This window comes from Sphingomonas sp. (assembly GCF_025353885.1).
Taxonomy (GTDB): Bacteria; Pseudomonadota; Alphaproteobacteria; order Sphingomonadales; family Sphingomonadaceae; genus Sphingomonas_O.
Genome location: NZ_JANXNX010000082.1, coordinates 54444 through 101753, shown reverse-complemented (window position 1 = coordinate 101753; position 47310 = coordinate 54444). Strand labels below are relative to the sequence as shown.

Sequence of the window (47310 nt, the reverse complement as noted above, 5' to 3'; positions counted from 1 at the left end):
ACCTGCTCCAAGCGGCTATCTTGGAGGCGAACCGTGACGATCGGGTGATCGCCATCGATATCGGGTCGTGAAGAAAAGCCGACCACCGTTCCTTTTTCGTTGACCGTAGCTCCTGACTGGCTGACGACGATGACAGCGACTATGGTGGAGACGAGAAGTATAACGGCGAAAATAGCTCCTGCTTCGCGCCGTAGTGCTGACCTCACTTGTTGCATACCCCCATCATAAGATCGGCCCCAATGCCCGCCAGTGGGCGAAAGCCGTCACCCTGACGCCAAGGTTTGTGGTCGGGTTAGAGACTGATGATGTCTGGCGCAAAGCGGTTGTTTAGAAACCCGCAGTCGCAGTCGCCTGCTGCGTGACCAACTGCCAGCGACCATCGCGTCTCACCCACACGTCCGTGAATCGTAAATACATTTCGCTATAATGGCCATAGGCGGTGCCGCCGAGATGGTCGACGCCGGTGACGACGGCTTTGTTGTCATAAGTCGTGATGTCGAGCGGGCCATGATCGATGAACTTGGGCTTGATCCTGCCGCTGGCGAACATCGCGATATCTGCGGCGCGGGACTGCACCTTGCCGTCCATCCCCTGAATACGCCGGTAGTGAGGCGTGCGCAGGCGCTCGATGCGTTGGATATATTCTTCAGCAGCGGTCAGTTTGACGGAGGCCGGGGCCTTTCCGGCTTTCCCCCAGGTGCGGGCTTTCTGACAGTCAGCTAAACCTAGCTCACCGAGAGTGACAAGATCCAGGCCGCCACGCCAGCCAACAAAAAACCCGGCCTGTTTTCACAGACCGGGCTCCTGTTGCACTAAACCCAATTCAGAAACGGCTTACTGAGCCTGCCCCGGAACCAAATTAACCGCAGCGTGCTTGCCGCGACGGTCGACTTCGAGTTCGAATTCGAGCCGGTCGCCTTCGTTCAGCGTGGTCATTCCGGCGCGTTCGACGGCGGAGATGTGGACGAACGCATCAGGTTGTCCGTCATCGCGCTGGATGAAGCCGAAGCCCTTCATCGCGTTGAAGAATTTGACCGTGCCGCTGGCCTTTTCACCGGTCAGCTCGCGTTGTGGTGCGCCACCGAAACCGCCGCCAGCACCACCGGCGCCACTGCGTGGCGCAGGCGCCGCGTCGCGATCGCGTGGCGGACCACGGTCGGTGACGGCCATTGGCTCGCCGTCGATCTTCAGGTCGGTCGCCGAAATGCGGCCGCCGCGGTCGACGAGCGTAAAGCCCAGGGGCTGTCCCTCTGCAAGTCCGGTCAGGCCGGCCTGTTCAACCGCAGAGATATGGACGAAAACGTCCTCTGCGCCATCGTCGCGGACAACGAAGCCAAAGCCCTTTTGTCCGTTGAAGAATTTTACGACGCCCGTGCCTTCACCGACAACCTGAGCTGGCATGCCGCCACGCGCACCGCCACCAGCGCCGCCGCCGGCAAATCCGCCACCGCCGCCGCTGCGGAACCCGCCGCCGCTGTTGCCGCCGCCGAAACGATCGCCGCCGCCACCGCCGAAGCGATCACCGCCGCCACCGCCGCCGAACCGGTCGCCGCCGCCAGCAAATCCGCCGCCGTAGCTGCTGCTGCCGCCGCCTTCATCGCCACCGAAGCTGTCGCGTTTGTCGCGTCCACGTCCGCCGCGTTCACCGCGACCACCTCTATTGAAACCCATGCCCTGCCGTACTCTTTCGAAAATATTCGCCCGCTTGCCGTATCGAGAACGCTGCACCGGACGGCGGGCAGCAGTTCCCCGGCGCGAATCCATTAAGCGCCAGCGAGTCGCAATACGCTAGTCATGCAAATCCTGCGAGCGATTTTGGATCATCCGGGAAAATGTGGCGATTAAAAGGCCGATTTTTGCGTTTAACGCCTCAGGTGTGACCGATACATCACTTGCCGCCGCAGTAGGCGTCATGCAAATGCACACGCATGACCGATCTCATCACGCTTTTTTCCGATCCGGCCGTCTGGGCCGCCCTGCTGACCCTGATTGTCATGGAAGTTGTGCTGGGGATCGACAATCTTGTCTTTATCGCGATCCTGTCGAACAAACTGCCCGTCGAAAACCGCGACCGTGTCCGGCGGATCGGCATCGGCCTGGCACTGGTCATGCGGCTGGCGCTGCTGTCGATGATCGCATGGATCGTCGGGCTGGTGCATCCGGTCTTTGACCTCGGCATCACGGGGACACTCGATCAGCACGGTACGCCCAGTTTCGAGACGGCGTTTTCGTGGCGCGACATCATCCTGCTGGTCGGTGGCCTGTTCCTGATGTGGAAGGCGACGACCGAGATTCACCACAGCACCGACGATCATGACAGCAACGATATGCTGGACAAGAAAAAGGGGCCGGTGATGCTCGGCATGGGTGCCGCGATCGTCCAGATCGTGATGCTCGATATCGTGTTCTCGGTCGATTCGATCCTGACGGCGGTCGGTATGACCGACCATCTGCCGGTGATGGTGATCGCGGTCGTCGTCGCGGTGGGCCTGATGCTGGTGGCCGCCGGGCCGCTGGGCAATTTCATCAACCGCAACCCCAGCGTTGTCATGCTGGCACTGGGTTTCCTGCTGATGATCGGCATGGTCCTGATCGCCGAAGCGCTGGGCGTGCACATCCCCAAAGGATATATTTACGCGGCCATGGCATTTTCGGGCGGAGTCGAGGCGTTGAACATGCGACAGCGCAATGTCCGCGCCAGGAAAAGCCCCGAGGAAACACTTTGACTGTCCATTTTCACGAGGAAGACCTGCCCGCCGACGCGCTGGGCGCGGGTGCCGTGGCCGTCGATACCGAGACGATGGGCCTGCATCCGGGCCGCGACCGGTTGTGTCTCGTCCAGATTTCGGACGGTGGCCCCGACGAGCATCTGGTGCGATTCGGTCCTGACAGCGACTTTGCGGCCCCCAATCTGCGGGCCGTCCTGACCGATCCTGCGCGAGTGAAGCTGTATCATTTCGCGCGCTTCGACCTGGCATCGATCCACGCCTATATGGGGGTCGTCGCCGGGCCGGTGTTCTGCACCAAGATCGCGTCGCGGCTGACCCGCACCTATACCGACCGTCACGGGCTGAAGGAACTGGTCCGCGAGATGCTGTGCACCGAGATTTCGAAGGCGCAGCAATCGTCCGACTGGGGCGCGCCGGTACTGACCGACGCCCAACGCGAATATGCCGCATCCGACGTCCGCTATCTTCATCGACTGAAGGACCAGTTCGAGGTCCGGCTGCTGCGCGAAGGGCGCACGGCGCTGGCCCAGGCCTGTTTCGACTTCCTCCCTGCCCGCGCGATGATCGACCTCGCCGGCTGGGATGATGTCGACATCTTTGCGCATATCTGAGTCGTCGCGACCGGTGTCCGAACTCGCCCGCCAGAACCAGGACGACCGTCGCCAATGGGCCGCGCCGGGCAGCCGCCACGACAGGATCATCCGGGTGGCCATGGTGATCCTGCCGTCGGCGATCGGCGCGCTGGCCGCCGTCCTGCTGATCGTGCCGCTGCTGGCGCGGAGCGAGGTCAGCTTCGTGCTGGACAAGGACAAGGTTGCGCTGGCGAAGGAACGATTGCGCGTCAGCGAGGCGCTGTATCGCGGTCAGGACAACAAGGGGCAGCCATTCACGCTGCATGCGGGCGGCGGGGTCCAGCAAACATCGAAGGTGCCCGTCATCCAGATGACCGACCTGTCGGCGCGGATGTTACTGGACGATGGCCCGGCGGTGCTGACCACGGTCCACGCAAATTACAACATGACGACCGAGAACATCCGGGTGCCGGGCGAAGTGCAGTTCAAATCGCAGGGCGGCTATAGCCTGACGACGAGCGGCGTCGGCGTCGATATGAAGACCCGCAAGATGGCGAGTGACGCGCCGGTTGCGGGCACGATGCCGCTCGGCACGTTCAGCGGCGACCGGATGCAGGCCGACCTGAACGGTCGCGTCGTCCGGCTGGACGGTCGCGCACGCTTGCATATCGTGCAGGGTGCGGCCAGAGCGAAACGATGACGATGCGACCGCTTTTCGCCCTTGGCATGATCGTGGGGGCCGCCCTGTCCGCAGCCCTGCCTGCGGGGGCGCAGGCGTTGAAGAATCACAACACCGATGCGCCTGTCGATTTCGCGGCCGACCGGATCGAGGTGCAGGATAAGGCCAATCGCGCCGTGTTTTCAGGCAACGTCCATGCAACGCAGGGCAATATGATCCTCGACGCCGCGCGCATGACCGTGGCCTATACCAACCAGAAGTCGGCAGGGAACCCAAGCGTCCAGCGCGTCGATGCGTCGGGCGGCGTCACCGTGCACAGCCCCGACCAGACCGCGCGCGGTAATTTCGGGATCTACGATCTGAACCGCCGGATTATCACCTTGCTGGGCGCGGTCACGCTGATCCAGGGGTCGAACACGGTGCGTGGCGGACGGCTGGTGATCGACCTGAACTCGGGCCGGTCGGTGATGGACGGCAGCGCGGTCGCGGGCGCGGCGGGCACGACGACCAGCGCCGGTGGGCGCGTCACCGGGCGGTTCACGGTGCCCGAGCGGAAATAGGCTGACTGTTGTCCGCCACATCGGACACGGTTGCTTCCACAAATCCTGCCAATTGTCGCATAGGCCATTTGCCGCATAGGGAAGGTTCGGGTAATACCAGGCCTGTCACGCGATGCTTAACATCTCACGGGAACCAGATGGCCGATACCGATAGTCTCGTCAGACCCCGTGGCACCTTCGTCCCCGAGATTCGGCTGGATGACGGGCTGTCGGTGGTCTCGATCGCAAAATCCTATGGCGGGCGTACCGTCCTGTCCGATGTGTCGCTGTCGATCGGGCGCGGCGAGGTGGTGGGCCTGCTGGGTCCCAACGGCGCGGGCAAGACGACGTGCTTTTATTCGATCATGGGGCTCGTAAAGCCCGATTCGGGGCGCATTCTGCTGGACGGGGCGGACATTACCGGGCTGCCGATGTATCGCCGCGCGGTGCTGGGACTTGGCTATCTGCCGCAGGAAACGTCGATCTTTCGCGGGATGACGGTGGCGGAAAACATCATGTCGGTGCTGGAACTCGCCGAACCCGACAAGGAAACGCGGCACACGCGGCTGGACGAGTTGCTGGGTGAATTCCGGCTTGACGGCCTGCGCGATTCGAACGCTACGGCGCTGTCGGGGGGCGAGCGGCGGCGCTGCGAAATCGCGCGGGCGCTGGCGGCGAACCCGTCGATCATGCTGCTCGACGAACCGTTCGCGGGGATCGACCCGATTTCAATCTCCGACATTCGCGACCTGATCATCCAGCTGAAAAAGCGGGGCATCGGGGTGTTGATCACCGACCATAATGTCCGCGAGACGCTCGACATCGTCGATCGTGCCTGCATCATCTACGACGGCCAGGTGCTGTTCGCTGGATCGCCCGAGGACCTGGTGGCCGATGAAAACGTGCGCCGCCTGTACCTCGGCGAGGGCTTTTCGCTTTAAGCATGAGCCCGTCCTCACCATGAGTCTGGGGCCACGCCTTGACCTGAGGCAGAGCCAGTCGCTGGTGATGACGCCCCAGTTGCAGCAGGCGATCAGGCTGCTGGCGCTCTCAAACCTCGAGGTCGAGACGTTCCTGGCGGAGGAAATCGAGAAGAACCCGTTGCTGGAGGGGGGCGGCCCCGAAGACAGCGACGCGCCGGTCGAGGCTGCCGCCCCCGCGGAGGCCGAACCCGTTGCCGATCTGGGCGAACCCACACCCGACGACGCTGACTTCTCAGAGGAAATTTTTCACCATGATGGCGCGAGCGACAGCGCGGGCTCGGGATCAGGGTCGGCGAGCGAGGACGGCATCGACTTCGACAGCTTTGCGGGCGCTGCGGAAACGCTGGCCGATCATCTGGTTGCGCAGGCGGGCGAGGTATTGGACGGAATCGACCTGGCCATTGCCACCCAGTTGATCGACGCTATCGACGAAGCGGGGTATCTGACAGTGACCCTGTTTGATGCCGCACAACGGCTGGGCGTGCCGACCGGCCAGGTCGAGGCGGTGCTGACGGTCATCCACGGCTTCGAACCGACCGGCGTCGGTGCGCGCAGTCTGTCCGAATGCCTGAGCCTGCAGGCGCGGGAGGCCGACCGCTACGACCCGTGCATGAAGGTGCTGCTCGACAATCTGGAGCTGCTGGCGGGCGGACGGATCGCGCACCTCCAGAGGCTGTGCGGTGTGGATGACGAGGACATGGCGGACATGATCCGAGAATTGCGCGGCTATGACCCGAAGCCCGGCCTGCGGTTCGGATCGGCCCCGGTCGTCGCGGTGACACCCGACCTATTCGTGAACCGGACCGCCAAGGGCTGGCGGGTCGAAATCAACAACGCCACCCTGCCCCGCGTGCTGGTGGACCGGCGCTATCATGCCGAACTGGCGCGCAGTGCCAGCGATCGCGAGGGGAAAGCGTGGCTGTCCGACGCACTGGCGAGCGCAAACTGGCTGATCAAGGCCCTCGACCAGCGGCAGCGCACGATCATCAAGGTCGCGACCGAGATCGTGAAGGCGCAGGAGGGTTTCTTCCTGCACGGCGTCGCGCACCTGAAGCCGCTAACGCTGCGGACGGTCGCCGATGCGGTGCAACTGCACGAATCGACGGTGAGTCGGGTGACGAGCAACAAATATCTGAGCTGCCCGCGCGGCACTTTCGAGCTGAAATATTTCTTTACCAGCGGTATCGGGTCGTCGGACGGCGGCGAGGCGTCGTCGGCGCTGGCGGTGAAAGCGGCGATCAAGACGCTGATCACGAGCGAAGCGGCGGATGCGATCCTCTCGGACGACACGCTGGTCGACCTGTTGCGGGACAAGGGTTTTGAGATTGCCCGGCGAACGGTCGCGAAATACCGCGAGGCGCTGGGCCTGGGATCATCGGTGCAGCGACGTCGTGCGCGCGCGATCGAGACGAAAGCGGCTTAGCAGGCGGGCAACCGCCGCCCCGGACACTGTCCTGGGGCGGGGCGTACAATCCAGCGATCAGATCTTGCTGAGGTGCGCCGACAGATACTTGTTCATTTCGAACATCGTGACCTTGTCGCGACCGAACACAGCCTTCAACTTGTCGTCGGCAACGATCTCACGCTTGTTGGCGGGGTTCTGCAAGTCGTGCTTCTTGATATATTCCCAAATCTTCGAGACCATCGCGCCACGGGTGACGGTGCCATCGCCGATCACGGCTGCGAGTTCCTTCGAAGGTTTCAGCGGTGTCTGAAGTGCATTGGGCTTCTTTTCGCCAGCAGGCTTCTTGTCTGCTGCTTTTTTTGCTGGAGCTACGGCCATGGAAATTTCCTCCCTGAAAAATGGCACTTTCATGTGCTGGCAGAGGGATGTCGGGCTGTCAGTGCTTCGTCAAGCACTACAGAGGGAAAAGCGGTATTTTTGGGGTGTTTACGGGTGATAAGGACCAAAATCAGCGATCAGCCCCCGCTCCGCCACGAAAATGCTGCGCCGCAACTCGTGAAAACCTGAAGCTCAGCGTCCCGCGACCGCCTGCTCGATGACACCGAAAATCGGACGGTGCCGGTCGTCGTCCATCCAGATGCGGACGGTGTCGCCCCCCTTCAGGAACGGCGTGGCGGCCGCGCCGTGCAGGATGGTTTCGACCGTACGAAGCTCGGCAATGCAGGAGTAGCCGAGGCCGCCCTCGCCGATTGACTTGCCCGGGCCGCCGCCACCATCGCGATTGGAAACGGTGCCCGATCCGATGATCGTTCCTGCACTCAAACTGCGGGTCTTGGCCAGATGCGCGATTAACGTCCCGAAGTCGAAGGTCATGTCGACACCAGCATCGGCCCGTCCGAACGGCTGGCCGTTCAGGTCGACGTTGAGCGCGCCGTGGAGCTTGCCATCGCGCCACCGGCCCCCAAGGGCGCTGGGGGTTACGAAAACCGGCGAAAACGCGCTCGCGGGCTTCGACTGGTAAAAGCCGAACCCCTTGCCAAGCTCCGCCGCGATCAGATTGCGAAGCGACACGTCGTTGGTCAGGCCGACCAGCCGGATCGCGGCCAGCGCATCGTCTCGGCTGGCCCCCTGCGGCACGTCGCCGGTAACGACGACAATTTCTGCCTCCATGTCGCAACCCCAGCTCTCGTCGGCCAGCGGTATGACATCGCGCGGCCCCAGAAACCCGTCTGACCCCCCCTGATAGACGAGCGGGTCGTGCCAAAAACTGTCGGGCATCTCCGCATTGCGTGCCTGCCGGACGAGCGCAACATGGTTCACATAGGCCGAACCGTCGGCCCACTGGTACGCGCGCGGCAAGGGCGCCGCCGCCAGCCGTTCGTGGAACCTCCGCATCGGGATCGCTTCATGCGCGAGATCGGTCGACAGCGCCTCCAGCGACGGTGCCAGCGCGTCCCAGTCGTCGAGCGCGGCCTGTAGCGTCGGGGCGATATGCTGTGCCTCTGCATACCAGGCAAGATCGTCCGACACGACAACCAGGCGACCGTCGCGTCCATGTTTCAAACTGGCAAGCTTCACTTTATTTTCGCTTTCGGAAAGTCGGCCCAGGCCGCGTCATAGTCGGGCTGTGCGGTTTCAAGGGCATGGGCGGTGGGACGGAAGGGCCAGCAGCTTTCGACCATGAACGCCATTGTTCCCTCGATCTTGTGCGGCGTCAGGTCCGCATCGGTTGCCGCGCGCCAGCTGACCGCATCGGGGCCGTGCGCGTTCATCATGTTGTGCAACGATAGTCCGCCGGGTGCAAATCCTTCTGCCTTGGCATCATAAGCGCCGGTGATCAGGCCCATTGCCTCGGACATGATGTTGCGGTGAAACCAGGGGGGGCGGAAGGTATTTTCAGCGACCATCCAGCGCGGCGGAAAAAACACGAAATCGGCATTGGCGCGGCCCGGCAGATCGCTGGGGCTGGTCAATACGGTGAAAATCGACGGGTCGGGGTGGTCGAAGCTGACGGTGCCGATGGTGTTGAAGCGGGCAAGGTCATATTTCCAGGGCGCGAGGTTGCCATGCCAGGCGACGACGTCGAGCGGGCTGTGGTCAAGAGTCGTCGTCCAGAGCGATCCCATGAATTTCTGTATGAGTTCGTGCGGGGTGTCGTCGTCTTCGTAAGCAGCGACGGGGGTCAGGAAATCGCGCGGGTTGGCGAGGCCGTTCGAACCGACGGGCCCCAGTTCGGGAAGGCGAAACAGGCTGCCGTGATTTTCGGCGACATAGCCATAGGCCGTACCGTCGGGCAGCAGCGCCCGAAAGCGGACGCCGCGCGGGATCATGCCGATCTCACCAGGCGACAGGTCGATGCGACCCATTTCCGTCAGCAGCGTCAGTCGGCCGTTTTGCGGAATGAACAGCAGTTCGCCGTCAGCATTGAAAAATGCGCGCGTCGTCATATCGGCGTTGGCGCGGTAAATGTGGACCGCCACCCCCTCCAGACTCGACGGATCGCGGTTGGCCAGCATCGTGGTCATGCCGTCGACCAGGTCGGTCGGCGTGTCCGAAAGCGGCAGCGGCGACCAACGTAGGCGGTTCGGAGGAAGCGGGTCGTCGATCGTACCGGGAGCAAATTGCTGCGCAGCATGATACGCAACAAAAGGGCGGTGGGCGGCGCTCGGACGGAGTCGATATACCCATGAGCGGCGGTTCTCGTGGCGCGGCGCGGTGAACGCGGTTCCCGAGATTTGCTCGGCATAAAGGCCGAACGGGGGACGTTGCGGCGAGTTCTGCCCAACCGGGAGTGCGCCGGGGATTGCCTCGGTCTGGAAATGATTACCGAAGCCGGATTGATAGTTTTGAGTCACGGCACTCTCCATTGATAAGCAAAACCTGCTTCCCCGTGCGAAGCGAGGGGCCCTGTCGAGCAGAGCGAGACCCCCTGATAAACAAAGCAATCTCGCTGCGCTCGATAGTGCCCCTCGCTCCGCGCGGGGAAGCGGTTAACCTGATTGGACGAAAGACCAGCGTCAGGCAGGTTCTTTCATCCCCGGAATCACACCGCGACGAACCTGATCGAGCTCAAGACTTTCGAACAGGGCCTTGAAATTGCCTTCGCCGAAACCGTCATTACCCTTGCGCTGGATGATCTCGAAAAAGATCGGCCCGACCATGTTCTCGGTAAAGATCTGGAGCAGCAAGCCACCGCCGGTTTCGGGTGCGCCGTCGATCAATACCCGGCGTTTGCGCATTTCGTCGACATCATGACCATGGCCGGGAAGCCGCGCGTCGATCATGTCGAAATAGCTTTCGGGACTGTCCTGGAAACGGATGCCGTTGGCACGCAGCCGGTCTACCGTTGCAAAGATGTCGTCGGTGGCAAGCGCGAGATGCTGGATACCCTCGCCCCGGTAGTCGCGAATGAATTCCTCGATCTGGCTGTGTTCGTCCTGGCTTTCGTTCAGGGGAATGCGGGTCTTGTCATCGGGCGCGGTCATCGCTTTTGAAAACAGGCCGGTCGATTGACCCTCGATGTCGAAATACCGGATTTCGCGAAAATCGAAGATGCGTTCGTAATAATCGCCCCAATAGGCCATCCGCCCGCGCTGAAGATTGTGCGTCAGGTGATCGAGGGTGTGCAGCCCGACGTCATGATCGGCCGGCGTTGCACCCGCCACCGGTTCGAAATCGATGTCATAAATAGAAGCGCCACCGCGCCTGTCGACCAGGTACAGGTTTGCACCGCCGATGCCCTCGATCGCCGGGATGTTCAGTTCCATCGGGCCGACGCGGCCCTCGACCGGGGTAGCACCGCGTTCGACCGCCAGCTTCATCGCGGCACGGGCGTCGGCAACCCGGAACGCCATCGCGTTGGCCGACGGGCCGTGCTTGCCGCGGAAGTCGGCAACCTGTCCAACCGGTTCCATGTTGAGCAGGAAGTTGATGTCCCCCTGGGCATAGCGCCGGACATTCTTCGAGCGATGCGTGCCGACATGCGTAAAGCCCATGGCAACGAACAAACCGGCAAGCGCTTCGGGTTCGGAACTAGTGAACTCGACGAATTCGAAACCGTCGAGGCCCATGTGATTGACGGCAGGTGTCTTTGTAACCGGCGTGGGATCGTTCATGTGAGTCTCCTATACCCCTGACTAGCAACTTGGCCTACGGGGTTCAAATTGCGTGGCTGAAACAAGGACGAGTGGTGCCGAAATTGCTGTTGCTGCCCGGGGACGGGATCGGCCCCGAAGTTTGTGCGCAGGTGCGCCGGGTCGCGGCGGCGCTGACCCCCGACATCGCGATTACCGAGGCCATCTATGGTGGAGCCAGCTATGACGCGCACGGCACCCCGCTGACCGATGACGTGCTGGCGCTGGCGCTAGCGGCCGATGCGGTGTTGCTTGGGGCCGTGGGCGGGCCGCAATGGACCGGCGTTGCACGGGGGTTGCGGCCCGAGATGGGGTTGCTAAAGCTGCGCAAGGAGATGGCGGTTTTTGCCAACCTTCGCCCTGCCCTGTGTTTCGACGCCCTGGCCGATGCATCTTCGCTGAAGCGTGAGATCGTGGCCGGTCTGGACATTATGATCGTCCGTGAACTGACCGGCGGCGTTTATTTCGGCGAGCCGCGCGGGATCGAGACGCTGCCGGACGGCCAGCGGCGCGGGTTCGATACGCAGGTCTATACGACGAGCGAGATCGAACGCGTGGCGCGCGTTGCGTTCGAACTGGCACGCGGGCGGAATAACCGGGTGACGTCGTGCGAAAAGTCCAACGTCATGGAATCGGGCGTTTTGTGGCGAGAGGTCGTTACCGACCTGCATGCGCGCGAATATGCGGACGTCACGCTAGAGCATATGCTGGCGGACAATGCCGCGATGCAACTGGTGCGGCGGCCGACGCAATTCGATGTGATCCTGACCGACAATCTGTTCGGCGACATATTGTCCGATGCGGCGAGCCAGGCGACCGGTTCGCTCGGGATGCTGCCGTCCGCTGCGCTGGGTGTGAAGGGGAAACCGGGCCTGTACGAACCGATCCACGGATCAGCCCCCGATATCGCGGGCAAAGGGGTGGCTAATCCCCTGGCCGCGATCCTCTCGTTCGAAATGGCATTGCGCTGGTCGTTCGGGCGCGGGGACGTTGCCGACCGGCTGTTCGCCGCGGTGACGAGTGCACTCAACGACGGTGCGCGGACGGGCGACGTTGGCGGGACGATGACAACGGTCGCGATGGGCGATGCCGTGCTGGCCGCGTTGGGCTAGCCCCGCAGCTTGAAGTTCAGGAAGTCGGGCAGCGGGCCGTTCCAGCCATCGTCGGGTTCATCGTCCGAAACTAGAGCTTGGCGCGGTGCCGGGCGTGGTTCCCGCTCGGGCCGCGGTTCACGTTCCGCACGCGGTTCGCGCTCGGGCCGTGGCTCGCGTTCAGGCCGTGGTTCGCGGGCTTCGCGCGGGGGGCGCGGCGCGCGCGCTTCGGACGTGGCAGTTTCGTTTGGCTTGGCACCCGGACGCTTGCGCGCGCGGGTCTTTTTTTCGACCGGGGCGTCGGCTTCGGTCATCGCAGCAGGTGCGGGCGTCAGATCGGCCTTGCCGACGCGCGGGATCTTGGTCGAAGTCAGTTTTTCGATGTTGGCGACCGCCTCGGCATCCTCCGGGGTAGCGAGCGTGAACGCCTTGCCGGTCGCGCCAGCGCGTCCAGTACGTCCAATGCGGTGGACATAATCGTCCGGGTGCCAGGGCACGTCATAATTGACGACATGGCTGACCCCCTTCACGTCCAGACCGCGGGCGGCCACGTCGGAGGCGACCAGCACCGTGATCTCGCCTGCCTTGAAGCGGTCGAGTTCCTTGATCCGGTCACCCTGATCCATGTCGCCCTGAATCTGGCCCGCCTTGAACCCGGCGCGCGCCAGGCTGGTGGCAAGGTCGCGGACGGTGGTCTTGCGATTGGAGAATACGATCGCCGTCGTGACATCCTCGGCGCGCAGGATTTCCAGTAGCGCATCCTTTTTGCCGCGCGACGAACATTCGACGATGCGTTGTTCGATCTGGAGGTTGGCGCTGGCAGGCCGCGACACCTCGATCTGCTTAGGGTTGGACAGAAACTTGTCGGCCAGCTTCTTGATGACCGGCGGCATCGTCGCCGAAAACAGCAATGTCTGGCGATTCGCGGGCAGCTTGGTGCAGATTTCCTCGATATCGGGAATGAAGCCCATGTCCAGCATCCGGTCGGCCTCGTCGATCACCAGCAGCGAACAGCCGTTGAGCATGATCTTGCCGCGATTGAACAGGTCCATCAGGCGGCCAGGCGTCGCAATCAGGACGTCGACGCCCTTTTCGAGCGCGGCCAACTGGTCGCCCATCGAGACGCCGCCAATCAGCAGCGCCATCGAAAGCTTGTGATATTTCCCGTATTTCTCGAAGTTCTCGGCAACTTGTGCTGCCAGTTCGCGCGTCGGTTCGAGAATGAGCGAACGCGGCATGCGCGCCCGGCTGCGCCCCTCCGCCAGAATGTCGATCATGGGCAGGACGAAGCTGGCAGTCTTGCCAGTGCCTGTCTGCGCGATCCCGATGAGGTCGCGCATCATCAGCACGCTGGGAATGGCGCTCGCCTGGATCGCCGTCGGCTCGGTATAGCCGGACTCGTTCACAGCGCGGAGCAGCTGGTCGGAAAGGCCGAGATCGGCAAAATTCATGCTGGGTAGGTCATTCTGAGGCTGGTCACTATACTGTCCGGTGGGAAGGCGCTCTGGCGTTGTCGGCGGACCCGGTGAAAGTCAAGCAAAACACCCCGATCGGCACCACGCAATCGCGCGAGGATCGTCTTAGTGTTCGGGCACCAGTGTCCTGATCCTGACGATCTCGCACTGCCCCCCAGCGCGCGAGTGGATCGGATCGCGTCCCACGCAAATCTGTCCGTCCTCGGTCGGGCGGATGTAGAACCCGGAATAAAAGGCGATCGACGGGCAGGCATCCTCCAGATGCGCGCGATAGCGGCCGCCCCCTTTCAGAAAGAGGTCGATGCTGTCGGGCGTGGTGATCGCAAAGCCGCCGAGGCCCGTGGTGGCAATGCACTTGGGACCCTTTTTCTCACGCCAGCGCGGTCGAATCTCGGGTGGGGGCGCCGGGATGATACGGGTCGGAGGGATGCGGATGAAGATACGCCGCTGGATCGTCAGTTGCGCGTATTCCGCACCTTGCGGGTCGGCGGCAGGCGCGGGTTCGCGGCCCGTCGGCACGGTGCTTGTCGCCAAAGCGAGCAGGGCGTAGGCAAATAACGTCAATCGCGGGATCCACTCCGGCTGAGGCGCATGGGGTGTTATGGTTGAACAGGCGATTAATTCCGTCATTTCGGCGGCAAGACAAGTGCTGGGTCCACGGGGGCTCATCGAAGCTGCCGAAGACATCGCACCGTGGCTGACCGACTGGCGCGGACGCTATCACGGCGCGGCGGCGGCAATCCTTGCGCCCGCCACGACGACAGAAGTGGCCGCCATCGTCAGGCTGGCCGTTGAACACCGTGTCGCGCTGGTGCCGCAGGGGGGCAATACATCGATGGTGGGCGGGGCAACGCCGCCAGCCGATGGATCGGCGCTGATCGTGTCGCTCCGGCGGATGAATGCGATTCGCAAACTCGACGCGAAGGCTAACATCGTCACCGCAGAAGCAGGCGTGATCCTCGGCAATCTGCATGATGCCGCAGCAACGCAGGGTCGACGGTTCCCGTTGTCACTTGGCGCGAAAGGATCGGCGACGATCGGCGGTCTGGTCTCGACCAACGCGGGCGGCACGCAAGTATTGAGATTCGGGACGATGCGGTCGCTGGTGCTGGGGGTAGAGGCGGTCATGCCCGACGGATCGATCCATGACGGGCTCGCCGCGTTGCGAAAGGACAATCGCGGCTATGACCTGAACCAATTGCTCGTCGGGGCCGAGGGAACGCTGGGCATCGTCACCGCGGCGACCCTGCGGCTGGTGTCCGCGATTGTCGATCGGGCGGTCGCCTGGGTCGGGGTCGACGATCCCGCGATGGCGCTGAAACTGCTGCGCCTGATGGAAGACCAAGCGGGCGATGCGATCGAAAGTTTCGAAATACTGCCCAATGAGTCGCTGGCCGCAGTGCTGGCGCACATCCCCGGCACCCGCGCACCGCTTCAGGGGCAGCACGCCTGGCACGTCTTGATTGAATATGTCGGCGAAGGAGCCACCAATGCGCTTGCCGCACTGTTCCAGCACGGCCTGATCGAGGATGTTGTGGTATCATCGAACGAGGCGCAGGCAGAAGCTTTTTGGCGGATTCGTGATTCGATTTCAGAGGCAGAGCGGGCGACCGGACCGGCGATGCAGCACGATGTCTCGGTTCCCGTCGACGCCATGCCCGCCTTCATGATCGACGCGGCACAGGTGGTCGAACGCGCTTTTCCCGGCGTCCACGCCAGTGCATTTGGCCATCTTGGCGACGGCAACGTCCACTTCCATGTTCGCGCGCCGCAGGGGGTCGACGCCGGTTCGTGGGGCGCCACGGTGGGCGAGGCCGCAAGCCACATGGTTCACGACCTGGTCACAGCGGCCGGCGGGTCGATCTCTGCCGAACACGGTATTGGCCAGATGAAGCGTGAGGAACTGGTCCGCCTGTCACCGCCGTCCCGCATCGCCATGTTGCGCGCGATCAAGGGCGCAATCGACCCCCTGAACATCATGAATCCAGGCAAGCTCCTTTAACGTCGCGGACTTGCGCGCAGAGCCCCGCCGACCTAGGGCGGCGCCGATCTTTCGCCACAGTATCCGGAGCATGCCGATGGCCAGCCAGGCCCCACAGAATACACTGCCATTGTTCTATAAGGACTTGGTTCCGATTTCGTCGCAGGAACACGGCAGCTGGCGCGCGCGTCCGCTGGCCGGTGCCCATTTCGTCCGCAAGGAACATGCGATCCCAATCACGATCGACGAATTTGCGGTGGCGCAGCGTTTCTACCCGATCATCTTTGCCACCGGCGACAACCCGGTCCCGCTGGCGCTGATGGGACTGAACGAAGGCGTGAACACCTTTTTCGGCGAAGACGGCATGATGGTCCAAGATGCCTATTTGCCCGCCTATATTCGCCGTTATCCCTATATGCTGGCGCGCCTGCGTCCCGACACCGATGAACTGTCGCTGTGCGTCGATCCGACGGCCGAGGCGATCGGACCGTTCGAGGAGGGTGACCTGCTGTTTGACGGCGACCAGCCGAGCGAAGCCGTCAAGTCGATCCTGGCATTCTGTGAACAGTTCGAACAGGCCGGTCAGCGCACCGCTGCCTTCGTGGCCGAGCTGAAAGAGCTGGACCTGCTGATCGACGGCGAAGTGACGATCCAGACCGAAGAGAACGCGCAGCCCTTCATCTACCGCGGATTCCAGATGGTCGCCGAGGAAAAGCTGCGCGACCTGCGTGGCGATACGCTCCGCAAGATGATGAAATCGGGGTTGTTGCCTCTGGTCCATGCCCATCTGTTTTCGCTTGGCATCATGCGCGAGATATTCGGGCGGCAGATCGCTCAAAATACGCTGCCCGAGAATATTACCGCCTGATCTCAAGCATTTCCGGCAGTACGGCATTTTTGTTGAGTTGCTGCTTGAAACGAGATTACGACCGACCTATCTTGGTGAGGACCGGCGCTGCGTTCCCCCCCTTTCGCGGCACGGTTGGCGCATCCGAGGATGCGCCTCCTCCCTGAACCTGGCCACCCTGCACGCAAGTGCAGGGTGGTTTTTTCGTTTATGGGGGCCGCGGTTATGGCGTGCTGTGAATTATTCGGCGGCAATGGCCGTCGGCACCGAAAGCTGGGCGACCAGGGTTTCAACCAGACGACCGATGACAGCCTGCAGGGCGGCCAGACCCTGCCCCGGCTTATCGAGTGCCGCATCGAGATACAGTGTGCGATCGACCTCCACTTGGAGGGCGTGGACGTTGTTGGCACGGTTGGCGTGGCGCGTAATGATATGGCCGCCTGCATAAGGCGCATTAGTGCCAACGCGATAGCCCGCTCCGGCAAATACGGCTTCGGCAAGCGCGCTCAATTGGGGGGCACAGGTTGCGCCGAAACGATCACCCAGCACAATCTGCGATTCGCCATACCCCACCAGCGGCGGCATCGAATGAAGGTCGACCAGCAACGCGACGCCGAACCGGGCTTGGGCGCGCGCCAGCATGGCGGCAATCATTGCGTGGTAGGGGTCGTAATGCCCGGCAATCCGGCGCGCGACATCCTCGCGAGTTAGCGCGGCTCGCCAGATTTCGCCAATGGTCCCGAGGCGGCGCGGGATCAGCCCCAGGCCGCCGCGCATACGCGACGTCGCCGTCTGCGCGCTGCCATGCCCGCCCACGACCATCCCCGGATCGAGGTCGCTGGTCGCACGGTTGAGGTCGATCCACAAGCGGGGCAGCCGCGCGATAATGGCAGTGGTGCCTGCGGCGATGGCGCGTTCGGCCAAGCGATCGGCATGGCGATCCTCCAGCGCGCGCAATCGTTCGACCGGGTGGCGCAACAGTCCTGCAGTATCGGGATAATCGCGTCCGGCGTGTGGCACCGACAGGACGACCGGGCTGTCAAGAATCGCAAGGCCATGAATGTCGAAGGACGAGACGGTCATTGTTGGCTACGATAGGCGACGGAATGTGCGCGCGACACTGGAAAATCTTAACGGGTAGGCGCATATCGCCGGTCACGGGTGGCACGGACGGCCACTTCGGGGACTATGATGATCCGCATATTGCTGGCCGAAGATGATGATGCGATGCGTGTGTACCTGGTGCGCGCGCTGGAAAAGTCCGGGTATTCGGTCGTTGCCTGCGATCGGGGAACGACGGCGCTTGCCCATGTCGAATCGGGGCAGGCATTCGATTTACTGCTGACCGATATCGTCATGCCCGAAATGGATGGTATCGAACTGGCGCAGAAAGTCGCGATCGCCGTGCCCGAGATGCGCGTCATGTTCATCACCGGGTTTTCAGCGGTAACGCTGCGCGCGGGCCAGGCCCTGCCGCAAGCCAAGGTTCTGTCAAAGCCTTTCCATCTTCGCGACCTGGTAATGGAAGTCGACCGGATGTTCGAGGACCGGGCCGTCTCCGAACTTTAACCGGGTTGCAAGCCGGACAGGCTCCGGTTAGGAGCACCGCAGCGTGGGCGTGTAGCTCAGTGGTAGAGCACTGTGTTGACATCGCAGGGGTCGCAAGTTCAATCCTTGCCACGCCCACCATTTCCCGGTTTCTCGTGGTTGGTTGATCATCAGATTGAGTGGCTCCGACGGCTTATGGCCTGTCAATTATTTACAAATTTTCAGCCAGAAGTTGATGGCAGTGACACCACGACCTCTTTTGTCGCCTGCAAGACGTGTAAAACCTGTCGGTCTTGTCTACTTGCAGTGCAGCAACAGGCAGGAAGATTATGACTTACCAAAACGACATCGGCCGTCTCACCACATTGATCGGCAGCAAGAGCGGGACCTGGGACGGCATCGACGCTGAGGCGGTTTCGCGGATGCGGTTGCAAAACCGGTTCCAGACCGGGCTCGACATCGCGCGGTATACTGCCAAGATTATGCGGGCGGACATGGCGGCCTATGATGCCGACGCTACCAACTACACCCAGTCACTGGGGTGCTGGCACGGGTTCATCGCTCAGCAGAAAATGATTTCGATCAAAAAGCATTTCGGCACGACCGACCGTCGTTATCTGTATCTGTCGGGCTGGATGGTCGCGGCGCTCCGTTCCGAGTTCGGCCCGTTGCCCGACCAGTCGATGCACGAAAAGACGTCGGTTCCGGCATTGATCGAGGAGCTTTACACCTTCCTGCGCCAGGCCGACGCCCGCGAACTGGGCATGATGTTCCGCGACGTTGATGCGGCGCGCGCCTCTGCCAACCAGATCGAGGAGCAGCGCCTGTTGCAACTGATCGAGAATTACCAGACGCACGTCGTTCCGGTCATCGCCGACATCGATGCAGGTTTCGGCAATGCCGAGGCAACCTATCTGCTGGCGCGCAAGATGATCGAGGCGGGCGCCTGCGCGCTTCAAATCGAGAATCAGGTTTCGGACGAAAAGCAGTGCGGCCATCAGGACGGCAAGGTCACCGTTCCGCACGAGGATTTCCTCGCGAAGGTTCGCGCCTGCCGTTACGCTTTTCTCGAACTGGGCGTCGAGGACGGTATCATCGTCACGCGCACCGATTCGCTGGGTGCCGGCCTCACGAAGCAGATCGCGATCAGTCATACGCCGGGCGATCTGGGCGACCAGTATAACGCGTTTCTCGATTGCGAAGAGATCACCGCCGAAAATGCAACAAACGGCGACGTCATCATCAATCGCGACGGCAAGATGATGCGGCCCAAGCGCCTGCCCAGCAACCTTTACCAGTTCCTTCCCGGCACCGGTGAGGATCGATGCGTGCTGGACAGTATCACGTCGTTGCAGAACGGGGCCGACCTGTTGTGGATCGAAACCGAAAAGCCGCATATCGAACAGATCGCGGGCATGGTCGACCGGATCCGTGCGGTCGTGCCGAACGCGAAGCTGGTGTATAATAACTCGCCATCGTTCAACTGGACACTGAACTTTCGCCAGCAGGTCTTCGATGCATGGACGGCTGCGGGCAAGGATGTGTCACACTATGATCGCGCCCGCTTGATGAGTGTCGATTATGACGCGACCGACCTGGGGGCGGAGGCCGATGAGCAGATTCGCACCTTCCAGTCCGAAAGCGCCAAACGGGCGGGCATCTTTCATCACCTGATCACGCTGCCGACTTATCACACCGCCGCGCTGTCGACCGACAATCTGGCCAAGGAGTATTTCGGCGAGGCGGGCATGTTGGGTTATGTCCTCGGCGTTCAGCGGCAGGAAATTCGCCAAGGCATCGCCTGTGTCAAGCACCAGAACATGTCCGGTTCGGACATCGGCGACGACCATAAGGAATATTTTGCCGGTGAGGCCGCGTTAAAGGCAGGCGGCGCGCACAATACGATGAATCAATTCGCGGCCTGATGCAGGTTGAGGAGGCGGCCCGGTAACGCCGGGCTGCCTTCGACGAACCGGGCATCTTGCGCGATGAATAAAATAAGTGTCTGATAGCCGACGGTTATAAAACAGCCTTTGGAGAGGCGCCTTGGAAACAGTTACCGACGACGTGAGGCTGTTCGCGCGCAGGCGTACATTCGATGACCTGATCTCTACCATTTCACGTGTCGGCGGGATTGCCGCCTTCTTCGTTGCGCTGGCAACCGTCGTCTATCTGGTCCTCTGAACGCTTGCCGACGGCGAGTGGCGGCAGGTTCAGTAGGCGTTCCGATGGACGAGCACCTTGAACGTGCCCACCAGGATGTTCACGTCGCGCCAGATCTGCCAGCCCTCGATATATTCCAGGTCGGCCTGAAGCCGGTTCGTCAGGTCGAGCCGCTCATGCGTGGCGCCACGATAGCCGCGGATCTGAGCCAGGCCGGTAATGCCGGGCTTCAAGCGATGCCGATGCCAGTAAGTCTGGTCAACCTCCCAGAACAGGTCCGTTCCCGCCAGTGACCCCAGCGCGTGGGGACGTGGCCCCACCAGGCTCATTTCACCCAGCAGCACGTTGATTAGCTGCGGCAGTTCATCGACGCTGGTCTTGCGAATGAAACGACCGACGCGCGTGATGCGGCTATCCGACCGCTCGGTCGAGCGCGCGCCGGAGCTGTCACTCTCCTCGACCCGCATACTGCGGAACTTCAGCACTTTGAACATCCGGTTGGCGCGGCCGACGCGATCCTGCTTGAACAGGACGGGGCCCGGCGTATCGAGCTTTATAGCGAGCGCGACGATCGCGAATACCGGGATCAGGCCGATCAGCACGGGCACCGCGACGGCCAAGTCGAGCACCCGCTTTTTCGCCCGCTGCCGGAGGCTGAGTGCACGGCGCGACACCAGCACCGTGTCGAAACCATTGAAATCCGAAATGCCGATCGCGCCAATTTCGTTGAACTGTTCGATCAGGATTTCGCCGTCGACATCGGCTCCTTTCAGCAGCAGCGCCCAGGCTGCACGACGCTCCGGATCGCAGTGCACGACGACCCGGTCGAACCCTTTGGTCAGCGTGCCGAAGCGATGCAGCATCTTGGGATCGAGCGCGTCGGGCCTCAGCTTCAACCGGGCAGCGTCGACGACCAGCGTCTGCGCGCCATGGACCGTGTCGACACCATCGGTGATGACCAGCTCGTTCACCAGACGCCCCTTGGTCAGCGAGCGGACATGACGCTGGACGACCGCGCGGCCAGCGACCAGCAAGATCGCGCTGAGGCAAGCCTGAGCAATGAAGGTCAGGCGTGAGAGCGTGTCGCCCGCCTTCAGGAAAAAGGCGACCAGCAGGATCGACAGCATCGCGAGCGTCAGGGCCATCAACGCACGGCGAACACCCTCATGCGGCCGTCGCAGGACTTCGATTGTGTACGCACCATTGTTCAAACCGAAAATCGCGAACAGGGGCAGCAGGGCGAGCGCCGCTCCAAACCCGCTGTAGCGCATATGAAAAGTGCCGAGCAGGACCCCCGGCACGATCGTCCCGACGATCAACGCAAACCAGTCGGTAATCAGGAGCTCGGAATACAGCAGCACGCGGATCGACTGACGCGACTCATTCCCCACTGGGGCGGACCGGGTGGTCGTCGGAACATCCATTTCAGCAACGTCCTGGTAGGCCGACATTTCGATACAAGCCTTTGCAACGAGCGCGGTTCCATCAATACACGAATAAATCGCAGTGCAGCAATTCAGTCAAACCGATTTGTGTGTCTATGCCAAAACAAGGTCCTTTAACAGACGAGGCATTCGGTTGCTCCGCCATGACGGCCCATTTCGGGTCATTTTTATGAGTGCTGTCCTACACCGCGCGACTCGGCATAGGGAACATTTCCAGAACAGGAAAGGATTCCGATGCCTATTGCACCAGTCTTGGCTCCCGCGGGCTATGTCCCTGAACACGCGGTCGCATTCGGTTCGCAGGACGGCCCGGCGATTCCCGTCGACTATGCCAACCCGTTGCCGACGGCACTCACCGTCGTCGCGGCGACGTCGGTGGCGATTACCGGAACCAGCGCCGCCAGCACAACTGTCGGGCCCCTCTTCCCCCAGCTTGGGCGCGCCATCTGGCTGACGCTTGGCGGAACATGGACCGGAACGGCGCGCCTGTTGCGCTCGATCGACGGGGGCACGAACCGCCTGCCGCTGACCATCGGGGGCCAGGACTGGGCGCTGTTCACGGGCAATTGCAATGAGGCGGTCGCGGAGGAAACGGTTTCCGGCGCGACTTACTACCTGTCCCTCACGATCGCTTCGGGCACCGTCGCCTATCAGGTGTCGCAATGAGCACGGACACCGTCGCCCGTGGCCTTGCGGTCCTCGCCCGCCAGCTTGCGCCGCGCGTGCCGATCGCGATCTGCATCAAGGGCCAGTCCAACGAGCGTGGCCAGGTCGATCCGGCCGAGCTGATCGGCGGTGTCTCCTCGCTCGCCGCCTATCCGCAGGCCTATCGCTCGCTGCGTAACCCCGGCCTGTCGTATCCGGTCGGCCCCGCCGTGACCAAGCAGGGCGGCCTGTGGTTCAAGCTGTACGATGATTTGTGGGACTGGGGATACGATGCCCAGATGATCAACCTCGGCATCGGGTCGGCCAGCTTCCTCGACGATTTTGCCGGGCGCGTGAAAAGCTGGATCGCAAGCTCAGGTTATCGCACGCGTCGTGCCGCCGTGACGGGATCGTGCGACCGCGGCTTTACCGGCGACCTGATTGTCGAAAGCGCCCGGATATTCCAGTGCGAGACCGGCAACAGTGCGCTGGCGATGCACAATGGTCCGGGTCCGGTGCCGGGTGGCCTTGCCGTCAACCTCGACTATCTCAACACGATTGGAGCGGCGGCGACCGGCGCGACCAAGCCCGCCGGATTTGCCACCGCGAATTTGGGCGATCTGATCCCCGATGGCACCGTCGTCTGGCGCTGCGTATCGATCACGCCGACGTGGAACGGGCTGAGCTATGCCAGCGGCCAGATCATGTCAGAAGGTCGCATCGGTTTTGGCTTCGATCCCTATGGCCTGCTGGGTCGCGCGCACGAACTGGTCCAGCAGGTCCGCAACGCCCGCGTCAAAATCATGATCTATCAGCAGGCGCAGTCGGACGTGTCGGCGACATCGGCGGACTACGGCACCGCGCTGCAGAACATGTGCGGCTATGACCTGCAACGCGGTTATTATGTGATGCCGGGCCTCAGCGTCTATCAGCCGTCGGTCGGCACCGGCCCCTATAATACGCTGACGACCGGGGTGAACAGCGCGACGGCGGCGCAACAGGCCGGTGCGCTGGGGGCGTTCGTGAAGCCCGGTGCCAACCTGTACACACTGCTGGGATCGGCCGGGAACATGGCCGCCGGCGGTGCCTATTTCGCCAAGGATGTCGGGCAGGACAATATCCACCTGAATGCCCGGGGTGCCATCGCGGCGGGCGCGGCCGTCGCGACGACGATCAAGGCTTGGCTGCCACAGGTCGTGCGCTAGGGCGTTAAGGCGAGGGCGTCAGGCTAAACGTCGGACGCCCCGCCACGCGGTTCCGCAACCTCGATCGATGACGGTGATGTCCGTGACCGCATCAGCGTCATGGCTGGCTTTTCAACAAGATGCCAGCTGACCCAGCCAAGCAGGATCGCGCCGAGCCATGTCAGCAGCCCCAGCCATGCCAGCGCGATCGCAGGAAACCACCAGAGCAGCACTTTCGTTATCGGGAACGCATAAAGATAGACGCCATACGAAATATCGTTGCGATTGTTGATTTGCATGAGCGGGCCGCCCGCGCCGAGCCGGGCGACCGACAGGATCAGGAATGTCCCGAACAGCGCAAATGCCAGGGTCACGGTCTGGGCAAGCAACAGTCCCAGGACGAGGGCGACCGCCGCGATCACGGTGCGCCGATTGTTAAAGGTCACTTCCTGGCGAAACAGGGCGAAGCTGGCCCCTGACAAGAAGATCGATGTCAGAGCCAGATTCTGTTCGATGTTGCCGAACAGAAAATCCGAACGCGGCAGCAGATGGTCACCCGCTTGCAGGACCGACGGCGGGACCATGGTCAGGATCAGGGCCAGCAGGATCGCCAGCATTGGCACGACCCAGCGATGCCGCAGCAGGCCGGTCAAACCCAGGAAAGCGACCAGCAAATAGCAGCGGAACTCATAGGCGATCGTCCACATCGCACCGTTCACCACCGGATAGGGCGTCCCGACAAAGCCATTTTCCACGACCGGGCTTTGCAACATCAGCATCCGGCCGATCGTCAGCACGATACGTTTGCCTGAAAGCGGAAATTCGCCTCCACCGAGCGGTCCGAAAACCAGCACGCACGCCAGCGACGCGACGATAAACCCCGGATAGATGCGGGCGACGCGTTTTATCAGATAGGATTTCAACGAAGCGCTGCGGAGATAGCTTTCGGTGATCAGGTAACCGCTGATCGCAAAGAAACCATACACGGCAAAATCCCCGAAGATCAGTGTGCCGAACACCATCGTGAGCGGCTCGCGCAGGCGATTGCCGTCGGCAAGTTCGGGCGTGTGCGAAACGATGACCAGCGAGGCAAGCAACAGCCGCAGGAAGCCGAAGGCGTTATGATGCTCTTCGAAATGCGCGCTTTTTTGCGTTGATCTCATTACGGTTCCCCGCCTGCGGCAACTTGGGAATCCTAGCCCCTCGCAAAGGGTACCGAAATGGCGTCCAAGTTCCTCCTGCCCCGCGTTATTGTCCTGCTGCCTACTCTTCGGCTGCTCGCCGCGACGAAATAGCCAGTGGCGAGAAAAATTATGGAAAGGGTATCGGTGATCGAAAGAATCACGAGACCGGCAGCCAGGGCAACGACCATTCCCACGCAAACTGCGTGAATGCTCCGCGCTGTCGGATCGGGCTCACGGTAAGAAAGACGCGCGCCCTTCAACGTTGCCGCAAAGAGAAAAACGATCAAAATGATCGCGCCCGAATAGCCCGAGTCAACTGCGGTCGACAGGTAATAATTGTCGACCGAGGGCGCACTTTGTATGCCGCGCGTACTGGCTATGCTTGCTGCATTGCCATCGCCGTAACCGGTTATCGACCGTGACATCAGGGCTCGGGTTCCTTGTTCCATTTGTCGATCCCGCGCGGACGAACTCATTGCTTCTTCCGAGGTGCGACCCGAGGCAACCTGAAAAAATGCTCCTGTAGCGACGGGAGCGACGACGAGAAACGTCAGCACCGCCCACAGCAAAATGAACATCTTTGTTCCGCTCTTGGGATCAAGGAAATATAATGCAAAATAAACCGCACTACCTGAAAAGGCGACAAAATATGGCGATCGGGCATTGCAAATAGAGATGGACACCACGATGCACGCCCCGAGAATAACACCAAGCAGTTTAGATAATTTTTTGCTTTGTAACAAAAAGTGAATCGCAACCGGACTCATAGAAGCAAGTATCTGCCCATAAACGAGAGGATGAGAATATAGCGATCTGATCCGAACCATCGTGCCCCGCATCAATGTGCTGTTAATGTCGCGAAGCATGTATTCATCGCCTACTGCGAAACTCGAAAACCCCAAAGTATTTGTCAGCGTCGATCCGGTAGAAAGTTCGATAAGTCCGAAAATAGTAGCGATAATACCCGAGAACAAAATGATATACGGTAGCGCTGATCGGAGTTTGCGATCCGCGAATAAAATTGCGCCTGTAATAGTCCAGACGCCCAGATATCCGAAGTCCAGGATTGTTATTCCGAATGATCTTTCGGGCGACACGCCGACATAATCACATCCAAGTCGCCATGCCCACCATAGGACGAACAGACCCAGCACCGCTTTCGACTGCGCGATTGATGAAGCAAATGACTTCAGACGTTCTGTCGAAGAAAGAAGCGCCATCATGGCCACGGGGAGGAGAAAAAGAGCGAAGAACGTGAACCCGCTCACGCCCTTTCCGGCGACAGGGATGAAAAAATAACGGGGCCACAGATACAGCATAAATATGCCGACGATCGACAAGCGGCGCGCGACAACCAAAATCATATTTTAGATTGGACGAACATCAGCCGCCATCCCTTGCTTGCAAACCTGAACAACAGCCTTCTAGCCGTCAGTCGTCATTTGTCTCATTTAAACACCTACCCTGCCAAGCCCAGCGGAGAACATTTCGTGCTGCCCTGCAACATTTTTGCGATGGGGCGCATTGCCGCAGGGCCGCTTGCGCCTTACACCAGCCACCTTCTGCAAGGAGCGATCGATTGCGCAAGGGTATCATTCTGGCGGGCGGGTCGGGAACGCGGCTCTATCCGCTGACCAAGGGCGTATCGAAGCAGCTGATGCCGATCTACGACAAGCCGATGATCTATTATCCGCTGTCGACGCTGCTGCTGTCGGGCATCCGCGACATCATGATCATCACGACCCCGCATGACCAGCCGGGGTTCAAGGCGCTGCTGGGGGATGGCAGCGACATGGGGCTGGCGATCGAATATGCGGTGCAGCCCGAACCCGCCGGGCTGGCACAGGCCTATCACATCGGCGCGGACTTCATCGGCACCGATCCTTCGACGCTCGTGCTGGGCGACAATATCTTTTACGGCCACGGGCTGGTCGAACTGCTGGCACGGGCCAGCACGCGCGACGACGGCGCGACGGTGTTCGGCTATCACGTCAGCGACCCGAAGGCCTATGGCGTGGTATCTTTCGATGCCAATGGCCGGGCCGAGACGATCGAGGAAAAGCCCGAGTCGCCCAAATCCAACTTTGCCGTCACCGGGCTGTATTTCTACGACGGCGACGCGGTCGAGATGGCGCGCGGGCTTAAGCCTTCGCCACGCGGCGAGCTGGAGATCACCGACCTCAACCGGCTGTATCTGGAAGCGGGCAAGCTGTCGGTTGAGATCATGGGCCGCGGCTATGCGTGGCTCGACACCGGCACGCACGCATCGCTGCTCGATGCCGCGCTGTACGTCCAGATTACCGAGAAGCGGCAGGGCCTGAAAATCTGCTGTCCTGAAGAAATTGCGTGGCGGCAGGGGTTCATTGACGACACCCAGCTTGAACGGATCGCCGCACCCCTGATCAAGAGCGGCTATGGCGAATATCTGATGGGCCTGCTCCAGAATCGGGGCGTTCCCGCATGGAGCTGATCGCGACCGCCATTCCCGGACCCATGATCATCGAACCGCGCGTGTTCGGCGACGACCGGGGCTTTTTCCTCGAAAGCTGGAACGCCGATAGTTTTCGCAAGGCAGGGCTGGATCTGGCTTTCGTGCAGGACAATCACAGCCGGTCGGCCAAGGGGGTATTGCGCGGCCTGCATTTCCAGAAGCCCAATCCGCAGGGCAAGCTGGTGCGCGTGGTCGCGGGCCGCGTGTGGGACGTCGCGGTCGATATTCGCCGGTCCAGCCCCTTTTTCGGGCAATCGGTCGGGGTCGAGCTGTCGGCGGCGAACAAGCGGATGTTCTGGGTGCCACCGGGTTTTGCCCACGGCTTTGTCAGCCTGGAGGACGGCACTGAATTCCTCTACAAATGCACCGCGCCTTATGATCCGTCAGCCGAACATTCGTTGCTGTGGAACGATCCGGCGCTGGCCATCGACTGGCGCCTGGCCGGTATCGAACCGCAGCTTGCCGCGAAGGACAAGGCGGCGTTGAAACTGTCCGAGATCGAGGCGTTCGAATGAAAGCGTTGATCGTCGGCAGCAAGGGGCAGCTGGGCAGCGCGCTGGTCGCCACGGCCCCCGCCGACGTCGCGCTTTTCGCCTATGCCAGCGATACGCTGGACATCACCGACGCCGCCGGGGTCATGGCCGCCGTCCAGGTAGCGCAGCCGGATGTCATCATCAACGCCGCCGCCTACACCGCCGTTGACAAGGCCGAGAGCGAGGAGCGCAAGGCGTTTGCCGTCAATGCGACTGCCGTCGGCACGCTGGCCGATGCGGCCCGCAGCGTCGGTGCGCGCTTCGTCCATGTCTCGACCGACTTCGTTTTCGACGGGATGGCGGGCGTTCCCTACGCACCGACCGCCGCGACCAACCCGGTGAGCGCCTATGGCCGCACCAAGCTGGCTGGAGAGGCGCTGGCGGGCAGCGATGCACTCGTGATGCGGACCGGCTGGGTCTATGGTCCCCAGGGGGGTAATTTCGTCCGGACGATGCTGCGCCTGATGGCCGAACGGCCCGAGGTGCGGGTGGTGGCAGACCAGATCGGCACCCCCACCTATGCGCCGGGCCTAGCGGGCGCGCTGTGGAAACTGGCGCGGCAGGCTGTGCAGGGTATCCATCACTATTCCGATGCGGGTGCGGCAAGCTGGTATGATTTTGCCGTTGCCATCCAGGAAGAGGCGCTGGCGCTGGCACTATTGAAAAAGGCGGTTCCGGTCATCCCGATCGGGACAGCCGACTTTCCGACTCCCGCCCGGCGTCCGCATTATTCGGTGCTGGACAAGGGCACGACCTTTGCCGCGCTCGGCAGCCCGTCGCCGCACTGGCGAACCAGCCTGCGCACGATGTTGAGCGAGATAAACACCCATGGCTAATCTGATCGTCACCGGCGGCGCGGGCTTTATCGGCGCCAACTTCGTGCATCACTGGCGGCGCGTGTCGCCCGACGACCGCATCGTCGTGCTCGATGTGCTGACCTATGCCGGGAACCCGGCAAACCTCGATGGGCTGGACAATGTCGAACTGGTCGTCGGCGATATTTGCGATACCGAACTGGTCGGCACGCTGCTGGCCGACCACCGGATCGACACCATCGTCCATTTCGCCGCAGAGAGTCATGTCGATCGGTCGATCACCGGCCCCGACGCGTTCGTCACGACCAATGTCATCGGCACGCACAGCCTGTTGAAGGCCGCCAAGATCGCCTGGCTCGACAAGGGCACCGGCACGCCGCACCGGTTCCATCATGTCTCGACCGATGAAGTCTATGGTTCGCTCGGCCCCGACGACGCGGCCTTCAGCGAAACGACGGCCTATGCGCCGAACTCGCCCTATTCGGCGTCGAAGGCGGGATCGGATCATCTGGTGCGCGCCTATCACCACACCTTCGGACTGGAGACGACGACGAGCAATTGTTCGAACAACTATGGCCCCTTTCAGTTTCCCGAAAAGCTGATCCCGCTGTTCATGCTGAACGCGCTCGCCGGACGGCCTCTGCCGATTTACGGCGACGGCATGAACGTCCGCGACTGGCTTCACGTCGAGGATCACTGCCAGGGTATCGAACGCATCCTGCGACAGGGGCGGATCGGAGAAACCTACAATATCGGCGGCGGCCAGGAACTGCCCAACCTCCAAGTCATCGAGGAAATCTGCCGCGGCATCGACGCGAAGTTTGCCGCCGACCCGACGCTGGCCAAACGCTATCCCGACGCGCCTGCGGCCAGGGGTCGTGCGACGGCCGAGCTGAAAACCTATGTCAAGGACCGCAAGGGGCACGATCGTCGCTACGCCATCGACGAACGCAAGATCCGCGGCGAACTCGGCTATGAACCCGCGCGCGACTTTCGCCAGGGATTTGCCGAAACGCTCGACTGGTATCTCGACCGCGAGGATTGGTGGCAACCGCTGATCGAACGGGCGCGCCTGGCCGCATAGATGGCGGACGGTCATAAATTGGCTGGGCCACGCATCCTTTGCGTCCATCAGGGCGCAGAGCTCTACGGTTCAGATCGCAGCTTTCTGCAAACCGTTGTGGCTTTGCGAGAGGGTTGGCCGAACGCAAACATCAGGGTCGTGCTCGCGGTTGATGGTCCGTTGCGCGCGATGCTGGCGCAGGTTGCCGACAGCGTGACGGTTCGCGACCTGTGCGTGTTACGGCTGGTCAATCCAATGACGACGGGATTGAAGGCGACGATTGCCCTGCCCTGGTATTTGCTGGCGGCGATCCGCGACATCGCACGCGCCGATTTCGTTTACATCAACACCACCGTGATCGCCGATTATATGCTGGCCGCGCGGGTTGCCCCGCGCCGCGCGGTCATTCATGTCCGCGAGATACCGAAACCAAAGGCCCGGTCGGTCATCCGGGGCCTCTGCCGGGTATCGGGCGCGCATATCATCTTCAACTCGCACGCGACGCAGGATGCCTTTGCCCTGCCGCCCGCGCAGCCGCAGGTCGTAATTCACAATGGCGTGGATTTCGTGACCGGTCCCGACCCGCTGGAATTGCCCGATGCCTTTACCGTGGCGCGCCCCCTGCGGATGGCCATGCTGGGCCGGATCAACGACTGGAAGGGGCAGGACCTGCTGGTCGAAGCCGTGGCGACACTCCCTCCCGAAGATCGCGCGCGGGTCCGCGTCCGTATCGTCGGCAGCAGCTTTCGCGACGCCGCGGAACCGGTCACCATCCTGTCAGACCAGATTGCGGCGGCGGGGCTGGGCAGTATCGTCACGCTCGAACCGTTCAAGGACGATCCCGACGAAGTGTACCGCTGGGCCGACATCTGCGTGGTCCCGTCGCGGATGCCCGAACCGTTCGGGCGAGTCGCGATCGAAGCGATGGCGCATGGACGTGCTGTCATCGCGGCGGCACACGGTGGCCTGACCGAAATCGTCCATGACCCTATTTCGGGCTGGCTGTTCCCGCCGAACGATGCCGGGGCGCTCGGCCGCATCATTGCCGAAGCCATCCGCCAGCCAGGCGCCGTCGAACGCCGCGGCAAGGGGTCCGAAGCGCGCTTCTCCGAACATTTCTCGAGCGTCACGATGAGCCGGCGATTCCGGGAAACACTGGCACGCTGGATCGTTGCGTTGCGGTAAGGCAATCTGGGATTCCTATGAATTTTTGTTCTCGCAATGCCGCCTGTTTGATCCCGTTTACGCTTGGCCTGGTCGTGCCCGCACTGGCCGACCCGACCCTGATCGCGCGCACCGACGACGATGTGGTGCGCCAATTCGCCGACTATAAATACACGGGGGCAGCGCCTTTGCCGTTGCGGGTCGCGCGTGAGGATTGGCCGGGGGCGCGTCAACGGATCGAGAGCGACCCCGACCTGGGCAAATGGATCGCCGGACGTCGCGCCAGGATGGCAGGCTGGATCGCGAAATATGGAGACAATTCCGACTGGGTCGCAGGCTGGGGCCATGACATGGTCGACCCGGCAACCGGTGTCCCGCTGAACTGGTCGTGGAACATGGCCGAGCCACCCACGGATACGGCGGCGCAGAAACGGTTGCATGGTGCGTGGGTCTATTACCGCCGCAACGCCAATATCGAGAATGTGCGAGAGGCGGCGCGCCTGTTTCGGCTGACCGACGATCCCCACCTGCTCGACTGGGTCGCCGCCCAACTCGACCTGTATGCGAGCAACTATGCGCGGTGGCCGCTGCAGCACTTCAGCGGCCAGTCGCAGATGATGGGGCAAAGCCTGGACGAGGCGGTGGCAGCAATTGCCCTTGCCGACGCCAGCCGACTGATCGCGCGCCAGGTCACTCCCGATCGCCGGGCACGCTGGGACGTCGGCCTGTTCCTGCCGATGCTCAGGAATATCCAGGCATCGAACCGTGGCGTCAACAACATCTCGGTCTGGCAGGCCAGCGCATCCGCCATTCTGGCGCTTACGCTTGGCCAGGACGCCGACTACCGCGCGGCGATCGACGGCGCGGGCGGCATCAACGACATGGTGACGCGCGGCGTAACCCCTGACTATCTATGGTTTGAACCAAGCGTTGCTTATGCCGCCTATACGCAACGCGCGCTGGCAGAAGTGTTTATCGCGGCAAGCCTGGCCGGGCGCGAAGCATCGTTGCGCCGGTCGATGCTGATGACGCAGGATATGATCATCGGGCAGGCGACGATGCAATTTGCGGACGGGACGCTGCCCGCGACGGGGGATTCGCCGCCGGGTATGCGGGCCTCAGATCCAGCAGTCATGGCGCTGACCCAGCGCACGATGCCCATCAAAGGTACGGGAAGAACCCTGTCATGGGAGGCGCTGATCGATCCGCTTGCGCTCTCCCCGTCCCCGGCCCTTACGGAAACCGGGTCGCGACAGTGGGACTATTCGCAATCGGCAATGCTGCGCGATGCAGGCTGGGAACTGTACCTGCAATATGGGCAGCGAACCCGGTCGCACGCGCAATTCGACGCGCTATCCTATCAGTTGCGCTATCAGGGCACGGTCATTACCGCCCCGCCGGGGACCGCCGCCTATGGATCGCCACTGTTCCTCGATTATTTGCGGCGGTCGGTGGCGCACAATATGCCGATGATCAACGGGGACGGGCAAACCAGGATCGGTCTGGGGCAGGCCGGGCCGTCGTCGGCAAACAGCTTTACCGCGACGCAGGCCGGTTTTTCCGATGGTGCCGTCGTGACGCGGACGGTTGCTGTCAGCGCGACCGCGATGGCTGAAACGACGAAGATCACGCTGCCGACCGGGCCTGTTCAAAGATTGGGCGAAACCTTCAACACCCCGTGTACCGTCACTTCCGGCGCTATGATGAACGCGTCGACTGCGCCTGTGGGAACGGGATTTTCCTACTGGCACGATACCCGTGCGGCCACCGCAAAAGACTGGGCCGCGACCTTGTCCTGCGAGGGCAAACGGTTCGGCTTTTTACTGAGCGCAGACAAGCCTGGCAGGGTTTTTGTTTCGAAAGCACCCGATCGCACCGGCCAATTCACCAACACGACCGTCTATTTCGAAAGCCTCGGCACCGGCCTTGAAATGAAGATCAGGATCATGCCGCTTTAATCCGGTTCGACGTTCGCAACCTCCGCAGGCAGGCGCGTACCGATAATCCGCGCAGGAACACCGCCGATGATCGAATAGGGGGGGATTTCGCCGCGAACGACCGCGCCCGCCGCGACGACACATCCGCGACCGACCTTCGATCCCGCCAGAAAGGTTGCTTTTACCCCGACCCAGCAATCATCCTCGATGACGATCGCGGCGCGGCGGACGCCCTGCGCGATGATCGGTCGTTCCAGATCGGCGTGAAGGTGGTTCTCGGTATGAAAGCTGACGTACTGACCCATGATGACATTGGCCCCGACGGTGACGCCGCCCCCGCATCCGACAAACGAAAACTGGCCGATCCCGCTGTTCGCCCCGATGGCGAACCCTTCGCCCAAATTGCGCATCACGCTGGTCGGCATGACGATCGTGTTGGCGCCAATGCTGACCCCCCGGCCGATCGTCACGCCAGTGCGCGACAACCCTTCGATCACGACATGATCGCCGATCGTCGCACCCGTGCCGATCCGGATTCTCTTGCGCGTGCGCAGCCGAACGCCCCGCCCGATAAACGCTGGACTGCCCGAATTGCGCGCCAGGAACGGCCGGGCCAGCAGATAACGCAGCGCCGCGACCGCGCGGGTCGCGGCAAAGGTGACAAGCGCGGTGGTGGGCAGGTCGGGGTCGATCGTGAACACATCGCCTTTCAGCCGCCGTCCGACGACCAGGATAACCGCCCGGATCAATGCACTGCTCCTGTCGGCAACACCGTAGCGAGTGCATCTGCGACGGCGGCCGTTCCGAACACCGTCGCGATCAGCGTGGCACGGTCGGCGACGACCTTCCCCGCACGGCCAGCGCGCACGGCGCTGACCGCCGCGTCGGCAAAGGCATCGGGCGCATCGGCGACAACCAGTTGTTCGACGATCTCTTGCGGAAGCCCCCTTGCGCCCTTCGTAGTGGTAACGACGGGCTGGCCAGTGGCAAACATGTCGACGGTCTTGATGTTCACCCCGCTGCCATGGAGAATCGGGTTTATCATGACATGCGCGCGACCGAACAAGGGTGCCGCGTTCACCGGGTCGGCGATCAGTTCGACCCCGATTTCGCGCGCGCGCCGCACCAGGTCAGCAGGCGGCTTGCGACCTGCGATCACCAGTCGAATATCGTTCATGCGGGCGACGATAGCCGGATATATCGCGTCGAGAAACCATTTCAGCCCAGCGATGTTGTTGGGGCTGGAAAGACTGCCGACGAACAGCAGGTCGATATCCCGCGACTGACCACCCGCTTGCGCCAGAATATCCGGGTCGGGCTGGGGGGCCAGCCATTGTCCATTCGTAAAGCCCTTGTCCCGCCAATAGGCCAGATCGTCTGCGGAAATATCGAACACATGGTCGGCGGCGGTATGAAGCGCGTTTTCGGCACGCGCCAATCCCCACGTCCCGGCCCATAGCGCCAGTTTCTGCCGGGTCGATCGCGCCAGTCGCGCTTGTTCGGACAGGTAGCGATGCTCGATATTATGCGCGCGATAACACAGGGGAATCTCCAGCCGCCGGTGAATTTCCAGCGCCAGCCAAGATGGATGAATACCCTCGACCCAGACCAAATCGGGTGCAAACGCCGTCACCCCTTCGATCAGCGCCGCGCTGGCCCCCGGCGTCGGGATCCGGGCGGCGATATAGGATGGATGAGTCCGCAGGTTCCAGATCCGGCGCAACCGGGTCGCGGGGTCAGCGGCAATCTCCAGCAGTTCGACTTTACCGGCAGATTGCGCCAACCGCGCCAGGTTGGCGGGTGAGGGCTGCTGTCCATCGGGCACCCAGGCGATCACCAAAACCTGATGGCCGAGGGCCGCAAACGCCTCTAGCCGTCGGGCCATGTCGCACCGGATCCCGCTGTTCGCCGGATAGGGAAATTCATGGAGTATGTGGACGATCCTCACGGCTTCTGGCGCGCCTCGACCGGGATTGCGACGCGCCCGGTCAGCGCCCGCAACGCTGCGCGCGCCCGCGCCGTCCGCCCGCGCGCCAGTCCACGCAATCCTTCATCGATCATGCCCCAGACCACGCGCGGCATCGCCGCCGGTGCAAAGCGCCGGGCAATCCGCAGGCGGCTGCGATAGAGATAGCCGACCGACCGGGCCGACAGCCCCTGTGGCGTCGACCCCGCCGCCGCGCCGATCTTGTGATAAACGATGCTGTTCCGCGCGAACGCCAAGGTGAAATCAGCCTCGCCGCGCAGCACCCAGTCGGCCTCCTCGTAATAGAGGAAATACGCTTCCTCCATCAGGCCGACCTGGGCGAGGAACGCGGCGGTGACCAGGATCGAGGCACCGATCGGATAGATCATCTCTCCCCCGCGCGGCGGGTCGGCGGCTTCGGCGGCGACCACGTCGGCGGCGGCGCGGCCCGCTCCCAGATGGCGTCCGCGAAAGCTTCGACGGTCGATTGCCGCGGCGTAGCCCTGCAGCACGGTGGGACGATAATATTCGACCATCGTCGATCCGCAAAGGCCGACCCTGGCGTCGTCGCGGCATTTCGCGACGAGATGTGCCAGCGCATCGGGGGGGACCACGGTATCGTTGTTGAGCAACCACATATAGTCGAAGCCGCGCGCCATCGCCCAGCGCAACCCCACGTTGTTGCCGCCCGCAAAACCAAGGTTGCCGCCGGTCCGGACGACCAGCAATTCCGCGCCCGCGCCATCGTCGCCACGTTCGGCCGCTGTCCGGTCGAGCACCACGACTGCGTTGGGCAATCGTGGGCTGGGAATCTTTACCGGACTTGCCGGGTCGCGCGCCACGGGGCGCTGCCCCTGCGCCCAGGCGACCACGGCCTCAACCGATCCGTCGGACGAGCCGTTGTCGCACAGGATGATCCGCGCTCCCGACGGTTCGAGCGCCAGGCAGGATTCGATGCAGGCGACGCTGTCTTGCCAGCCGTTCCAGTTAACCAGGATAATCGCGACCTTCGCCACCAGATCGTCAGGCTTTGGCATAAGCGATGCCCGCACCCGTTTTCAACAGGCGCTCATATTGGTCGAGGATCGCGGGCCAGGTAAACTCCCGTTTCCACCGTTCGCGTGCCGCGGCACTCAATCTGGTGCGCAAGTCCGGACTGTCCATCAGGGCAGAGATACATGCGGCCGCCTCTTCGATATCGGCGAAATAAAGCCCTGCATCGCCCGCGACCCAGCGATTGAACTTGTTGTCATGGGCGATGATCGCATTGCCCGCCCCCAGCGCCTCGACCAGCGAGGGGTTGGTGCCACCGACCTGGTGACCATGAAGATAGGCAATCGAATGATAGCGCAACGCCGCCAATGTCGCGCGGTCGTAGATTGCACCGGTAAACACGACATCGCTGCCCGCAGCGGCGCGAACCGCCTCGTGATAGGGGTTGGTCGGGCAATAATTACCCAACAGCGCCAGCTTGGCATCCCGCGGCTTTTCCGAAAATGCCGTGACGATTTCGAGCACCGAATTTTCCGGCTCGGGCCGCGCAATCAGCGTGAAGAACCGGCCCGGCTCCAGGCCCAGACGCGCGAGCGGCGCGGGATCGGCATCCTCGACCGAGTCGGCGCCATAGGCAATCATGGAAATCCGCGACCGGGCGGTCCGCGTGGCCAGATGGTCCGCGATGGCCGGATGATCGGCGATCAGGCGATTGCCCGACCAGGCGGCCAGCCGCTCGTTGATCCACAGGTAAAGACGCGGCCAGAACGCATATTTGGCGCGCTTCCATTCCAGCCCGTCCATGTTGATATAGTTCATGCGCCCGCACAGCCGCAGCCATGCGCACAGGAACCCGGTATTATACCCCAGCGTCAGGATCATTCCCGGACGTTTCAGGGAGTCGCGCGTTGCCTTGATGTCGAACTCAATCGTCCCCAAAGCGCCGTCCTGCTTTACCGGTAGATGGATACGATCGATGCCCTCCCAGCGATCCTCATACCGTTCCCCGGTCTCGCTGCCCTGCGAATAGACGGTGACTTTCCAGCCGCGATCGCGCAGCCAGAGTGCGAGGCGTTCGGCGAATGTCTCGAACCCGCCGTGCGCCGCCGGTATGCCCCGGATGCCGAGGATGATCAGGTGCGGCACCGATCAGACCTCCGCCGCTACCGGACGCGCCGGTCTTGGCGGAAAGAACCGGAAATTTCGTCGCCGGACGGCCACGGTCATGGCTCCCAAAATATAAAGCTCGGCGATAATCGTGCCGATTGCGGTTCCCCAGACGCCCAGCCAGAGCGTCAGGGCAACGACCATCGCCACATTGAAAAGCCCTGCCCACAGCCGAATCTGCGAAAACGATTTCCGCAGGCCCAGCGGCAACATAACCTGGACGCCGAGCGTGTCGCTGATCCCGACCAAAAGCGGCGACAGCGCGAGGATCTGGAGCACCGCGACCGACGCCGCGTATCTGGGACCGGCCAAGATGTGGATGATCAAAGGCGCGCCAAAAAACAGCGCCGTCGTTACCAGCACGGTGATCGATGCCTGTGCCGCCAATATCTTGCGCGCGAACTGCATGGCACGTTCGGGGGACTCAGCCATCAACCGGCAGGAGCGGGGATAGGCGGCCTGGCTGATCGGCTGGATGACGTTTTGCGCAGCCGCCCGCAACCGGTCGGCTGCGGTGTATATTCCGGCGGCAACCGGGCCCAGCAGCGTGCCGACGACGACGATGTTGGTCGTCGTGTACAAATTGGCAGAGGCTGCTGCCAGGAAGAGATGCCAGCTGGATTTCATCCGCGATACGATCGTGACATTTGTAAAGACCGGAGTGCCGATGATGCGCTGCCGCCGTAACAGCTCCAGCGATGCAATTCCCGCCAGCAGAGCGCCGGCGGCCTGGACCAGCGCGGCGATCCAGACGTCGGCGGGGCCATGCACCAGCAGGAACGTCGCGGGCACGACCAGAACCCGGCAGACGAGCGCGATCACGGCAAAAAAGCCGAGCTGTTCCAAGCCCTGCAGGCACCAAAACACGGTAATTAGGTTGGCGATGATCAGGCCGCTGGCGGCAAACAGGATCGGTGCGATGATCCCCAGGTCCGGCACCACTAGTGTCAGGATACCCAGGACAACGATGCACCCGACCGCCAGCATCAGTTTGGTCGCCATAGTGCCCCAGAAAATCTCTGATATGCGGGCGGGATCGTCCCGGTTCTGAGCCACTTCGGCACTGGCGCTCATGCCGAAGCCCCAATCGGTAATCAGCACGAAATAGGCGATGATTCCGAAACTGAACGTGAACTGGCCATAGCCTCGCACGTCGAGGACGCGCGTCAAAAATGGGTATGTCAGCAGAGGCACCAGATAATTGCCGACCTGCCACAAGGTCATCGAGGCGATATTGGTTACAAGGCGCTTGTTGACGGCCATGCCGATCCATTCATTATTCCCGAGGACCATAAGGAAAAATGTTGCGTTGCACTATAAGAATGCATCCTTTTTCAGGGTCAACCGTATTTACGGATAACCTGCTCCATTTCGGATCAAGTTCGCGGCGATAAAGCGAGCCACAGTTGCGACGAACTGCAAATCATGTCAGGGGCAAATTATTGCTAATCGAATGCTAACGAAACAGTTATACATCAGGATGGCCGGACGCTTCGCTGGGGGACGCGTACGATTAAGCGAAAGCGATTTTTCGGCTCATGAAAAGATCAAGAACTGACCAAATAAAGTTGCTCGCGGTGGCCTCGCCCGGTGGTCACTGGGAAGAGTTAATGCTGTTGCGTCCCGCTTTCGCGGGGTTCGAGGTGGAATATGCAACGACAAATTACGACCTCGCAATTCGCGAAGGCATCAACCGCATCTACCTTTTGCCTGACTCGAACCGTAACCAGCCGATCCGCGCGCTTTACTGCCTGTGGCGGTCCTGGTCGATCGTTCGTCAGGCAAACCCTGACTTCATCATTACCACTGGCGCCTTGCCTGGCCTGTTCTGCGTCGTGGTCGGGCGACTGATGGGCGCCAAGACGATCTGGATCGACAGTATCGCCAATTCCGACAGATCTTCGATGAGCGGAGCCTGCGCGCGCTGGTTTTCGTCGTTATGGCTTACCCAGTGGGAACATCTGGCTAAGCCATCGGGCCCCCGCTACGATGGAGCGTTGCTATGATCCTGCTGACAGTTGGCACGCAATTGCCGTTCGACCGATTCGTAAAGATCGTGGATGAAGCCGCGCCCGGTATCGGGACGCCGATTTTCGCCCAGACTGGTTACGGCAGCTACGAGCCTAAGAACATGGAATGGCAAAAGATGCTGCGGCCTTCCGAATTCGATGAAATACTGTCGCGGGCAACCTGCATCGTATCGCACGCCGGGGTTGGGACGGTGGTGATCGCTCAGAAATATCGCAAGCCGGTCATCCTGTTCCCGCGCCGCGCCGCTTTGAAGGAACACCGCAACGATCACCAGATGGCGACGATCGGTTCGCTGGAGGGACGGCAGGGCGTCTATATCGCGCGCACCGACGCCGAACTGATCGCGTTACTGGGCCAGCCCCTGCTGCCCCCTGACGAGAGCATCGAAATTCCAAGTCGCATCCGCCTTCGCGAAGCCATCGTAAAATTCATAGAAGCTAATTGAGTGCTCCCGCCGGTCGACACCCAAGCTAAAAAGATAAAACTGCTCGCTGTGGCATCCAAGGGGGGCCATTGGGAGCAGTTGATGCTCCTGCGCCCGGCGTTCGAGAATTTTCAGGTCAGCTTTGCAACGACCGATCCCGAACTTGGCGTGCGCGCCGGGATCGACGACGTTCTGGTCCTGCCCGATGCTAACCGAAACCGTCCGCTCCAACTGATCCGATGCTTCTTTGCCGCCTGGTCGATTGTCCGGGGCGCAAAGCCCGACTTCATCATCACCACCGGCGCGCTGCCGGGCCTGCTCTGTCTCGTCGCCGGTCGCTGGAATGGTGCCAAGACAATCTGGATCGACAGTGTTGCGAATTCCGAACAACTGTCCTTCAGCGGAAAGCTGGCGCAGTCGTTTTCCACACTATCGATCACGCAGTGGGAACATCTCGCGCAGCCGCCGCGGCTGCTGTTCGAAGGTCGCCTGCTGTAATCCGCCCGACCTGATCGCCGACCCGAACCCACCCTCCTCGTTGAGGAATCAGGTCGGCGCGCCACCGCCCTTAACGTGGCGTCGGACGCCCGACGCACTCATAGGCAATACCCAGCCGCGCCAAATCATCGGCATCGTACAGATTACGCAGGTCGACGATCCGCTTTTCCACCATCGTCCCCGTCAGGCGTGCCAGGTCCAGCGCCCTGAACTCGTTCCATTCGGTCACGATCGCAATCGCGCTGGCCCCCTCCGCCACGGCATAGGGTCCCTCGCAATAGGTGATGTCGGGCATCAGCGCGCGCGCCGTCGCCATGCCCTCGGGATCGAACGCCCGCACCGTCGCCCCGGCGTCGAGCAAGGCCTGCACGATTGCCAGCGAGGGCGCATCGCGCATGTCGTCGGTGTTCGGCTTGAACGTCAGTCCCAGCAGCCCGACCGTCTTGCCACGAACATCGCCACCCATTGCGGTGATGATCTTTCGCCCCATCGCGCGCTTGCGTCCGTCGTTCACCTGGACCACCGCCTCGACAATGCGCATCGGCGTCTCGAAATCCTCGGCGGTCTTCAGTAGGGCCAGCGTGTCCTTGGGAAAACATGATCCGCCATAGCCGGGGCCGGCATGAAGGAACTTCGACCCGATCCGGTTGTCCAGGCCAATGCCGCGCGCGACGTCCCTGACATCGGCGCCGACGGCTTCGCACAAATCCGCCATCTCGTTAATGAAGGTGATTTTGGTCGCCAGGAATGCATTGGCCGCATATTTGGTCAGCTCAGCCGTCCGCCTGCTGGTGAACAACAGCGGCGACTGATTGAGATACAGGGGGCGATAAACGTCGCGCATGACGTTGCGTGCGCGTTCGTCGTTGGCACCGATAACGATGCGATCGGGCCGCTTGAAATCGTCGATGGCGGCGCCTTCGCGCAGAAATTCGGGGTTTGAGACGACGGTCAAGTCGATGTCGGGCGCCACTTCACGCAGGATTCGCTCGACCTCGTCGCCGGTCCCGACCGGAACCGTCGACTTCGTAACGATGACGGTCGGCTTGGTGACCGCAGCGGCAATGTTGCGCGCCGCCTGAAAAACATAGGTGAGGTCGGCATGGCCGTCACCCCGGCGCGACGGCGTGCCGACGGCAATGAACACGGCATCGGCATCGACGGCAGCCTCGGCCAGCACGGTCGTGAAACTCAATCGACCGGCCGCGACGTTGATCCGCACCAGTTCGGCAAGGCCGGGTTCGAAAATGGGCATTCGGCCCGCATGCAGGGCGTCGATCTTTGATTGATCGAGGTCGACACAGATTACCGAATGTCCGAAATCGGCGAAACATGCTCCCGACACCAAGCCCACGTAACCAGCACCAATCATCGCTATCTTCATAGTCGCCTCGCTTCGATCATCGTTGATGGCTTTACGCCTTGCGCCGGCAATCCATCGACGAGATGCGCTTAATGTTCAACGGTTTTCACTAGAGCCGGGCAAAATCCGGCGAAACATCCCTGGAAAAACCGCGGATGGCCTGCACGCCATTATGGCATTGACGATCGGGATGCATTACCAACATGACATCAGGCAGCCGGGGGCAGACGACAGACATATGGGCCTAGATTTCTGCATCTCGTCGCAGCGTGAACGACGGTCATGATGGCGGACATGTTCACCGCCAAGCGTTCAGGACGCTCGGGATTGCCCCGTCGCCAGTTCCTGCTGGCGACGCTGGTGGCGCTGATTTCGCTGACGCTGCTGGGTCCGGCAATGACGGTCGTCGATTCGGCAGGCGTGACGGGCGAGGGCAGCCCGATCCGCCAGATCGGCTATATTGTCATCGCGCTGATGGCGCTCTACGCGATCCGCCCGCTCGACAGCCTTGATCGGGTGCTGTGCGTGCCGATTGGCATTGTGATCACCCTGGCGTGGTGCTGGTTGAGCCTGGGGTGGGCGATCGACCCCGCGATCAGCCTGCGCCGGGTGCTGCTGACCACCATCATCATCTGGACGATTTTCGCCGTTGTCCGCCAGCTTGGCTACCAACAGGTCATGCTTGTCCTGCGCATCGCCTTCGTTATCGCGCTGCTCGTCAATTTCCTGACCGTCCTGATGTTTCCGCAGATTGGTATCCATCAGGCGAACGAACCGTATGACAAGGCCCTAATCGGCGACTGGCGCGGATTCATGTTGCAAAAGAACTTGGTCGGATCGGTATGCGCGATCACGATTATCGTGTTCACTTTTGATGCCAAACGGATCCCGAAGGCGCTGCGCGCCGTCGTCATCGCGCTGGCCGCGTTCTTCCTGTTCAAGACCGAATCGAAGACGTCGCTGGCCTTGTGCGCCTTCGCGATCGGGCTGGCGGCGGTCTTTCAGTTCTACAGCGCGCGGTATCGCGTGTTCGTCCTGTCGACGATTTTCTTGCTGGCGATCGTCGTGGCGGTCCTGGTGGGGGTCTATAACGATCCGCTGCTACAGCATCTGAACGATCCGACCGCGCTGACAGGGCGGACACGGATCTGGTCGGCGCTTGCCAGCTACGCTTCCGACCATCCCTGGACGGGATCGGGCTATGGTTCGTTCTGGAACATCGGGGCCGCCAGCCCGATCTATCAGTATTCGAACGGATGGGTGCTGACGGTCACGCAGGGGCACAACGGCTATCTGGACGTCGTGTCGCAAACCGGCGTGCCCGGGTTGCTGCTCGTCGTCGGCGCGGTCATCGTCTATCCGCTGGTCCGATTGCTGGCGAGTCCCCTTGCCCAGGGACCGCGTGGAGCGCTGATCCTGGGCGTGTTCATGTTCTGCATCGCGCACAACGTCACCGAATCAAGCATTTTCGATCGCGATACCCTCGTCGAGGTGTTCCTGATGATGACGATTGCGCTGCTGTGGACGATCACCCGGGCCACCCCGCGCCGGGGCCAGGGTGACAATCGACTGTTTGGCAACACCGCAACCCGGGCGCGCTGACGTGGCCGGTGCCAATACACTACGCCTGGTCATGCTGGGCGGATCGTCGGCGCATACGGGCGGGGTCGAGGCATTTTGCGACCGTGCCAGCGCGGCGCTTGCGCGGGATGGCCACTGGCAGGTGACGCGCATCATGACCAGCAGTGCCTATCTGTCGCTCGGCACGCTGGCGCTGTACCTGCGCGGCATTGCCGCCCTGATCGGCCAGCGCCGTGATCGCCCCGATTGCATCTGGCTGCACTATGTGAACCTGCCCGACCTTGCCTATCTGATCGTCGCCCGCCTGCTCGGGATGCGCGTGATGGTGACGCCGCACCTCGGTTCGAACTGGAAATCGCAATCCAGCCCGGTCCTGCGACGCCTCAGCGGGTGGGCGCTGCGCCATGCCAGCCGCTTCGCCCTGCTGTCGGCCACGCAGGAAGGCGAACTGAATCTGCCCGCCAGTGTCCCTCGCTCGCGGATCATCACCTTTCTGCCAGCCGAAATGCTGGCGGCGCGGCCCGATCCGCTCGCGAAGGACCCCGCGCAGTTGCGCCTGATCCACGCCAGCCGATTGTCGGAGGGCAAGGGCAGTTTCCTGGTCGTCGACGTGTGCGCCGCGCTCCGCGACGCGGGGCTGGTGTTTTCGGCCGAGATCGTTGGTCCCGCCGACGCTGTGACCAACGCCGCGCTTCACGACCGGATCGCCCGGCACCAGCTGGCGGACCATGTCACCGTGCCCGGTCCGAAGTCGATGCCGCAGATGGTCGTTGCGCTCCAGCGGTCGGATGTCCTGATCCATCTGTCGCGGATCGATTCCTATCCGCTGATCGTACTGGAGGCGATGGCCTGCGGGGTCGTTCCGGTCTGCCTCGACCTCGCCGGTGCGCGCAGCATGGTCGCGACCTATGACGGCCATGTCGTCGGCCCCGAGCGGCCTGTCGAGGATACCGCCGAATGGATCGCCGGGCTAGTCATCGCCGACATCCGGCGACGCGGCAACGACATCTCCCAGCGGGTCCGCGCCGACTTCGACTGGTCGCAATGTTTGCAGGCGCTGGACGCCGCCCTGCGCGAATGCCTCAGGGCCTGAAGCACACCCGCACCGCACGCCAGGTCAGCGCCGCAAAGACCGCCTCCCCGAACAGGATGCCGACGATCGACCACAGCGGCTGGCCCAGCATCAACAGCGCCAGCACCGCGACGATCGACACGATGGAGGACCACAGGCTCGCCCGGGCCAACGGCTGGAACGCCCCCGCCGCCTGCAGCAGCGCGCTTTCCGGCGTGCGCATCGCCCGGATCGCCGAGACCAGCATCCACAGCGTGACGCCGGTGACGAGCACGCCGATGTCGTATTGCGGTGGAAAGATCAGCGACGGTGCCCGGTAGAACAACGCGACGATCGCGACCGCCGTCAGCAGCCAGACCAGCGCCAGCGCGGCCCGGAAAAAGCGGGCGGCGCGATGGGCCAGGTCGACCCGCCCCGCCCCGATCTGGCGCGCCATCTGCGCCCGTTCGAATTCGGTCAGCGCGTTCATCGCGACGTTGATCGGCCGGATGATCAGCGCGCTGGCCGCGATGGGGGCAAACGCGGTCGGCCCCATCAGCAGAATCACGAAATAGGTATGCGCATTAGCGGTCGCCTCGGTCGTCGCCACGCCAAACAGCGACCAGCGGGAATGTTCGCGCCAGACAGGCCTATAGTCGGCGAGCGCGCGGGGTGAGACCTGCAAAAACTGTTCACGCAGGTAAGTCCGGCCAAACGGGATCATGCCCAGCGTCGCCCCGGCAAACAGAATCGCCCAGGCCGACAACAGCGCGTCCGACTTGAACACCAGTAACAGCCCGGCCCCGATCAGCACCGTCGCGGCATAGACCATGTCCGAAATCGTGGTCCTGACCTGCGCGCCGATGGCATAGGCGTGGGCGCGGGCAAACCACCGCAACAGCGACATGGCGGCATAAGCGGCAAAGATCGCCGCCGCCCCGAAATCTTCGCCAAGTAACATCCCGACGACGCCGAACAGGATCAGCGCCACCACGGCACCGATCAGACTGGCGTTCTGGATGGTGCGCCGGGTCCGGTCGCGGGTTTCGCCCGTCCCCTGCGACAGCAGCAGCGGCAGCGGCGCGCAGAACAACGCCGTCCAGATGCCCCAGGTGAATTGCGAGAGCACCAACAGGAACGAAAACCGCCCGAAGCCACCCTGGTCGAGCACGCGCAGCAGCACGAGCGACAGCGCGAACTGCGCGCCCGCCGATCCGATCGGGCCAAGGATCGCCAGCGAATATCGCGCGGCGCTGGCAAAGGGCAAATCCAGTTTTCTCAAGACGTTTTCGTTGCCCTTGCCGGAATCAATGGCGATTCGTTCTCTACAGGGACCGCCGTTAAATGACGCTGGCCGTGTAGGACAGGTGGTTAGCCCCTCGTCGAACAGAATAAACTGCCTTAGGCGTGCGGCATGCAGCACTTTCAAAAGTTTCTGGGCCAGTTTTTGGGCTCATTGATAATGGCGTGCACGATGCTTGGCCTGTTCGCCACCGCCTCCTGTGCAAACGCCTCGTCCGACCCCGATAAAGCGACCTCCGCCGACGGACCCAGCACCGGCGAGGCCTATTTGTGGCGATCCGTGGCGATTGGCGGCGGCGGTTACATCACGGGTATGGCGACCGATGCGACCGGGGCCACGCGCGTCGTTCGCACCGACGTCCACGGTGCCTATATCTGGAACGTCTCGGCCGATCGCTGGGTCCAGCTGGCCAGCGCCGCCAGTGTCCCGGCATTTGATCGCACCCAGAACGGCATGAACCAGGGCGCGTTCGAGGTGGCCGTGGCACCGGGTGATCCCCGCAGGATCTACATGGCGATCATGGCGCGGGTCTATCGGTCGGATGATGGCGGGGCTTCATGGCAGCTACGGTCGGGCAAGGCGCCCTTCCCCCACCCGTTCAACGCCAACAGCGAATTCCGCCTGTATGGCGCGTTCATGGCGGTCAGCCCGGTCGATCCTGACCTGCTCTATCTCGGGACGGCCGAGGACGGCTTGTGGAAATCGAGCGACGGCGCAGCCAGTTGGACGCACGTGGATTCGGTCCCGCCCGGTGCCGACTTGCGCCCGGCCTCCGGCATCCAGAGCCCACCCATCACGGTCCGTTTCGGCCCCTCACCCGGCCACAGGCAACCGCCGCCACTGTATGCGGCGTCTCCGGGCCACGGCCTGTATATGGCATTGCCCGATGGCGTGTTCCGGCCCGTCACGCCGGTGGGATCGCCCGGCCCCGTCACCATTGCCCAGACCAGCTTCGCCGCCGATGGCAGCCTGTTTGTGATCGATCAGGAAGCCAAAAAAGCCTGGGTGTTACGCGCCGGGAAATGGACCGACTTGTCGGGCCACGGGCTGCCGGTCGCCGATTTTGCAGGGGTTGCCGCCAATCCGCAGGGCAGTCAGATCGTCCTGACCGACATGGGCGGTCGCGCATGGTGTTCGGTCAACGGCGGCGCTGGCTGGACCGCCGCCTATCGCAACACGTCGACCGGCCCCGGCGAACCCCAATATCTGAAGGTCAACAACGGCGCGTTTTTCGCTTCCGGCCAGATCGCCTTCGATCCGGTGGTGCGTAACCGGCTGTGGGTCGCCGCAGGCGTCGGCCCCTATTTTGCCGATCTCGGCACCGGCTGTTCGGCGCTCAACTGGAAAATCCGGGCGCGGGGGATCGAGGAACTGGTCGCCAACGACGTGATCGCCCCGCCGGGACAGGCACCATTGTTTGCCGCATGGGATTTCGGGATCCACCGGAAACCCGATCTCGACCGCTTTTCGACGACGTTCGGCCCGAAACCACGGGTGCTGATTTCCGCCCAGCAGCTCGATTGGAGTGCAGCCGATCCGGCATTCATCGTCACGAATGCCTCCGACGCACGGCAATGCTGTGCGGAGGACGGCGATACGATCCTTGCCGGTTACAGTCTGGATGGTGGCCAGAACTGGACCAAGTTTGCCACTTTGCCGACGCCACCGGGAACCCGGGCTAATGACCCTTGGCGCATGTCGTTCGGCACGATTGCAGTATCCGCCAACGACACGAAGAACATCGTCTGGGCACCCGCGTTCAACCGCTCGCCCTTTTTCACCCGCAATCGAGGGCTCAGCTGGACCCGGGTCTCGCTTCCCGGCGAAAAACTGCCGCTGACCGGATCCTATGAGAAGTTATATGGGGGTCGCAAGACACTGGCGGCGGACCGCGTCGATGCCGCGACATTCTATCTCGTGCACAGTGGCGGGGGCGCCAATTCGGCGCTGACCGGCCTTTGGCGAACGACCGATGGCGGCGGATCGTGGCAGCGCGTGTTCGAGGGCGAGATTGCGCCGCATAGTCATGAGGCGGCAAAGCTGCGCGCCGTTCCCGGCGTTGCGGGAAATTTGTTCTTTACCTCAGGCGTCAGCTATGGCCCCGACACCCGACTGCGACGCTCTGTCAACGGCGGTGCCACCTGGACTACGCTCGAAAACATCGATCGCGTCGACGATATCGCCTTTGGTAAGGCCGCCCCGCAGGCGCACTATCCGACGATATTCATCTCCGGCCGCGTCGGCGGGGCCTATGCGATCTGGCGATCGACCGACAATGCCGACAGCTGGCAACAGGTCGGGAAATTCCCGATGGGTCGGCTCGACCA

46 protein-coding genes and 1 tRNA gene (1 of these 47 cut by a window edge) are annotated in these 47310 nt (G+C 62.3%); 27 read left to right on the top strand and 20 right to left on the bottom strand.

The window, feature by feature from the left end; all coding sequences use genetic code 11:
- From Q0R02_RS09210 to Q0R02_RS09200, 3 genes are all read right to left on the bottom strand, one after another.
- A partial coding sequence (locus tag Q0R02_RS09210; protein ID WP_293882646.1) for a hypothetical protein occupies positions 1-215 on the bottom strand: 215 nt, incomplete at its 3' end.
- 112 nt (positions 216-327) lie between these two features.
- The gene (locus Q0R02_RS09205) at positions 328-630 is read right to left on the bottom strand and encodes a nuclear transport factor 2 family protein (protein WP_293882663.1); all 303 of its coding nucleotides are present in this window, start codon (positions 628-630) and stop codon (positions 328-330) included.
- Between the two features lie 204 nt (positions 631-834).
- Positions 835-1671, bottom strand: a complete 837-nt coding sequence (locus Q0R02_RS09200; protein ID WP_293882643.1) for a cold-shock protein — start codon at positions 1669-1671, stop codon at positions 835-837.
- Between the two features lie 257 nt (positions 1672-1928).
- On the opposite strand from Q0R02_RS09200, the gene Q0R02_RS09195 reads away from it, so the two are divergent.
- From Q0R02_RS09195 to rpoN, 6 genes are all read left to right on the top strand, one after another.
- Entirely contained in the window at positions 1929-2726 is a 798-nt protein-coding gene (locus Q0R02_RS09195) for a TerC family protein (RefSeq protein ID WP_293882640.1), read from the top strand.
- Entirely contained in the window at positions 2723-3340 is a 618-nt protein-coding gene (locus Q0R02_RS09190) for a ribonuclease D (RefSeq protein WP_293882637.1), read from the top strand. Before Q0R02_RS09195 ends, Q0R02_RS09190 begins: the two co-directional genes overlap by 4 nt.
- A gap of 13 nt (positions 3341-3353) precedes the next feature.
- Positions 3354-4001, top strand: coding sequence for an LPS export ABC transporter periplasmic protein LptC (lptC, locus tag Q0R02_RS09185; protein WP_293882635.1), 648 nt, complete (start codon positions 3354-3356; stop codon positions 3999-4001).
- A gap of 2 nt (positions 4002-4003) precedes the next feature.
- Positions 4004-4540 (top strand): LptA/OstA family protein, encoded by a 537-nt coding sequence (locus Q0R02_RS09180; RefSeq protein WP_293882661.1) that lies wholly within the window; start codon positions 4004-4006, stop codon positions 4538-4540.
- A gap of 137 nt (positions 4541-4677) precedes the next feature.
- Complete coding sequence (gene lptB / locus Q0R02_RS09175; RefSeq protein WP_293882633.1) at positions 4678-5460, top strand: LPS export ABC transporter ATP-binding protein; 783 nt, start codon at positions 4678-4680, stop codon at positions 5458-5460.
- A gap of 19 nt (positions 5461-5479) precedes the next feature.
- A complete protein-coding gene (gene rpoN, locus Q0R02_RS09170) occupies positions 5480-6925 on the top strand; it encodes an RNA polymerase factor sigma-54 (protein ID WP_293882630.1) in 1446 nt (481 codons plus the stop codon).
- 57 nt (positions 6926-6982) lie between these two features.
- Here the strand turns inward: rpoN and Q0R02_RS09165 are convergent, their stop codons facing one another.
- The 4 genes from Q0R02_RS09165 to hppD form a co-directional block, all read right to left on the bottom strand.
- On the bottom strand, positions 6983-7285 hold the full coding sequence (locus Q0R02_RS09165) for an SWIB/MDM2 domain-containing protein (protein WP_293882627.1): 303 nt from the start codon (positions 7283-7285) through the stop codon (positions 6983-6985).
- A gap of 192 nt (positions 7286-7477) precedes the next feature.
- Positions 7478-8485 carry a fumarylacetoacetate hydrolase family protein gene (locus tag Q0R02_RS09160; RefSeq protein WP_293882625.1) on the bottom strand — a complete coding sequence of 336 codons (1008 nt, stop codon included), beginning with the start codon at positions 8483-8485 and terminating at the stop codon, positions 7478-7480.
- On the bottom strand, positions 8482-9762 hold the full coding sequence (gene hmgA, locus Q0R02_RS09155) for a homogentisate 1,2-dioxygenase (RefSeq protein ID WP_293882622.1): 1281 nt from the start codon (positions 9760-9762) through the stop codon (positions 8482-8484). The genes Q0R02_RS09160 and hmgA overlap by 4 nt, the downstream gene beginning before the upstream one ends.
- 162 nt (positions 9763-9924) lie before the next feature.
- Positions 9925-11022 (bottom strand): 4-hydroxyphenylpyruvate dioxygenase, encoded by a 1098-nt coding sequence (gene hppD / locus Q0R02_RS09150; RefSeq protein WP_293882620.1) that lies wholly within the window; start codon positions 11020-11022, stop codon positions 9925-9927.
- 71 nt (positions 11023-11093) lie between these two features.
- On the opposite strand from hppD, the gene leuB reads away from it, so the two are divergent.
- Positions 11094-12152, top strand: a complete 1059-nt coding sequence (leuB, locus tag Q0R02_RS09145) for a 3-isopropylmalate dehydrogenase (RefSeq protein ID WP_293882659.1) — start codon at positions 11094-11096, stop codon at positions 12150-12152.
- Here leuB and Q0R02_RS09140 read toward each other — a convergent pair.
- Positions 12149-13582, bottom strand: a complete 1434-nt coding sequence (locus tag Q0R02_RS09140) for a DEAD/DEAH box helicase (RefSeq protein WP_293882617.1) — start codon at positions 13580-13582, stop codon at positions 12149-12151. The genes leuB and Q0R02_RS09140 overlap by 4 nt on opposite strands.
- A gap of 129 nt (positions 13583-13711) precedes the next feature.
- Positions 13712-14170: a hypothetical protein gene (locus Q0R02_RS09135; protein WP_293882615.1), complete on the bottom strand. Its 459-nt coding sequence runs from the start codon at positions 14168-14170 to the stop codon at positions 13712-13714.
- Between the two features lie 37 nt (positions 14171-14207).
- On the opposite strand from Q0R02_RS09135, the gene Q0R02_RS09130 reads away from it, so the two are divergent.
- On the top strand, positions 14208-15608 hold the full coding sequence (locus Q0R02_RS09130) for an FAD-binding oxidoreductase (protein WP_293882614.1): 1401 nt from the start codon (positions 14208-14210) through the stop codon (positions 15606-15608).
- Positions 15609-15684: 76 nt separating this feature from the next.
- On the top strand, positions 15685-16455 hold the full coding sequence (locus Q0R02_RS09125) for a SapC family protein (protein WP_293882612.1): 771 nt from the start codon (positions 15685-15687) through the stop codon (positions 16453-16455).
- A 219-nt stretch (positions 16456-16674) separates the two neighbouring features.
- On the opposite strand, the gene Q0R02_RS09120 is transcribed toward Q0R02_RS09125, so the two are convergent.
- Entirely contained in the window at positions 16675-17517 is an 843-nt protein-coding gene (locus tag Q0R02_RS09120) for an N-formylglutamate amidohydrolase (protein WP_293882609.1), read from the bottom strand.
- Positions 17518-17625: 108 nt separating this feature from the next.
- On the opposite strand from Q0R02_RS09120, the gene cpdR reads away from it, so the two are divergent.
- The 4 genes from cpdR to Q0R02_RS09100 all read left to right on the top strand — a co-directional run bounded on the left by cpdR (position 17626) and on the right by Q0R02_RS09100 (position 20166).
- Entirely contained in the window at positions 17626-18003 is a 378-nt protein-coding gene (gene cpdR / locus Q0R02_RS09115; protein WP_293882607.1) for a cell cycle two-component system response regulator CpdR, read from the top strand.
- Positions 18004-18048: 45 nt separating this feature from the next.
- A tRNA-Val gene (locus Q0R02_RS09110) sits at positions 18049-18123 on the top strand.
- A gap of 188 nt (positions 18124-18311) precedes the next feature.
- Positions 18312-19907: an isocitrate lyase gene (locus Q0R02_RS09105; protein WP_293882605.1), complete on the top strand. Its 1596-nt coding sequence runs from the start codon at positions 18312-18314 to the stop codon at positions 19905-19907.
- Between the two features lie 121 nt (positions 19908-20028).
- Positions 20029-20166 (top strand): hypothetical protein, encoded by a 138-nt coding sequence (locus Q0R02_RS09100; protein WP_293882602.1) that lies wholly within the window; start codon positions 20029-20031, stop codon positions 20164-20166.
- 29 nt (positions 20167-20195) lie between these two features.
- Here the strand turns inward: Q0R02_RS09100 and Q0R02_RS09095 are convergent, their stop codons facing one another.
- On the bottom strand, positions 20196-21596 hold the full coding sequence (locus tag Q0R02_RS09095) for an exopolysaccharide biosynthesis polyprenyl glycosylphosphotransferase (protein ID WP_293882599.1): 1401 nt from the start codon (positions 21594-21596) through the stop codon (positions 20196-20198).
- A gap of 228 nt (positions 21597-21824) precedes the next feature.
- Here Q0R02_RS09095 and Q0R02_RS09090 point away from each other — a divergent pair, with 228 nt between their 5' ends.
- Together Q0R02_RS09090 and Q0R02_RS09085 are read left to right on the top strand one after the other, a co-directional pair.
- Positions 21825-22256 (top strand): hypothetical protein, encoded by a 432-nt coding sequence (locus Q0R02_RS09090; protein WP_293882596.1) that lies wholly within the window; start codon positions 21825-21827, stop codon positions 22254-22256.
- The gene (locus tag Q0R02_RS09085) at positions 22253-23440 is read left to right on the top strand and encodes a hypothetical protein (protein ID WP_293882594.1); all 1188 of its coding nucleotides are present in this window, start codon (positions 22253-22255) and stop codon (positions 23438-23440) included. The genes Q0R02_RS09090 and Q0R02_RS09085 overlap by 4 nt, the downstream gene beginning before the upstream one ends.
- 23 nt (positions 23441-23463) lie before the next feature.
- On the opposite strand, the gene Q0R02_RS09080 is transcribed toward Q0R02_RS09085, so the two are convergent.
- Positions 23464-24582 (bottom strand): acyltransferase, encoded by a 1119-nt coding sequence (locus tag Q0R02_RS09080; RefSeq protein WP_293882591.1) that lies wholly within the window; start codon positions 24580-24582, stop codon positions 23464-23466.
- Between the two features lie 32 nt (positions 24583-24614).
- Positions 24615-25967, bottom strand: coding sequence for an O-antigen ligase family protein (locus Q0R02_RS09075; protein WP_293882588.1), 1353 nt, complete (start codon positions 25965-25967; stop codon positions 24615-24617).
- A gap of 215 nt (positions 25968-26182) precedes the next feature.
- Between Q0R02_RS09075 and rfbA the strand changes: the two genes are divergently transcribed.
- Genes rfbA through Q0R02_RS09045 form a run of 6 tightly spaced genes read left to right on the top strand, consistent with a single transcriptional unit; the run spans position 26183 to position 32627 of the window.
- Entirely contained in the window at positions 26183-27073 is an 891-nt protein-coding gene (gene rfbA, locus Q0R02_RS09070) for a glucose-1-phosphate thymidylyltransferase RfbA (protein ID WP_293882585.1), read from the top strand.
- Positions 27064-27609 (top strand): dTDP-4-dehydrorhamnose 3,5-epimerase, encoded by a 546-nt coding sequence (rfbC, locus tag Q0R02_RS09065; protein WP_293882582.1) that lies wholly within the window; start codon positions 27064-27066, stop codon positions 27607-27609. Before rfbA ends, rfbC begins: the two co-directional genes overlap by 10 nt.
- Positions 27606-28463, top strand: a complete 858-nt coding sequence (rfbD, locus tag Q0R02_RS09060; protein ID WP_293882579.1) for a dTDP-4-dehydrorhamnose reductase — start codon at positions 27606-27608, stop codon at positions 28461-28463. Before rfbC ends, rfbD begins: the two co-directional genes overlap by 4 nt.
- Complete coding sequence (rfbB, locus tag Q0R02_RS09055) at positions 28456-29526, top strand: dTDP-glucose 4,6-dehydratase (RefSeq protein WP_293882577.1); 1071 nt, start codon at positions 28456-28458, stop codon at positions 29524-29526. Before rfbD ends, rfbB begins: the two co-directional genes overlap by 8 nt.
- The gene (locus Q0R02_RS09050) at positions 29527-30690 is read left to right on the top strand and encodes a glycosyltransferase family 4 protein (RefSeq protein WP_293882575.1); all 1164 of its coding nucleotides are present in this window, start codon (positions 29527-29529) and stop codon (positions 30688-30690) included.
- A 17-nt stretch (positions 30691-30707) separates the two neighbouring features.
- Positions 30708-32627 (top strand): heparinase II/III family protein, encoded by a 1920-nt coding sequence (locus tag Q0R02_RS09045; RefSeq protein WP_293882573.1) that lies wholly within the window; start codon positions 30708-30710, stop codon positions 32625-32627.
- Here the strand turns inward: Q0R02_RS09045 and Q0R02_RS09040 are convergent.
- The 5 genes from Q0R02_RS09040 to Q0R02_RS09020 are packed head-to-tail and all read right to left on the bottom strand — an operon-like array spanning position 32624 to position 37995.
- Positions 32624-33355: a DapH/DapD/GlmU-related protein gene (locus Q0R02_RS09040; RefSeq protein WP_293882571.1), complete on the bottom strand. Its 732-nt coding sequence runs from the start codon at positions 33353-33355 to the stop codon at positions 32624-32626. The two genes, Q0R02_RS09045 and Q0R02_RS09040, sit on opposite strands and share 4 nt — an antisense overlap.
- Entirely contained in the window at positions 33352-34554 is a 1203-nt protein-coding gene (locus Q0R02_RS09035) for a glycosyltransferase (protein ID WP_293882568.1), read from the bottom strand. Before Q0R02_RS09035 ends, Q0R02_RS09040 begins: the two co-directional genes overlap by 4 nt.
- Complete coding sequence (locus Q0R02_RS09030) at positions 34551-35609, bottom strand: glycosyltransferase family 2 protein (RefSeq protein WP_293882566.1); 1059 nt, start codon at positions 35607-35609, stop codon at positions 34551-34553. Before Q0R02_RS09030 ends, Q0R02_RS09035 begins: the two co-directional genes overlap by 4 nt.
- The gene (locus Q0R02_RS09025) at positions 35596-36711 is read right to left on the bottom strand and encodes a DUF1972 domain-containing protein (RefSeq protein ID WP_293882564.1); all 1116 of its coding nucleotides are present in this window, start codon (positions 36709-36711) and stop codon (positions 35596-35598) included. The genes Q0R02_RS09030 and Q0R02_RS09025 overlap by 14 nt, the downstream gene beginning before the upstream one ends.
- A 3-nt stretch (positions 36712-36714) precedes the next feature.
- On the bottom strand, positions 36715-37995 hold the full coding sequence (locus Q0R02_RS09020; protein ID WP_293882562.1) for a flippase: 1281 nt from the start codon (positions 37993-37995) through the stop codon (positions 36715-36717).
- A gap of 347 nt (positions 37996-38342) precedes the next feature.
- Between Q0R02_RS09020 and Q0R02_RS09015 the strand changes: the two genes are divergently transcribed.
- From Q0R02_RS09015 to Q0R02_RS09005, 3 genes are all read left to right on the top strand, one after another.
- Positions 38343-38738 (top strand): glucuronosyltransferase, encoded by a 396-nt coding sequence (locus tag Q0R02_RS09015; RefSeq protein ID WP_293882559.1) that lies wholly within the window; start codon positions 38343-38345, stop codon positions 38736-38738.
- Positions 38735-39208 (top strand): glycosyltransferase, encoded by a 474-nt coding sequence (locus Q0R02_RS09010; protein ID WP_293882556.1) that lies wholly within the window; start codon positions 38735-38737, stop codon positions 39206-39208. Before Q0R02_RS09015 ends, Q0R02_RS09010 begins: the two co-directional genes overlap by 4 nt.
- An 81-nt stretch (positions 39209-39289) precedes the next feature.
- Positions 39290-39685: a glucuronosyltransferase gene (locus Q0R02_RS09005; RefSeq protein ID WP_293882553.1), complete on the top strand. Its 396-nt coding sequence runs from the start codon at positions 39290-39292 to the stop codon at positions 39683-39685.
- Between the two features lie 70 nt (positions 39686-39755).
- Here Q0R02_RS09005 and Q0R02_RS09000 read toward each other — a convergent pair whose 3' ends face one another.
- A complete protein-coding gene (locus Q0R02_RS09000) occupies positions 39756-41069 on the bottom strand; it encodes a UDP-glucose/GDP-mannose dehydrogenase family protein (protein WP_293882552.1) in 1314 nt (437 codons plus the stop codon).
- A 261-nt stretch (positions 41070-41330) separates the two neighbouring features.
- On the opposite strand from Q0R02_RS09000, the gene Q0R02_RS08995 reads away from it, so the two are divergent.
- Positions 41331-42650, top strand: a complete 1320-nt coding sequence (locus Q0R02_RS08995; protein ID WP_293882549.1) for an O-antigen ligase — start codon at positions 41331-41333, stop codon at positions 42648-42650.
- Position 42651: 1 nt separating this feature from the next.
- The gene (locus Q0R02_RS08990) at positions 42652-43722 is read left to right on the top strand and encodes a glycosyltransferase family 4 protein (protein WP_293882547.1); all 1071 of its coding nucleotides are present in this window, start codon (positions 42652-42654) and stop codon (positions 43720-43722) included.
- On the opposite strand, the gene Q0R02_RS08985 is transcribed toward Q0R02_RS08990, so the two are convergent.
- Positions 43712-44962, bottom strand: coding sequence for a hypothetical protein (locus Q0R02_RS08985; RefSeq protein ID WP_293882544.1), 1251 nt, complete (start codon positions 44960-44962; stop codon positions 43712-43714). The genes Q0R02_RS08990 and Q0R02_RS08985 overlap by 11 nt on opposite strands.
- A 132-nt stretch (positions 44963-45094) precedes the next feature.
- Between Q0R02_RS08985 and Q0R02_RS08980 the strand changes: the two genes are divergently transcribed.
- Positions 45095-47310, top strand: partial view of a sialidase family protein gene (locus Q0R02_RS08980; protein WP_293882541.1) — the 5' portion only. 193 nt of this gene lie beyond the right edge of the window; 2216 of the gene's 2409 nt are visible here — the first part of the coding sequence; the start codon lies at positions 45095-45097; the stop codon falls past the right edge of the window.

Coding starts and splice junctions, on each gene's coding strand:
- Q0R02_RS09200 (WP_293882643.1), bottom strand. CDS start 1,671: ATGGGTTTCAATAGAGGTGGTCGCGGTGAACGCGGCGGACGTGGACGC.
- Q0R02_RS09195 (WP_293882640.1), top strand. CDS start 1,929: ATGACCGATCTCATCACGCTTTTTTCCGATCCGGCCGTCTGGGCCGCC.
- Q0R02_RS09180 (WP_293882661.1), top strand. CDS start 4,004: ATGCGACCGCTTTTCGCCCTTGGCATGATCGTGGGGGCCGCCCTGTCC.
- lptB (WP_293882633.1), top strand. CDS start 4,678: ATGGCCGATACCGATAGTCTCGTCAGACCCCGTGGCACCTTCGTCCCC.
- rpoN (WP_293882630.1), top strand. CDS start 5,480: ATGAGTCTGGGGCCACGCCTTGACCTGAGGCAGAGCCAGTCGCTGGTG.
- Q0R02_RS09165 (WP_293882627.1), bottom strand. CDS start 7,285: ATGGCCGTAGCTCCAGCAAAAAAAGCAGCAGACAAGAAGCCTGCTGGC.
- hppD (WP_293882620.1), bottom strand. CDS start 11,022: ATGAACGATCCCACGCCGGTTACAAAGACACCTGCCGTCAATCACATG.
- Q0R02_RS09140 (WP_293882617.1), bottom strand. CDS start 13,582: ATGAATTTTGCCGATCTCGGCCTTTCCGACCAGCTGCTCCGCGCTGTG.
- Q0R02_RS09130 (WP_293882614.1), top strand. CDS start 14,208: ATGGTTGAACAGGCGATTAATTCCGTCATTTCGGCGGCAAGACAAGTG.
- Q0R02_RS09125 (WP_293882612.1), top strand. CDS start 15,685: ATGGCCAGCCAGGCCCCACAGAATACACTGCCATTGTTCTATAAGGAC.
- Q0R02_RS09120 (WP_293882609.1), bottom strand. CDS start 17,517: ATGACCGTCTCGTCCTTCGACATTCATGGCCTTGCGATTCTTGACAGC.
- cpdR (WP_293882607.1), top strand. CDS start 17,626: ATGATCCGCATATTGCTGGCCGAAGATGATGATGCGATGCGTGTGTAC.
- Q0R02_RS09105 (WP_293882605.1), top strand. CDS start 18,312: ATGACTTACCAAAACGACATCGGCCGTCTCACCACATTGATCGGCAGC.
- Q0R02_RS09095 (WP_293882599.1), bottom strand. CDS start 21,596: ATGTCGGCCTACCAGGACGTTGCTGAAATGGATGTTCCGACGACCACC.
- Q0R02_RS09090 (WP_293882596.1), top strand. CDS start 21,825: ATGCCTATTGCACCAGTCTTGGCTCCCGCGGGCTATGTCCCTGAACAC.
- Q0R02_RS09085 (WP_293882594.1), top strand. CDS start 22,253: ATGAGCACGGACACCGTCGCCCGTGGCCTTGCGGTCCTCGCCCGCCAG.
- Q0R02_RS09080 (WP_293882591.1), bottom strand. CDS start 24,582: ATGAGATCAACGCAAAAAAGCGCGCATTTCGAAGAGCATCATAACGCC.
- Q0R02_RS09075 (WP_293882588.1), bottom strand. CDS start 25,967: ATGATTTTGGTTGTCGCGCGCCGCTTGTCGATCGTCGGCATATTTATG.
- rfbC (WP_293882582.1), top strand. CDS start 27,064: ATGGAGCTGATCGCGACCGCCATTCCCGGACCCATGATCATCGAACCG.
- rfbD (WP_293882579.1), top strand. CDS start 27,606: ATGAAAGCGTTGATCGTCGGCAGCAAGGGGCAGCTGGGCAGCGCGCTG.
- rfbB (WP_293882577.1), top strand. CDS start 28,456: ATGGCTAATCTGATCGTCACCGGCGGCGCGGGCTTTATCGGCGCCAAC.
- Q0R02_RS09050 (WP_293882575.1), top strand. CDS start 29,527: ATGGCGGACGGTCATAAATTGGCTGGGCCACGCATCCTTTGCGTCCAT.
- Q0R02_RS09045 (WP_293882573.1), top strand. CDS start 30,708: ATGAATTTTTGTTCTCGCAATGCCGCCTGTTTGATCCCGTTTACGCTT.
- Q0R02_RS09030 (WP_293882566.1), bottom strand. CDS start 35,609: ATGCCAAAGCCTGACGATCTGGTGGCGAAGGTCGCGATTATCCTGGTT.
- Q0R02_RS09020 (WP_293882562.1), bottom strand. CDS start 37,995: ATGGCCGTCAACAAGCGCCTTGTAACCAATATCGCCTCGATGACCTTG.
- Q0R02_RS09015 (WP_293882559.1), top strand. CDS start 38,343: ATGCTGTTGCGTCCCGCTTTCGCGGGGTTCGAGGTGGAATATGCAACG.
- Q0R02_RS09010 (WP_293882556.1), top strand. CDS start 38,735: ATGATCCTGCTGACAGTTGGCACGCAATTGCCGTTCGACCGATTCGTA.
- Q0R02_RS09005 (WP_293882553.1), top strand. CDS start 39,290: ATGCTCCTGCGCCCGGCGTTCGAGAATTTTCAGGTCAGCTTTGCAACG.
- Q0R02_RS09000 (WP_293882552.1), bottom strand. CDS start 41,069: ATGAAGATAGCGATGATTGGTGCTGGTTACGTGGGCTTGGTGTCGGGA.
- Q0R02_RS08995 (WP_293882549.1), top strand. CDS start 41,331: ATGATGGCGGACATGTTCACCGCCAAGCGTTCAGGACGCTCGGGATTG.